Here is a 42,909-nt window from a genome sequence, read left to right as displayed (position 1 = left end):
CAATGGCACCCGAGCATCGCTGAGGCCATCGGCAACCTTTACAAGCAGGGCGAAGGCATCAACGTCGCCCGTGCGGGGTATTACCCACAGATTTCCGGTGGCCTGCGCACCGGTTATGACACCGGCTATGGCGGCGACCGCAATAGCCAGGCCCTGAACCTGTCGCTCAAGCAAATGCTCTATGACTTCGGCAAGGTCGACAGCGCCGTCAACGCGGCCCAGGCGGCCGCCGCCCGCGCCCAGGCCAATATCCTGCTGGTGGTCGACGACCTGGCCCGCGACACAGCCTATGCCTGGATCGAAACCCGCCGCTACGAGCAACTGATGACGATTGCCCGCGACCAGATTCGCGGCGTGGGCGACATTGCCGGCATGGCGCGCCAGCGCAGCGACATGGGCGCCAGTACCCGTTCCGACGTGGTGCAGGCCGAGTCCCGCGTGGAAAGCGCCCGTGCCACCCTGGAAGAGTACCAGTCGCAGTACGAGCGCTGGCGCTCGACCCTGGCGGCACTGATGGGCCGCGTTACCCCACCGGCACTGGCCGAAGGCTCACCCGCCGAGCTGAACCAGGCCTGCAAGCGCCCTGCACAGGGTGATGACCGCCTGCCCGCCGTGCTGATGGCCCTGGCCCAGCGCGCACAGGGCCAGGCAGAGCTGGCCCAGGCCAAGGCGGAGGCCTACCCTACCCTGTCGTTGCAACCGCAGGTCAATCATTACCTGGACGACGACTACAACCGCGATAACGCACGGCTGGACCGCACCCAGGCGGGCATCTACCTGAACGTCGAAGTCCCCATCTACCAAGGGGGCTCCATCAGCGCCCGTACCCGCGCCGCCGGCCACGCGCTGACCGCCGCCGACGCCGCCGAAGACGCCGCACGCCTGCAAGCGCGTCGAGGCCTGGCCGAGGCCATGGCGCAAACCTCCGGGCTGGGCCGCCGGCTAACCTCGCTGGAAGCACGCCAGGTCAGCATCCAGGAGGCACGCATGCTCTACGGGCGTCAGTACCTGGACCTGGGGACACGGCCACTGCTCGACCTGCTCAACGCCGAGCAGGAGATCTACCAGTCACGCTACGAACTTGCCGGCACCCGCTCCGATCTGCTGCGCCTGGATGTCGACTGCCTGTACAACACCGGCGCCCTGCGCACGGCCTTTGGCCTTGAGGGGCGCAACCTGCAAGGTGTGGAGATCCAGCCATGAGTGATTCGATCGATGTGACCCTGCCCAACCAGGCGCCCGCGCCGGAGCAGGCCGCCGTCCACCGGCCAGACCTTGGCCCCTGGCTTGAGGTGATGTTGCAGGTGGCACACCACTACCGCCTGGACGTATCACCCCAGCGTATTCGCCTGGCCGCTGCGGAGGATGCCCGCCCGTTGAATGAAATCCTCCGCCACATGGCACGTCAGGCGGGGCTGGCATTGCGCTTCGTGCACTTCGATGCCAAGGGCCTGCGGCAATGGCGCACGCCGCTGGTGCTGGAGCTGGACGACGGGCAGCTGGCGGTGGTCGAGTCGGTGACCGAAGAGGACGACCTGGCAGTGGTGTTCGCCGGTGACCAGGGCCTGACTTCGCGCCTGCCCCGCGACACCCTCAAAGGCCGTATCAACCGCGTGGCCCTGCTGCGCCCGGCCCGGCCACTGCGCGATGTGCGCACCGACGACTACACCGCGCCTTACGACCGCCACTGGTTCGCCCGCATCGTACTGCGTGACCTGCGCCCTTATGGGCAGGTGATGGTCGCTTCACTGGTGGCAAACGTGCTGGCGCTCGCCGGCGTGCTGTTCTCGATGCAGGTGTACGACCGAGTGATACCGGCTGAATCCCTGCCCACCCTCTACGTCCTGTTTGGCGGTGTGGTGTTGGCACTGGTGTTCGACTTCAGCATGCGCCTGCTGCGGCTAAAGGTGACCGATCTGCTTGGCAAGCGCGCCGACCTGCGGGTGAGCGACCTGGTCTACGGCCATGCCCTGCGCCTGCGCAACTCGGTGCGGCCGAAGTCCACCGGCTCGTTCATCTCGCAGTTGCGCGAGCTGGAGTCGATCCGCGACCTGATCACGTCCAGCACCGCCACGGTGCTGGCCGACCTGCCGTTCTTCCTGCTGTTCCTGTTCGTGTTCTGGCTGATCGGCGGCGTACTGGTGTTCATCCCGCTGGTCGCGCTGCTGGCCATGGTGTTGCCCGGGTTGCTTGCACAACGGCGCCTGGCACGGTTGGCCAATGCCTCGATGCGTGAGTCGGCGCTGCGCAACGCCATGCTGGTGGAAAGTATCCAAGGCCTGGACGAGATCAAGGCACTGCAGGCGGAGGCTCGCTTCGAACGGCAGTGGAACCAGTACAACGCGGCCTGCGCGCACACCAACCTGCGCCTGCGCACCCTCACCAACGGCCTGGTGACCTGGACGCAGAACGTGCAGGGTGCCGTGTTTGCCGTGGTCATCGTGATCGGCGCACCCATGGTCATCGCCGGCGACCTCACCACGGGTAGCCTGGTGGCGGCATCCATGCTTTCGTCGCGGATGATGGCACCGCTCGCCCAGCTGACCCATGTGCTAACCCGCTGGCAGCAGGCCAAGGTAGCGCTGCAAGGCCTGGACAAGCTGATGCTGTCGCCAGTCGACCACCCCGAAGGCGAAGCCCGCGTGCACCTGCCAGCCATTCACGGCGAGTACCGCCTGCGCCAGGCCAACTTCCGCTACAGCGAAGACTACCCGCCAGTGCTGAACATTGGCCGGCTGGACATCCAGCCGGGCGAGCGCATTGCCGTGCTGGGCCGCAACGGCGCCGGCAAATCAACCTTGCTGCAGGCGCTGGGTGGGGCCATGGACCTGGTACAGGGCGAGATCAGCCTGGACGGCATCGCCATGGCCCACCTCGACCCTGCTGACCTGCGCCGTGACGTCGGCCTGCTGCCGCAGTACGCGAGGCTGTTCCACGGCACCCTGCGGGAAAACCTCACCCTCGGCGCCGGCCAGGCCAGCGACCAGGAACTGGTGGCCGCGCTGGCCGCCACTGGCGCACTGGACTTCGTCCGCCGCCTGCCCAAGGGCATGGACCACTTGATCCTCGAAGGAGGCCTGGGCTTGTCTGGCGGCCAGCGCCAAGCCCTGGTGCTGTCGCGCCTGCTGGTACGCCAGCCGCAAGTACTGCTGCTGGACGAGCCGACCGCGTCGCTGGACGACATGACCGAGCGCAAGCTGCTGGATAACCTGGAGCGCTTCTGTCAGGGCCGTACACTGGTGATCGCAACACATCGACTGAGTGTTCTGCAGCGGGTCGACCGCATCCTGGTGCTGGACGCCGGGCGCATCGTCATCGATGACGCGCGCGATGCCGCGCTGGCCAAACTGCAGGGAGCCCAGGCATGAGCAACCATGAACTCCCGGCTTCCTACCTGGACGGGCAGGACGACCAGGCGGTGTTCCGCGCCGGCCGCATCATCACCCTCTGCGCGCTGATGCTGGCGGCGTTCCTGGCCTGGGCGGCCTGGTTCGAGGTGACCGAGGTGTCCACCGGCACAGGCAAGGTCATCCCAAGTTCGCGAGAGCAGGTCATTCAGTCGTTCGAGGGCGGTATCGTCGCGCAGATGAGCGTGGCCGAAGGCGACCTGGTCGAGCGCGGCCAAGTGCTGGCCCAGCTCGATCCGACCAAGACGGCTTCCAGCGTGGGTGAAAGCGAGGCCAAGTACCGGGCTGCCAAAGCCAGCCAGGCTCGCCTGCAGGCAGAGGTGACCGGCAAGCCCCTGACCTTCCCGGCGAGCCTGCGCGACTCTCCCGACCTGATCGATGCCGAAACCGCGTTGTACCAGACCCGCCGCCGCGGCCTGGAACAGACCCTGGCAGGTATTCAGGACTCGTTGCAGCTGGTGCGCAGCGAGCTGAAAATCACCGAGAACCTGGCAAAGATGGGTGCCTCCAGCCGGGTTGAAGTGATCCGCCTGAACCGCCAGCGTTCCGAGCTGGAACTCAAAGCCAACGAGGCGCGCTCAGACTATCTGGTGCGCGCCCGGGAAGAACTGGCCAAGGCCAGCGCCGAAGCGGACGCCCTGTCGGAAGTGATCCGTGGGCGCAGCGACTCGCTCACCCGCCTGACCCTGCGCTCGCCGGTGCGCGGCATCGTGAAGGACATCGAGGTCAACACCCTGGGTGGCGTGGTGCAGCCCGGTGGCCAGGTGATGAAGATCGTGCCGATGGACGAACGCCTGCTGATCGAAACCCGCATCGCGCCACGGGACATCGCCTTCATTCACCCCGACCAGGCGGCCAAGGTCAAGATCAGTGCCTATGACTACTCGGTGTACGGCGGGCTGGACGGCAAGGTGGTGGGCATCTCGCCGGATACCCTGCAGGACGAGGTCAAACCGGAAATCTACTACTACCGCGTGTTCATCCGCACCGAACAGGACAGCTTGCAAAACAAGGCCGACAAGCGTTTTGCGATCGTGCCAGGGATGATTGCCACGGTGGATATCCGAACCGGCGAGAAAACCATCCTCGATTACCTGATCAAGCCGCTGAACCGGGCCAAGGAGGCCCTGCGCGAACGCTGATCCAGTTATTTACACACATCCCTGCGCGCGCGGGCATGCCTGCGAACACCGGCGAAGCCGGTGCCATGCACCGCGACGCACGTTTCGCGGGCATACCCGCTTCCACAAGGGGCCCAAGCACTCCTGAGTTCTGTGCAAATTGCCTAAAGCCCGACCAAAACAGGCCGATAACCGGATATCCCCTGCTCCCCACCGAAGGTCACCATGGCCACGCAAAATGCCCGCGCGGATTCGCTATCCCTGCTGCTGTTCACCCTGCGCAGCGGCAAGCTGATGGCAATCAACCTGCTCAAGGTCAGCGAGATCATCCCCTGCCCGCCGCTGACCAAGCTGCCCGAGTCACACCCCCACGTAAAAGGTGTGGCAACCCTGCGGGGCCACTCGCTGTCGGTCATCGACTTGTCCCGCGCCATTGGCGAACAACCACTGGTCGACCCGCAGGGTGGCTGCCTGATCGTTACCGAGATCAGCCGCTCGCGCCAAGGCCTACATGTACAGGCAGTCAGCCGCATCGTGCATTGCCTGAGCACCGACATCAAACCGCCGCCCTACGCCTCGGGCACCCGCTCGTTCATCACCGGTGTGACGCGCGTGGACAACACTCTGGTGCAGGTGCTGGACATCGAAAAAGTCATACACGCCATCGCCCCGCCCGTCGCCGAACCAGCGCACGGCACCTTGAACGAAGAAGACGCCAGCCTGCTGGCCGCCGCCAACATCCTGGTGGTGGACGACAGCCAGGTGGCCCTGCAGCAGTCAGTGCACACCCTGCGCAACCTCGGTATCGAATGCCACACCGCGCGCAGCGCCAAAGACGCCATCAACGTGCTGCTGGAGCTGCAAGGCACCGCGCAGGAGATCAACATCATCGTCTCCGACATCGAAATGAGCGAAATGGACGGCTACGCCTTCACCCGCACGCTGCGTGAAACCCCCGACTTCCAGCACCTGTACGTGCTGCTGCACACCTCGCTGGACAGTGCCATGAGCAGTGAAAAGGCGACCCAGGCCGGGGCCAATGCCATCCTTACCAAGTTCTCCTCGCCAGAGCTGACCGATTGTCTGGTGGTGGCTGCGCGTACCGTGGTGTTCGCCGAGCACTGATATATTCAGCGACAAACTCCCCGGCTTGCCGCCGGGGGTGACTCGGGCATAATTCGCGCCCCTCGCAAGAAAATTGCCGGAATCGCGTATGAAGCTTCTCAGCTCTATCTTGATCAGCTGCGCCCTCTTCAGCGGTATTGCCCAGGCCTCCAGTAGCCAGGCCTGGAACGAGCAACGCCAGCAGATGCTCAAGGCTTGCCTGACCGCCAGCCAGTTCAAGGACGCCCATGCCCGCGGCAAGCCCGCCGAGTTTGATGACCAGGTCGGCATGAGTGCCCTGCTGATCGAAGGCGTCTACCCACAGAAGCACATGCAGCAGCGCACCGGCACCGAACTGTGCCTGTACGACCGCCAGCACCAGCGTGCTTTCGTCAGTGAATGGAGCCCGGAGGCCAAGTGACCGACCGCTTACGTTTCGGCTGTACCGGCTGCGGCAAATGCTGCACCGGCCACCATGTGCCACTGACGCTGGCCGAAGCGCGTCGCTGGGCGGACGATGCCGGCCAGGTGGTGGTACTGATCGAGGCCTTCGTCGTGGACGGCCCCGGCATGCCGCTGGAGCAGCGTGACCATGTGCTGCGACGCTCCCATCCAGTGCATTGTGGCGAGGGCGAGGCACGCGTCTCGGTGACCTTTGCTGCATTCAACCCCGGACGTTGCCGTAACCTCGACGCCAACGACCTCTGCACCATCTATGAGCAGCGCCCGCTGGTGTGTCGCATCTATCCGGTAGAAATCAACCCGCATATCCCGCTGCGGCCAGACAGCAAAGACTGCCCGCCTGAGGCTTGGCAACAGGGGCCGGAGCTGATTCATGGCGCGCAACTGGTCGATGTGGAACTGCAGGCACTGGTACAGGCTTCGCGCCAGGCCGACCGCGATGACATTGCCGCCAAGGTGGCGGTGTGCCAGGCATTGGGCATGACGACCAGTGCGCTCAAGGGGAATGGGTTTACCGCCTACTTGCCGGATATGGGGGCCTTTGCTGCGGCACTGGCGCAGGTACAGGGGAATGAAGCGGCACAGTGGACCTTGCATGTGCAGGATGAAGCGCTGACGGCAAGCTTGCAGGCACTGGGTTTGCACACAACCCATCAAACCCCGGTTTATTACGCCTTTATCGGTTTCTAGCCTGACCATTTTGCCCAAGGCGGCACCCTGTGCAGCTGCTCTAGCACGGGACTTTTGCCGAAAGTCCTATTGATTTTCGCAAGGATCGTTACCTTTTGCGCAACAGTGCTTATCGCACTTCGCTCTGTTTCGAGTGCACTGAAAGGACTAACTTTACCCCTGTCCCCATTAGCACTTGCACCGCAAGAAGGTAGTTTCAAATGTCCAACAGTATGGGTATTGCCAGCGTCTTCGTCCTGTCTTCCCTGTTGTTGTCGCCCCTGGCCATGGCCGAAGAATCCCCGGCTTTCGTTACCCGTAATGCAGCGTTCGCGGCGGTCCATCAAGAGGCCCGTGAGGCTGTTGCCGCAAACAAGGCAGATACCGCAAAAGACGCGAAACAGACAGCTTCCAAAGTGACCGTCGATGCCAATGCCGACAGCTGATCAAACGCTGTCGCTGTTCCTTCTTTCCCTTGGCTACGCCATGGGCACCTCCGGTGCCGATATGTTAGCCTTTTAAAGCCGCTGCCGATCAGCGGCTTTTTTTATGTGCTTTAACACTCAGCCCGGCTGTAACGTGTACCTATAAAAAGACGCACATTCAAATATAAAAACTGCCCCACCGTCAGACCAAAGGAGCTAGTACCGGTGCCTTCCGCGTTTCGTTTTACCCCGCTTTTCATTGCGTTGACTGCAACGATCCCTTTCGCCGCCCAGGCAGATGAAGACAAGGCTGATGGCTTCATCGAAGGTTCGTCCTTCAACCTGCATTTTCGTAATGCCTACTTCAACCGCGACAACCACAACGCCGGCGTGCGCGACACCCGCGAGTGGGGCCAGGGCGCGGTAGCGCGTTTCGAGTCGGGCTACACCCCTGGTGTGGTCGGCTTTGGCCTGGATGCTCATGCCATGCTGGGCCTGAAGCTCGACGGCGGTGGCGGCCATGCCGGCACCAGCATCCTGCCCGAACACATCAAGGACGACGGCGAACTGGGCGCTGCCCCGCATTCGTTCTCCACTGCCGGTGCTGCGGTCAAGCTCAAGGCCTTCGACACCGAACTGAAAGCCGGTGACCTGTTCCTCACCAACCCGGTGATCGCCGGCGGTGAAACGCGCATGCTGCCGCAAACTTTCCGCGGTGTAAGCCTGACCAACACCAGCATTGATGGCCTGTTGCTCGAAGGCGGCCAGGTCAGCTTCACCCACCCGTACAACCAGAGCGGCCACCGCCGCATCGACACCTACTACGGGTCACTGGACGAGCACGACAAGAGCAAGCACCTGAACTGGGCCGGCGCGTCGTGGAGCGGTACCGAGCACATCACCGCCAACCTGTACGCCGCCGAGCTGAAGGACATCTGGAACCAGTACTACGCGGACTTCGACTACACCTATGTGGTCAATGACCTGGTCAGCCTGAACCCGGGCGTGCACTTCTATCACACCCAGGACACCGGCCAGGCCCTGCTAGGCAAGATCGATAACAACACCTACAGCGTGCACTTCACCGTCAACGCAGGCTTCCACAGCGTCACCGCCGCCTACCAGCGAGTGAACGGCAACACGCCATTCGACTACATCAACCTGGGCGACAGCGTGTACCTGGACAACTCGCGCATGTACTCGGACTTCAACGCGCCGAACGAGCGTTCGTGGAAACTGCAGTACGGCTATGACTTCGCCGGTGTCGGCGTGCCTGGTTTGTCTACCTCGCTGTCCTACTCGCGCGGCGAGGCTGACCTGACCAAGGCCACTCAGGACACCACTCACTACGACTACTACCGTGAAGATGGCAAGAACGCCATGCACTGGGAACGCGACCTGGACGTGAAATACGTGTTCCAGGAAGGTGACCTCAAGGACCTGTCGGTGCTGGTACGCTATGCCACCCACCGCGGCAGCCAGGGTTATGCGTCGATCGACAGCAACAGCGACAACGATGAACTGCGGGTCATCGTCGATTACCCACTGAACGTGTTCTGATCTTTTGCTGCCAGTGTAGGAGCGGGTTCACCCGCGAAGAAGGCTTCGCCGGTTTTCGCGGGTAAACCCGCTCCTACAGGGGTACACGGCAACTCGAAAAGAACAGTACACCGTGCTTCCGTCGGACAAATCTTGTCCGACAATCCCTGCTTCCCTAGAATACCGCCGCCGCGAATGGCCCTGCCCACGCAGTAGCGAGCATGCCCACCCAATCCCCGCGTTTCGCAATCTACAGGTCGCACCCCGAGCTGATCCTCAATCTGGGCAGTTGCCTTGCCGTGCTCGCCATCGTGGCCATCGTCAGCTACCTGCTTGCCCGCGAGCGCGAGAGTGTCGAGCAGTCGGCGGTGCGCTCGTCGAACAACATCGTCCAGCTGATCGAAAGCGACATTCTGCGCAACGTCGAACTCTACGACCAATCACTGCAAGGCCTGATCTGGGCCGTCGGGCGCAAGGAACTGCCGGAAGTCCCCGGCCCGATACGCCAGCGCCTGCTGTTCAATGAAGCCTTCGTCGACCGCAAGCGCGGTGACGTGCTGTGGCTGGACAAGCAAGGCAATGTCGTCGGCGACTCCACCAGCAGCGTGCCACGCAAGGCCAACTTCGGCGACACCGGGGTGTTCAAGGCCCACCAGCACAATGCCAACCTCGGCTTGCTGGTGGGCCCCCCGTTCAAGGCCAAGCTTGGCGACCTGGACTGGTGTATCAGTTTCAGCCGACGCATCTCGGGCCCCAATGGCGAGTTCGCCGGGTTGGCAGCGGGTGCGCTGCGCCTGTCGTACTTCAATGAGTTGTTCCAGCGCCTGGACATTGGCCACGACAGCAGCATCAACCTGTTCAATACCGACGGGCAGTTGCTCGTCCGCCAGCCCTCCCCCGCGCAAGACCCGCTGATTGGCACTTACTACACCGAACGGCCCAATTTCAAGCGCATCCTCAGTGAACAAAGCGGTAACTTCACCGCCCGCTCCCACAGCAGCGGCAAGCCGCGCATATTCACCTTCGCCCGGGTCGCGCAATTGCCCCTGATCGTACTGGTGGTGGATTCGGCCGACGAGGTGTTTCAGTCCTGGCGCCGCACCGCCATTCTGGTCAGCGTCGCCACCGGCGGTCTGTGCGTGGGCATTCTGTGGCTGACGTTGCTGCTTGGCCGCGAACTGCGCCGCCGCCACGAAGCCGAAGAAAACCTGGCGATGCTCGCTTCCACCGATAGCCTGACTGGCCTGGCTAACCGCCGCAGGCTGGACCATGTGCTGCGCCAGGAATGGGCCCGCGCCCAACGCAGCCGTAAGCCGTTGGCGATACTGATGGTGGACGTGGACCACTTCAAGGCATTCAACCAGCGCCATGGCCATGCCGGTGGCGACCATGCCTTGCGCGAGGTGGCGAAGGCCATCGAAGCCTGCATTCGTCGCCCGGCAGACCTGGCTGCGCGCTATGGTGGGGAGGAGTTTCAGGTAGTGCTGCCGGAAACCGATCTGGCCGGGGCCCAGCTACTGGCTGAACGCATCCGCGCCAGCGTCGAGGCGCTGGCGCCGTTTGCGGATGATGCCCACGCAGTGACCGTGAGCATCGGTATCGGTCTGTCCGGCACCCAGCATGACCTTGGCAGGGTGCTGGGTGCTGCGGACGAAGCGCTCTACCGCGCCAAGGCCAATGGCCGAAATCGGGTAGAGGGCCCGCTCGATTAGGAGCGGGCGCGGGCAGCGTTGCGCAGGGCCTTGACCTGGTCATGGTTGCGCTGCACGCCTTGCAGCTGCTTTTCCACCAGGCTGTATGTCATGTCGCTGGCAGTGCGGCCCAGTTTCACCAGCTTTTCGCGGGCTTCCTTGTAGGCCTTGAGGGCGTGGTCCTCGCCACGCTCCACCTCGTTCAGCACGGCTTCTTCGTCCTTGCCGGTGACCATCGACTTGAGGTTGACCCAGCCGCGGTGCAGGTCGCCACTGATGCTGGTAGAGGTTTCCGGATCACCGCCCAGGCGGCGCACTTCGCCCTGCAATTCACTGGCAGCGTTGGCGCACTCGCCCGCACGCTGGACGAAGAACGCTTTCAGTTCGGGGTTCTTTACATCATCGGCCGAGGCCTTGAAACCTTTCTCGCCATCCTTGCTGTACTCGATCAGGTCGTTGAGTACGTCGATCACGTCTTTGTTGGGGTTGCTCATGGTCGAACTCCTTGGCAGGTGATAGTCCACTAGAGAAATGCAGTGTTCGTGCCACGCTTTTAAAAAACGCAAACCCTTTATTATTCAATAACTTATAGCTTTATGGGAGACTACTGTTTACGGCGTTCTGCATGATTGCCGCTTGGGGCTTCGTGCAGATTGCAGTATGGTCGGCGCCTTTCCACAGCCAGGTGCGCGAAGATGAAGCCGGAAACCCTCGAATTACTGGTGACCCGCAGCATGCCGTTCGGCAAGTACCAGGGCAGGATCATTGCCGACCTGCCCGGGGACTACCTGGCGTGGTTTGCGCGCAAGGGCTTCCCGGCAGGGGAACTGGGCGGGTTGCTGGCGTTGATGCATGAGATCGATCACAACGGGCTGGGTGATCTACTGGTACCGTTGCGGCAGAAGCATCGCCGTTGAAAGGCCAACACGGGCTCTGTGGGAGCAACTGTCTTGCTCAATTTCTGAAAGCTGGCGCGATCCGTGTGGGAGCGGCCTTGCGTCGCGAAAGGGCTGCACAGCAGCCCCGGGAGCGTCGATGCAAATAATGCCGGGGCCGCTTCGCGGCCCTTTCGCGACACAAGGCCGCTCCCACAGGCCGGTGTTCAGCCTCAGCCCAGCGCGGTATCGAGAAACCTCATCACCGCAAAACCGCCCATCAACCCTGGGTAATGGAGCTGGGTGCAGCGCTGGGCATCAAGGCCTAGCCGGCGCTGGAAGCCCTGAAGGTCGCCGTACACATCTAAAGCCTGGCGCAGTCCTTGTGGGAGCGGCCTTGTGTCGCGAAAGGGCTGCGAAGCAGCCCCAGATTTTCAGCTTCGCAACTTAGATTGCCGGGGCCGCTTTGCGGCCCTTTCGCGACACAAGGCCGCTCCCACAGAACGAGGTCTGCTCATACACTTTTAGCAGGCGCCACGGCCAACTCCACACCCTCGCTCTTCTTGATAACCGCATACACCACCGCTGTCACCAGGCTACCCGCCACAATCGCCAGCAAATACAGCAACGCATGGTTGATCGCGTTGGGGATCAACAACACGAACAAGCCGCCATGCGGCGCCATCAGCTTGCAGCCAAAATACATCGACAATGCCCCGGTCAACGCACCACCGGCGATACTGGCCGGGATCACCCGCAACGGGTCCTTGGCGGCAAACGGAATCGCCCCCTCGGAGATGAAACACAGCCCCAGCGCCAGCGCCGCCTTGCCCGCCTCGCGCTCGCTCTGAGCAAACTTGCGCCGGGCCAGGAAGGTGGCAATGCCCAAGCCAATCGGCGGCACCATGCCGGCGGCCATGGTCGCCGCCATTGGCGCGTAGCTCGACGAGGCAAGCAGCCCCACCGAGAACGCATAGGCGGCCTTGTTGATCGGCCCGCCAAGGTCGACGCACATCATGCCGCCCAGCAACAGCCCCAGCAGGATGGCATTGGTGGTGCCCATGCTGTCGAGGAAGTGCGTCAGGCCTTCGAGCATCGCCGCTACCGGCTGGCCGACCACGTAGATCATCACCAGCCCGGTGAACAGACTGGCCAGCAATGGAATGATAAGGATCGGCTTGAGCGCCTCCAGGCTGCTGGGCAAGCGCGCCCATCGGGCAATGGCCTTGGCACTGTAACCGGCGAGGAAACCGGCGACGATGCCACCGATAAAGCCGGCCCCCAAGGTGCTGGCCAACAGGCCGCCAATCATGCCCGGGGCCAGCCCGGGGCGGTCGGCGATGGACCAGGCGATATAGCCTGCCAGTAGCGGAACCATCAGTTTGAAGGCGGCTTCACCGCCAATCTGCATCAACGCCGCCGGCAAGGTGCCCGCCTCTTTGTAGGCCTCGATACCGAACACGAACGACAGGGCAATCAGCAGACCGCCGGCCACCACCATCGGCAGCATAAACGACACACCGGTCAGCAAGTGCTTGTACACGCCGGTTTTCTCGCCCTTGGCCGGCGTGGTCGCCGCTGCAGCGTCGGCAGCGTTTTCCACCGTGGCCTGCGCCAAGGCTTTGTCCAGGGTAGCGCGGGCCTGCTTGAGGGCAATGCCGGTACCACAACGGTAAATACGTTTACCGGCGAAACGTGCAGTGGGTACTTCAATGTCGGCGGCCAGCAGCACCACGTCGGCCGCTGCGATGGCGTCAGCGGACAAGGGGTTGCGCGCACCGACCGAGCCCTGGGTCTCGACGGTGAGCTGGTAGCCCAGTTGTTGTGCGGCTTGCTGCAAGGCTTCAGCGGCCATAAAGGTATGGGCTACGCCGGTCGGGCATGCCGTGACGGCAACGATGCGGGCGCCAGCACTGCCAACTGCGGCGGGGGTGCCTGTCACAGCGGCCAGCAGTTCGGCGTTGGCCGCCGCTTCGTCGAGAAAGCCTTCGCGATCAGCCAGCGCCTGGGACGGCGTGCTTTGGTACAGGCGCTTGCCGACGAAGCGGGCCAGGTCCACCGGCCCGGTGCTGACCACAAGCACCCAGTCAGCCTCGGCGATCTGTGCAGCGCTCAGTTGCCGCTCGGGGTGTTCAGTATTCTGCACTTCGACGCTGGTGCTCCAGCCGCGCCGCTGGGCAGCGGCGGACAGCAAGCGTGCGCTCAGTACACTCGATACCTGGCCGTTGGGGCAGGCGGTGACTATGGCAATGTTCATCGGCAACCCTCTTGTTGTTCTGTCAGTTGCACGGCCGCTTCCAACTGCGCCAGGTGCTCGCGGTCATGGATGCCGAAGCCAACCTGGGTAACGGCCTGGGCGGCGATGGCAGTGGCCCGGGTCAACGTCTGTGCAGGCGCCTCGGCCAGCAGCAGGCCGTGGACCATGCCGGCCACCAGCGAATCCCCCGCCCCCACCGTGCTGGCCACCCGCACCTTGGGTGGGCGGGCCTGCAGGGCCAGATCGCGACTGAACCAAGTGACGCCCTGCTCGCCCGCAGACACCACCACGTGTTCAACGCCACTGTCCAGCAGGCGCTTGGCGGCGGCGCGCTGTTGCGCCAGGTTATCCACAGCCAGGCCTAGCACTTCGCCCAGTTCTTCGGTATTGGGCTTGACCAACCAGGGCGCGCTTTGCAAGCCGACACGCAGGGCTTCACCACTGCTGTCCAGGACTACCTTGAGGCCTTGGGCCTTCAACCGTTCGAGCAACTGGCGGAACCAGTCGGCACTGATTCCACGCGGCAGGCTACCGGCCACCACCACGGCATCGTGACCGGGGGCAATCTGTTCCAGCCTGTGCAGCAAGGCACTGCGTGCCGCCTCGTCGACCTCCGGGCCCTGCCCGTTGATGTCGGTCACGCGGCCATCGGCCTCGACCAGCTTGATATTGCTGCGGGTTTCGCCCGGCACACGGACAAAGCAGTCGGTAAAACCGCGGCCGTCGATCAGCGCCTCGAAGGGCTGCAGATTGTCGCGCCCGAGGAAACCGCCCACGGTTACGCTGTGCCCCAGGTCGGCCAGTACCTGGGCAACGTTCAGCCCCTTGCCTGCGGCGTGACTGTGCTGCGCCTGGCTACGGTTGACCTGCCCTGGGCGCAGAGTGTCCAGGCCGATGGTGATATCCAGCGCAGGGTTCAGGGTAAGAGTGAGGATCTTGGCCATTCAGTAACGCTCCACCAGCGCGCGAACTGCTGCGGCGCTGTCCTGTTGCAGGGCCTCGCGCGCCAGGGCGCGGGCTGTCTGATGATCGGCCTGGCGAACCAGTGCCTTGACTTCGGCGATGCTGCGCGCGGAGACGCTGAGTTCGTCCACGTCCAGCCCCAGCAGCACGGCCACCGCCTGCGGGTCGGCCGCCAGCTCGCCACACACGCCCACCCACTTGCCGTGGGCATGGGCGGCGCGCACGGTCATGTCGATCAGGCTCAATACCGCCGGGTGCAGGCCATCGGCCTGTGCCGAGAGGCTGGGGTGGCCACGGTCGATGGCCAAGGTGTATTGAGTCAGGTCGTTGGTGCCGATGCTGAAGAAGTCCACCTCGCGCGCCAATTGCGCTGCCAGCAGGGCCGCTGAAGGCACCTCGACCATAATGCCCAGTTGCAGGTCGGCTACCGGGATTTCTGCACGCAGGCGCTCTACCATGGCCCGAGCCTCACGCCACTCGTGCACCTGGCCAACCATCGGGAACATGATACGCAACGGGCGCTGGTCGGCGGCCCGCAGCAACGCGCGCAACTGATCTTCCATCACTTGCGGGCGCTGCAGGGTCAAACGCACGCCGCGCACGCCGAGGAAGGGATTTTCCTCGGCAGCGATCGGCCAGTAAGGCAACGGTTTGTCGCCGCCAACATCCAGGGTGCGCACCACCAGCGGGCGCCCATCGAGGCCATCGAGCACGCGACGGTACTCGGCTTCCTGAGTAGCCACATCCGGCGCTTGAGGGTGGGCCATGAAAATCAGTTCGGTGCGCAGCAGGCCGACACCTTCGGCGCCCTGCTCCACCACCTTGGCGATGCCGTTGCTATCGCCGATGTTGGCAAACACCTCGACGGCATGCCCATCACGGGTGATAGCCGGCTCGAAGCGGTTGGCCCAGGCGGCCTGCAGGCGTTGCTCGCGCAGGTCACGCTCGGCCAGCGCCCGCTGCAGTTCATCCGCTGGCGGTGCGACGCTGACCACACCACGCTGGCCATCGAGCAGCAGCGGCGTACCACTCTCCAACAGCAGTATCGATGCACCCGCGCCGACCACTGCTGGTATGCCCAACGCCCGGGCGACGATGGCACTGTGGGCCGTGGCGCCGCCCTGGGCGGTGACAATGCCGGCAACCCGGTTGGGGTCCAGGCGGGCGACATCGGATGGACCGACTTCGGTCATCACCAGCACATAGGGTTGCTCGGGTTCAGCCTGCGCCTGCACCCCACACAACTGCGCCAGCACGCGGCGGCCAATATCGCGCAGGTCGGCGGCGCGCTCGGCGAGCAGCGCATCGTGCAACGCCTCTTGCTGACGGGCCGCAGCTTCGATCACGGCCATCCACGCGGCCGCAGCGCTTTCGCCCTGGGCCAGGCGCTGTTCGACATCATCGGTCAGGGCCGGGTCGGCAAGCATTTCCTGGTGGGTGACGAAAATTTCGCCAATGGCCTTGTCGCTGCGCAGGACCAAAGCCTGCAGTTCGCCGTTGACGGTAGCCAAGGCTTCGCGCAGTTTCTGCCTCTCCAGGGCGCACGATTCACCCCGCAAGGGATAGTCGAACTCACGCTCGACACAGACATGCGCCGGGCCGCTGGCAATGCCGGGGGCGGCGCCCACACCCTGGATACGGCTGCCGGCCGCTGGCGCTTGCAGTACTTCGGGTACGTCATCGGCAATGGGCGCGACGCTCTGCGGTAGCGGTTCTACCTCTTCACCCAAGCCTTGCTCGATAGCCGCCAGCAGCACCGGCAAGGCATCGGCAGCGATGCTCGGTTCGGCGACCAGTTCCAGTGCCTGACCACGGCGTGCGCCGAGGCTGAGCAGCTTGCTCAGGCTCTTCACCGATACGGCTGGCTGCGCGCTATCGACCAGGCGCACACGGATTTCCCCTTCAAAGCCTTTGGCCAGTTGTGCAAGCACCTTGGCCGGGCGCGCATGCAAGCCATGTGGATTGGCCAGCACGACACGTGCGCTAGGCCAGTCCGCCGGCGCTTCACCGCCCAACACTTCCAGTACCGCACGGCTGCTGGTGGCCTGGTAGAGCATCTGCCCGCGGCCTTCGATCAACACTTCGCACAGACGCTCGAGCAGGGCCTCGTGAGCGGCGCCAAGGCTGGCCAGGCAGAACAGACCGTTGAGCGGCTGGTCGCGGTAACGCAGCGGCTGCTGCGGGGTGATGAAGGCGAGGCCCGGTTGACGAACCTGGCGCTCGCTGTGCAGCCACCACAGGCCCTCACCCAGCGGTAGCGGCTCGGCCTGCTGCAGCACGGCGGCAAAGCCACTGTCGACACAGTCGGCACGTTGCAGCAGGCGGGCACCGCGCCAGGCCAGTTCGTCGAAGTCTTCTGCCGGCACGTTCAGGCCGACCAGCTGCGCATCCAGCGCCAGCGCCTGGGGCGCGCCCTGCAGCAGCTTGAGCAGCGCTTCGGCAGAGCTGGCACGGCGCAAGGCTTCGGCCAGGTCGGTCTCGCCCAGCGCCCGGGTCAACAGCTGCAGCAGGCGCAGGTGTTCGTCGGAGCGGGCGGCAATACCAATGGCCAGGTAGACCATTTGCCCGTCACCCCAGTCTACTCCCTCGGGGAACTGCAGCAGTCGTACGCCGGTGGCATACACCAGGTCACGTGTTTGCGGCGTACCATGGGGAATGGCGATGCCCTGGCCAAGAAACGTGGAGCCTTGTGCCTCCCGGGCCTGCAGCCCTTGCAGGTAACCGTCGGCAACCAGGCCGTCCGCAACCAGCCGATCCGCCAAAAGGCGCAATGCCTCGGCCTTGTCGGCGGCCTTCTGGCCCATGGCTATCTGCTCATTGGCGAGCTCGAGCATGACCTTCTCCTTTTGCAGTTCCCGTTCGGGTACTGGAGTATTGTTGTGAAATTCACATAAAGGGCCAGTTCAGCAGCCTTGCGCAGGTGGCAGCCGAGGCAGAAAATTCGGCAGCTGAAACGTTTAATCTGACCAGACGGCCACGTTACTCGATAATCTGCCCAGTAAAAAGCCCCATCCTGTCGGACAATTGCGACAATGGTCGTCTGCGCGTGATGCCTGTACCGGGTCAAACTACCCGGTCCGGCCTTACAGCCAGCCCCGGTAATAACAAGGAAAATTCGGTGAAACTCAGCGATATCGCCCGTCTGGCCGGTGTGTCCGTGACCACTGCCAGCTACGTCATCAATGGCAAGGCTGAACAGCAGCGCATCAGTAACAGTACTGTCGAGCGGGTACGCGCGGTGGTCGAAGCCCACGGCTTCACCCCCAACCCGCAGGCTGCTGGGCTGCGCAGCCGGCATACCCGCACCCTGGGCTTCATTCTCCCGGATCTGGAGAACCCCAGCTACGCCCGCATTGCCAAGCAACTGGAGCAAGGCGCCCGCGCCCGCGGCTACCAGCTGCTGATCGCCAGCAGCGACGACCAGCCAGACAGCGAGCGCCAACTGCAGCAACTGTTCCGTGCGCGCCGATGCGATGCGCTGTTCGTTGCCAGTTGCCTGCCGCCAGAAGATGACAGCTACCGCGAGCTGCAGGACAAAGGCCTGCCGGTGATTGCCATCGACCGCCGCCTGGACCCCGCACACTTCTGCTCGGTGATCAGCGACGACCGCGATGCCAGCCGCCAGCTGGCCGCCAGCCTGCTCAGCTCGGCCCCACGCAGCATCGCCCTGATAGGCGCGCGCCCCGAGCTGTCGGTTAGCCAGGCGCGTGCCGGCGGATTCGACGAAGCCCTGCAAGGCTATACCGGCGAAGTGCGCCGCTATCAGGGCGAAGCGTTCAGCCGTGAGTGCGGCCAACGCCTGATGCAGCAACTGATCGACGACCTGGGGGGCCTGCCGGATGCTCTGGTGACCACTTCGTACGTGCTGTTGCAGGGCGTGTTCGACACCCTCCAGGCGCGCCCGGTCGACTCGCGCCAACTGCAGCTGGGTACCTTTGGCGACAACCAGTTGCTCGACTTCCTGCCGCTGCCGGTCAATGCCATGGCCCAGCAGCATGGCCAGATTGCCGCCACTGCGCTTGAACTGGCACTGGCCGCCATCGAGGAAAAACGCTATGAACCCGGCGTGCACGCCGTTGGCCGTACCTTCAAGCAACGCATCTCAGCGGCCTGAACATGCGCCTGATCGACACCCACACCCACCTGGACTTCCCCGACTTCGACGCCGACCGTCCGCGCCTGCTGGCCAACGCGGCGGCCCGTGGGCTGGAGCGGATGGTGGTGCTGGGGGTGTACCAGGCGAATTTCCAGCGCGTGTGGGAGCTGGCCTGCGCCGAGCCGCGCCTGTTCGCCGCGCTTGGCCTGCACCCGGTCTACCTCGACCAGCATCGCCCTGAGCACCTGGTGCAGTTGCGCGAGTGGCTGGAGCGCCTGCGCGACAACCCGCGGCTATGTGCCGTAGGTGAGTTTGGCCTGGACTATTACCTCGCAGACCTTGACAAGACCCGCCAGCAGGCGCTGTTCGAAGCGCAACTGCAGATGGCTTGCGACTTCGAACTACCGGCCCTGCTGCACGTGCGCCGCAGCCATGCCCAGGTGATTGCCACACTCAAGCGCTACAAGCCAGCGCGGGCGGGGGTGATTCATGCGTTTGCCGGCAGCTACGAAGAGGCCCGCGAGTACATCAAGCTGGGCTTCCTGCTTGGGTTGGGCGGTGCGGGTACCTGGCCGCAGGCGCTGCGGCTGCGCAAGACGCTGGCGCGGCTGCCACTGGACAGTGTGGTGCTGGAGACTGATGCACCGGACATGGCACCGGCGATGTACCCGGGGGTACGCAACAGCCCGGAGCATCTGCCGGAAATTGCCACGGCGCTGGCGCACGTGATGGAGCTGGATGTCGAGGTGCTGGCACAGGCCAGCACCCGCAATGCTTGCACGTTGTTCGGCTGGTGAAACTCGGGTGACCGGGATTCGCGTGGGATGCGATTGGCCCCGAATCAGACCAGCACGGTCCACAGCGCGAACCCGGCATACCACAGCACTGCACAGCGCAACAGCAATTCCCACAGACTGTCCAGCCGCCCCAAACCGCGCTGGCTGTCCTCTTCTTCGGGAATGTCATCGGCAATCCGCCCCACCCGAGCCACCAGGTGCCCGGCGCTGATGTGCCAGTTGAGCACCTCGTGCAGCATCACCCGTGTCACCGCGAGGAAGTTGCCCACCAGGGCAAAGCTCAACGCCAGCGCCCGCACCGGCAACCAGTCCATGATGTGCCGCAACTGCTCGGCACGCGCCTTCAAAGCCGGCTGCTTGCTGTGCTCACTACACAGCGCCAACAATCGATAAGCCAGCGCAGCGCCAGGGCCCAGTACGAAATACCAGAAGATCACCGCAAAAAAGCCCTGGTACACCTGCCACAGCAAGTTACCCTGCACCCGTACCAGCAGGCTGTGGGGTTCATCGGCCACCAGGCCCAGGTCACGCTCGGCTACGTGCAGCGCCGCCTGATCGTCCCCCCGCCGCCAGGCATCACGAAACGCCCCCAACGATGCCTTGGCATCGCCGCGGCCCAGGCTGTAGATCAGCACCAGCAGGTGCACCGGCAACGCCAGCAAACCATACGCCACCGGCTCCAGCACATGCAGCAGCAACACCAGCAGCGCTACCGGCGCCAACACCAGGATGGCCAACGTCCACCACGGGTGCACCTTGCCGCTGCGTTCCAGGCGCACCAGTTCACCAAGAAAGAACCCGTCACGCTGCACCTTATGGCGCAGCGCCGAAAACTTCTCGACCCACAGCGCCAGCACCAACACCAGAAAACTCATGCCTTGTCCTCGTTGTGCTGCAGCGCCTGGCGGTAGCGCGGCCAGTCGAAGGCCGGGCCGGGGTCGGTCTTGCGCTGCGGGGCAATGTCGCTGTGGCCCTGAATGCGGTTCAGGTCGATGGCCGGCCAGGCACTGCGGATGTGCCGGGTGAGTTGCTCCAGCACCGCATACTGGGCATCGGTATAGGGCAGGTCGTCGGTGCCTTCCAGCTCGATGCCGATGGAAAAGTCGTTACAGCCTTCGCGCCCGTCAAAGCTCGACACACCCGCATGCCAGGCACGGTCATGCAACGACACGAACTGCGTCACCGCGCCGTCACGTTCGACGAACAGGTGCGCCGACACAGTCAAGTGGTTGATGCTGGCAAAATACGGGTGTTCATCAGGGGCCAGGCGGTTCTGGAAGAATTGCTGCACCTTGCCCGTGCCGAAACAGGCCGGGGGCAGGCTGATGTTGTGGATCACCAGCAGGGAAATCGATTCGCCTTCGGGGCGCGCATTGAAGTTCGGCGAGGGGCAGTGGGTGATTCCGATTCCGTGGAACCAGCCAGTGGCACGGTCCAATTGCATGGGCAGATCCTGAAAAACGCCGTGAACATGCCCACAGTATGCCCTGCGGCCAACACCGTGTGCATGTGAATGATTGTAATGCGTCGACCTATTGCGCCAGCCCTTGCCGCAAGCTCTCAAGTACCGCCTCCAGCGCCCGTTCGAACAACAGGCGGTCATCCAGCACGCGCACTTCGTGCCGCTGCAGTGCCTGGGCCAGGCTGGCACTGCTCCACTCGCGCACTTTCATGCCGGTGCGGTTGGCGAACACCAGCCTGTCACTGCTGTCAATGCGCGCGACCAGCTTGCAGCGCAGTGGTTCATCCTCGTCGAGCACCTCGACCCAGGTGCCGATGCGCAGGCGTTGCGCCTGGCGCAGCGCTGCAGCCTGCCCGTCGGCAGCGTGCAGGGGCACGCAGGCGGGCTCTTCGGCAATAGCCAGCACAATCTCTTCAGCCACCCGCACATCGCCCAAGGATTGGCCCTCCCTGCCCGGCAGCGCCTCATTACCTGCGCAGGCGCGCAGGTGCAACTGTTCCAGTTGCAGGAAGAACTCGCGGGTCGCCACCGCGTCCAGGGCTACGCTGGCCAGGCCATCGCGCAGCGCCTTGAGCAGGCCTGGCACTTGCTGCAGCAAGGCTTGTGGCTCATGTGGCGGCGTGATGCTGGCCAGCAGCATGTCCATCGTCTGCACTGCGTCGTGCCAGGCCTGTGAGGCCTCGCCCTGTTTCAGCCAAGCCAGCAGCAGTACCTGGCTCCAGGCCTGCACCAGCATTTGCACCACCACCTGCGGCAGTACCCGGCCACGCAGGCGCTGGTTGAGCACGTGCTGCACCTGCTGCCTGGCTTGCATTGCCCGGGCACGGCCTTCTTCGGCGTCGCGAGTGCGTTGCTCCAGCAACTCGTTACGTCGCCGTTCGTCCTGATTGAATGCCAGGAAGTCGTCGAGCAACTCGGCGAACAGGCTTGCATCGTCGGCAAAATCATTGAGCAGGCGCTGGACGATACGCTCTACCCGCACGTGCAAGCTGTCACGCTGGCACTCGCTGCCGCACTCCCAGCCAATCGCGGCGCCGGCGATTTCGTTGAGCAAACGGCGCGCCGGGTGGCTACTCCGGCTGAACAGCCCCTTGTCCAGTAATGCCACCTTGAGCAGGGGAATATGAAGGCGCGCAATCAGCGCCCGCAGGCTGGCCGGCAGATTGTCATCGTTGTGGATGAACGCGAACAGCAGGCCAACCAGGTTGATCATGTCTTCGTCAGCCACGTGAAGGCGCCGACGCGTGCCGCTGCGCACACTCACCCGCAACAGCAGCTGCTCAAGCTGCTGGCCGAGCTCGAAGTCATCGGCCTCGTACGTGGCGGGCACATAGCGCTGCAAATGCGACAGTAGCCGGAGCAGGTCGGCGGTACTGATCGGCTGGGCGGCAGCCACCGCGTGCAAGCGCGGAGCGAACTGCCCGCGCACCGGCGCCAGCAGTGCCTGCAACGAGGCAAACAACGCCTGCCCTGCGGCGTCCGCCCCCTCCTCCTGGCCAAAGTTCGCCGGCCCGGGGCGCGCACGCATGCGCCGGTCTTCGGCACGCCGGCGCGGCGCCGGTTGCAGCTCGGGCAGTACACCGGCAGCGGCCAGCAACTGGTTGGCTTCGCCATAGATCACATCGGCATCACGCAGCACATAACGCTCGAACAGCTTCAGCAGCACCAGCTTTACCCGCAGGCCAACGCCCAGATTGCGCCCGGCCTCGAGGAAGTAACGACACAGCGCGGCTGGCCCCAATGGGTTGTGCTGCTCGTACAGGGGGCGGTCGAGCAATGCCTGCAGGCGCAGACCCAGTTGCTGCAGGGCAATGCCATCGCGTGACAGCACCCGCGCCACCATGCCCTCGATGGCGGCGGCCCGCTCCATTTGAGCCTTGCTGCGCGGGTTGCCCGGCTCGACCAGGTTTGCCAGCAAGTCGACCTGGCCGGCTCGGAGGAAAGCATCATGGAACGTATCCAGAAAACCACGCTCGATGCTCTTGCGCTTCAGGCGCAGGTCACGCATGGCCTCGAAGTACAGGTTCTGGTCACCGCGGTCCGAGGCCTTGTCGGCCATTTCGAAGAGCATGTCATCGGCATTGTCGAACAAGTCCTGCAGGCCCTGACGCAACTGCAACGCGGCCTTGTCGCGCACCTGCAGCAACACGACCGGAAGGCAAGGATGAGGCGTGCGCCCCCCTCGGTCGATGGCTGCCGCCAAGGGCACCACCTTGCCTTCTTTTTGCATCCTGGACTCCTTGCAGGGTGTCTTGCCCGAAAGGGCTGAAAATCGTCAAAGCCATGGCGCCAAATACCAGTCGCCATTATCGGTAAAAAACCGTATAGCTACCAGCGCCGTTTCGCTGGCTGGCTAATGACCCTGATCGGCTCCGATTACTCACAACGCCCGACCAAAGGTCAGCGCCAAGGCGGCTGTACACACCGGCCCCCTGCCCTATAATCGCGGGCACCTAGCTTGTGGAGCCGACCATGCCGAACCTACGCCTTGCCGACCTGACCGCTGAAATTGAAGCCAACGCGCGCCGCGCGCTGTTGGAGGACATCGGCAGTGGCGATATCACCGCGCAACTGATTCCGGCCGAGCGCCTGGCCAAAGCGACCATCATCACCCGTGAAAACTGCGTGGTCGCCGGTACCGCTTGGGTCGATGCCGTATTCCGCCAGCTCGACCCGCGCGTTGCTGTGCACTGGCAGGTGGCCGACGGTGAGCAGGCCACTGCCAATCAGCCGTTGTTCCACCTGGAAGGCCCGGCCCGTTCGCTGCTCAGTGGGGAGCGCAGCGCACTGAACTTCCTGCAGATGCTGTCGGGGGTCGCCACCCGTGCGCGCTTCCTCGCCGACTTGGTTGCAGGCACTCAGGTGCGCCTGCTGGACACCCGCAAAACCCTGCCGGGCCTGCGCCTGGCGCAAAAATACGCAGTGACCTGCGGTGGGTGCGACAACCACCGCATAGGCCTGTACGACGCCTTCCTGATCAAGGAAAACCACATCGCCGCCAGCGGCGGCGTAGCCGAGGCGGTGGCCGCAGCGCACCGCATTGCGCCGGGCAAGCCAGTGGAAATCGAGGTCGAAAGCCTGGACGAACTGCGCCAGGCGCTGGCCGCTGGCGCGGACATCATCATGCTCGACGAGCTGAGCCTGGACGAAATGCGCGAAGCCGTGCGCATTACCGCTGGCAAAGCCAAACTTGAAGCCAGCGGCGGGGTCAACGAAACGACCCTGCGGGTGATCGCCGAGACAGGGGTGGACTACATCTCGATTGGTTCCATGACCAAGGATGTGAAAGCGGTGGACCTGTCGATGCGACTGAGCCTGTGAGCTGATTGCAGGCAATAAAAAACCGGCGCTTGGCCGGTTTTTTATTGGGGGCGCTTTGCACCCCTTTTTCTCAGATCAGAACGAGGCGTTGGCCAAACCGTCCAGGTAGCGCTCGACATCCAGCGCTGCCATGCAGCCCGCACCGGCCGACGTGATGGCCTGGCGGTAAACGTGGTCAGCCACGTCGCCAGCGGCAAACACACCCTCGACGTTGGTCGCGGTGGCGTTGCCTTCGCGGCCGCCGTTGACTACCAGGTAGCCGTCTTTCAGGGTCAGCTGGCCTTCGAACAGCGAAGTGTTCGGGGTGTGGCCAATGGCGATGAACACGCCGTCGACCTTGATTTCGTCGCTGCTACCGTCGTTGTTCTTCAGCCGCGCACCGGTTACGCCCATGTTGTCACCCAGCACTTCGTCCAGGGTGGCGTTGAGCTTGAGCTCGATCTTGCCTTCGGCCACACGGGCGTTCAGCTTGTCGACCAGGATCTTCTCGGCGCGGAAGGTTTCGCGACGGTGTACCAGGGTCACTTTGCTGGCGATGTTGGCCAGGTACAGGGCCTCTTCCACGGCAGTGTTACCACCACCGACCACGGCGACCGGCTTGTTGCGATAGAAGAAACCGTCACAGGTGGCACAGGCCGAAACACCCTTGCCCATGAAGGTTTCTTCCGACGGCAGGCCCAGGTAGCGAGCGCTGGCGCCAGTGGCGACGATCAGCGCATCACAGGTGTACTTGCCGCTGTCACCCTGCAGGGTGAACGGCTTGTTGGCCAGGTCGACAGCGTTGATGTGGTCGAAGACGATTTCGGTTTCAAAACGCTCGGCGTGCTCTTGCATACGCTGCATCAGAGCCGGGCCGGTCAGGCCGTGGGGGTCGCCCGGCCAGTTGTCGACTTCGGTGGTGGTGGTCAGCTGGCCACCCGCCTGCATGCCGGTGATCAGCAGCGGCTTGAGGTTGGCACGGGCGGCATACACCGCAGCGCTGTAACCGGCAGGGCCGGAACCGAGAATGATGACGCGCGAATGACGTACTTCAGACATGTCGAACTCCTGTCGAGCGGGCCGCAGGGCCGGCATCGGTGTACCGGCTGCGCCAGCCAAGAAATTAAAAAGGACCCACGCAGCACTTGGGGAAGGCTAAAACGCGCAGGCCCGCAAAGCGAAAAGTTGAGCGCACTGTAGCGAGGTCGCAAAGATTAAGGAAATATCCTTAGACAATCCACCTCATAGGCATCGCCTATGCTGCGATTTCATCGATAAACACGCGCCGGGCGCTTTTGTTACATCCCGTTTCCCGCCCACGGCGCGCCTTTCGTCGGCGCGGCAAACTCGGTAAGGTCAGCGCGTTTTCCTTCTCTGCGGAGTCTCTAGATGCAAGCCCCTGTCCTCTCTGGCCCCCAATACCTGCGCGAAGGCCTGAAACTGGTGCTGAGCCCCAACCTGCGGTTGTTCGTGCTGCTGCCTCTGGCGGTCAACCTGTTGCTGTTCGGTGGCCTGATCTACTTCGCCGGCCACCAGTTCGGCCTGTGGCTCGATGCCCTGATGCCCACGCTGCCTGACTGGCTGAGCTTCCTCAGCTACATCCTCTGGCCGCTGTTCGTTGCCTTGCTCGTGCTGATGGTGTTCTTCACCTTCACCTTGGTGGCCAACATCATTGCCGCGCCGTTCAACGGTTTTCTGGCGGAAAAGGTCGAGGTGGTAGTGCGTGGCGAAGACACCTTCCCAGCCTTCAGCTGGGGCGAGCTGGCAGCCATGGTACCGCGCACCTTCAGCCGCGAAATGCGCAAGCTGGGCTACTTCCTGCCACGCGCCATCGGCCTGTTCATCCTGTCGCTGATCCCGGTGGTCAACGTGGTGGCTGCGCCGCTGTGGCTGATCTTTGGCGTGTGGATGATGGCCATCCAGTACATCGACTACCCGGCGGACAACAACAAGATGAGCTGGCAGGACATGCTGGCCTGGCTGCGGCAGAAGCGCTGGCAGAGCCTGGGCTTTGGCGGCATCACCTACCTGGCGCTGATGATTCCAGGCGTGAACGTGCTGATGATGCCGGCGGCAGTGGCCGGGGCTACGTTGTTCTGGGTGCGGGAGCGGAGCTGAAGGAGCGAGGGGCTGCAGGGCAGCCCCTTTTTGCGGATTGCTTTTTAGAAGTCGGAGAAACTGTAGGGTTCGAGGGTGGCAATCTGAGAAAGCAGTATTAGATGTTCCACTGCCTTAACCTTCTCGAGGTTAGCAAGGTCGCTTGACCCGCCGAACGCCAAGGCTGGAACGAACCCATACATTTCATCATGCTTTAGCATGCCCAATTTCTTCTTTGCGGGCTCGAACATACCATCAAAGTCAACAGACGCCTTCTCTTTGCCAAGGAAGAAACCTTGCACTTCCCTGTCCATATCCACCGCCGTCAACTCATATTCACTGCCCCTGTATCGTGAAATATGAGCCAAAATCTTTACTGAGAAACCCGTTTGCTCTCCAAAGAGATACAGGTCACCAAACGCGCCGCGAGCGATCAGGTGGTATCTATCCCGCTTCTCCAATATTGTGCCTTCGATAAGCGAGGCAGTTACCCCTTCATATTCCTGGGGATTGACAGTCCAAAATATCCCGTCACCGTACCCGCACCAACCGTGCTCACTCCAATACGCTAACAATTTGTTCGGCAAGATCCCTCTGTATCGATCCAGACTTGAGGGAGGAACCTCCTGTCGAAAAAACGGCTCACCAACTTGCTCTACAAACAGGGAAAAAACCTCATCCACGGCGAAACCCTCAAGCGACTAGCATTCATGGATTATGCAAAGCTGCGAGAGATGACAGGGTTTCCTTTGCCTGCTTCACCGAGAGCTTTCCAGCTTCAATGGCATTCATAGTTCTCATAAGATCTCTCTGAATTCTCTCCTGCAACTTAGAAGTTCAGCTGTTCAGTTGTTACCGTGGGTAAGGCTGGAGATTTTTATCGTTCTTTAGATCGAGCGCCGCGCAGGCGAAACTCGATCCCATGGCCATTACAATTTATCAAAGACTCAACCGACTGGAAAACTGTCCCACCACGTCCATCACCCGGGCGATTTCCTCGGTGGCGGTGCTGGTTGACTGCGGCATTAATCTGGCTGCTCGGAAAAGGAGTAAGGTTGAAGATCTGTCAATTGCGCCAGAAAGATCAAGTGTTCAACAGCGCTGACTTTTTTAAGATGTTGTAGGGAGTCAGCCCCGCCCAGCATGAGCGCGGGGAAAAAGCCGTACATCTCGTCATGTTTAAGTCTACCCAGTTTTTCCTTGGCGGGATTGAAGAGACCATTGAAATCCATTGCCTCCACTTCTCTTGACAAAATAAAGCCTTGAAGCTCAGTATTTAGTTGTTCCTTTGTGAATTCAGTTCGATAAAATATATACTGAGACCCCACGCTTGTTATCTCCAATGAAAAGCCAGTTTTCTCTCCCCAAAGATACAAGTCTCCGAAGGCACTTCTCGCAACCAAATGATAGTTGTCGTGCGAAGCAAGTGCCGTGCCTGCAATCCAGCAGGAAACTACGGCGTCATATTCTTGCGGATTGACTAGCCAGAATATGCCCTCACCGTAGCCCCCCCACCCATGCTCGGACCAATATTCCAAAAGCTTGGGAGGAAGCTTGTCTCTGTATCTTTCGATTGTGGATCCAGGTACTTCCCGGCGGTCAATCGGCGGACCGAAATTCTCAATCAAATTGGCAAATACTTTATCCATTTCAACCTTCTCACCTTAGCACTTATGTAATTTGACATTCATGCGGATTGAGCCTCTGGACTCCAGGGGTACCCTTTCGGCCGCTTTCTTTAAGTTGGGTATCCTGGTTTTCCATTGGGCGCCTATCACTGAGTTTACCTGGCGATCCCCAAAGTCCGATATGACGTCTCTACCTCCGGCGACGAGATCCGGATTGTGCAGTGCTGCTGTAATTGACATCCGGTTTCTGGCTTTTTCTATTGCAACCCGTTGCGCTTCAAATGGGCCCATGGTTTTCCTGAGCTCTTTTTCAATTTTTTCCTTGATAAATTCTTGCTCCTTTTTTCTCGCTCTCTGGGCGAGCCCTTTATTGCGCTGATTTGGGTTTTCAACTTTTTCCAAAAATTTTTCAACGGTCATCCAGTTGAGCCCGTCTTCCTGGCCATTCAACTGTCGTTTGAATTCGCCTATTTTGTATTCCGGTACTTTATCAGCTTTGAAACATTCAACGTTATGCAATGCCATCGCGCCCGGATGGGGCTTTGTTGGTGCTTTCCTGGGCTGATTCGGGCTAACGGGCTGCGGATCATCCATCGCCCCCTTGCGCCGCTCCGGCACCTGCAGATCCGGCCGTTTCTTCAACCCCTCTTCATGCTGGAGCATCCATTGCCCCAGCCGCGCGCCTTTGCGGCTGGCTGCCATTTCCTGGGCCAGCACCCGGGCATCGCCGCGCCCGCGTGTGAGGTACGACACGATCGCCCCCAACAACAGCACCACGACTTCCACATGGCCTTGGGCAATCTGATGCGTGGCCCGGGATATCGCATACGGGTCGTCCCGGCAGAACGGGCCGGTGCCTTCATTGCCGCAGGTGCCTTCCCAGGCGAAGCGGATGCCATCGACGTAGTACTCGCCGATCCGCGGCAAGCCGTCGATGAAGAACTCGGCGATGGAGGCCAGCCCCAGCGCACCGAGGATCCAGCCGCTGACCTTGAGGCCTATGGCCGCGCCTGCGCCAGCGAACGGAATGGTTCCGGCGCCGCCGGCGAATGCGCCTACCCCTGCGCCAAGCAGGCCACCGGTAACGGTGCTGCCGACGACGATCATCGCCATCTGCTGCACGACCCTCAGCAGTTCGTCGACGATGCTGTTGATGTCGAGGTCGGCGAAGCGCTGGCGTAGCAGGTGCGCCGCCTGCCATTCGGCGTGGTAGAAGGCTGTGCGGACAGCTTCGATCCGGCGCAGGTTGAGGCCCAGTGAGGCGACCTCTTCATTGAGGCTGGTGCGGAACTGGCCACCGCTTGGGTAGCCCACCATGGCGATGACACGTGACTCGATCTCGTGCCAGGAGGGCACGAGGTAATCCAGGTACATGAGGTGTCTCCCTGACAACGTGTGCAGGGGGAAATCCCATCATGGATTCGGATCGGAGGTTTCTGAGTCAGTTGTAGGAAAATGCGACTTCGTTTCCGGCATGCTCGGCGAAGTTCAGCTGTTCAGTTGTTGCTGTGGGTAAGGCTGGAAATTTTTATCGTTCTTGGGATCGAGCGCCGCGCAGGCGAAGCTCGATCCCATGGCCATTACAAACCCCAAGCCATATCAAAGACTCAACCGGCTGGAAAACTGCCCCACTACGTCCACTACCCGCTTCGCCCCGTCCTGGATCTCGACAATCACGCTGCCCGTCTCATCCGCCAGCGCCAGCCCCTGTTCGGCCTGGCGCTTGCTGGTGTCGATGATCGACACTGCCGCCTGCGCCAGTTGTTCGTTCTGCTGTACCACCCGGGCGATTTCTTCGGTGGCAGTGCTGGTGCGAGAGGCCAGTTGGCGCACTTCGTCGGCAACGACGGCAAAGCCCCGCCCTTGCTCACCGGCACGGGCGGCTTCGATGGCCGCGTTAAGGGCCAACAGGTTGGTCTGCCCGGCAATGTCGCTGATGGTCTTGATGATCGAACCGATCACCCGCGACTGGGTATCCAGCGCCTGGATCCCGTCGGCCGCCTCTTGCATCGAAGCCTCCAGTCCACGCATCACGGTGACAGTCTGGGTGACCACTTCGGTGGCCTTGCGAGCACTGACATCGGTACCCAGCGAGGTGTTGTAGGCGACATCTGCCGCCTCGGCCACTGCCAGCTCCTGGTTGACCTGATCGGTGATCACGGTGGCGAACTTGACCACCTTGTACAGCACATCGTGGGCATCGAAGATCGGGTTGTACGAGGCCTCCAGCCAGATCACCCGGCCATGGGCATCGATGCGCTTGAAGCGCTCGGCAACATATTCGCCACGGCGCAGCCGGTCCCAGAACGCTTGGTAGCCGGCCGAGTTGGCCTCCTGCGGTTCGCAGAACATGCGGTGGTGCTTACCGCGAATCTGCTCCAGGCGATAGCCGACGGTGGCCAGGAAACGATCGTTGGCAGTGAGAATGATGCCGTCGAGGTCGAACTCGATCACCGCAGTAGAGCGCATCAACGCCTTGATCAGGCTTTCGTGCTCGCGTGAGGTCTCAATGGTTCGGGTCAGGTCGCTGGAATGCAGGGTGAAGTACTTGATGCGCCCCTCGCTGTTCTTCACCGGCTGCAGGATCGAGCGCAGCCAGGCTTCCTGGCCATCGCCACGCAGAAGACGGAACGCACCGTTCAGGTGTTCGCCACGGCTGATCGCGCTTTTCATGCGCTGGTAGAAGTCCAGCGACTTTACGTGGGCAGGGACGATGTCCTCGATATTGCGTCCAAGCAATTGTTCAGCACGGTAGAGCATCTCGCTCTCGAAGTTGCCGTTGACCATCTCGATCCGTCCCTGAGGATCGAGCTGCAGCACCAGCATCTCGCTGTCGAGACTACTCTTGACCTGTTCGATGGACATCAGGTCTTCGCGCAGTTGCCGGATTTCTTGCTTGAGCTTGTTGTTGAACATCACCGCTCTCCTGGAGCGCATCACGTAGTCGAATGCATCTTCATCGGCTGCCGGCTACACCTTCTTGAGTGCTGTGCGAGGAAATATTCATGAAGGCAAACGTGCCAGCGGTCAGGCGTCATCTTTACGTCACAAGGCGGTCACATTAGCGCAACCCGGCAGGCGGAAACTTTTTGTCATGAATACACCCGCCCTACGCATTACCCTGGTCAGCGAAACCTTCCCACCCGAGATCAATGGCGTGGCCAACACCCTTGGCCGCCTCAGTGAAGGGTTGCGCCAACGCGGCCATGAGGTCGAGGTGGTGCGCCCACGCCAGGCAGGCGAAGGGCACGCGTACAACGACCCGCACCTGATGCTGTGCCGTGGCTGGGCGCTGCCTGGCTACCCGGGTTTGCAGTGGGGCGAGGTGTCGATGCACAAGCTGTTGCGCCGCTGGCGCCGGCAGCGCCCGGATGTACTGTACATCGCCACCGAGGGGCCGCTGGGGCTCAGCGCCCTACGCGCGGCCCGACGCCTGGGGGTGGCAGTGGTCAGTGGCTTTCACACCAACTTCCCGCAGTATTCCGGCCAGTACGGCCTTGGCCTGCTGGCGCGCCTGCTCACTCACTACTTGCGCTGGTTCCATCGGCGCACGGCAATCACCTTGGTGCCAAGTGCCAGCCAGCGCCTGGAGCTGGAGCGTCGCGGCTTCGAACGCCTGGAGCTGCTGGCCCGAGGGGTCGATGCCTGCCTGTTCAATCCAGCCCGGCGCAGCCAGGCCCTGCGCGAAAGCTGGGGGCTAGGCCCGGAGGATATCGCCGTACTGCATGTCGGGCGACTGGCGGCGGAAAAGAACCTAGGCCTCCTAAGGCCTTGCTTTGAGGCATTACGCACGACCTATCCACAGAAGCGCCTGCGCCTGATCATGGTCGGCGACGGGCCTCAGCGCGCCAGGCTTGAACAAGAGATACCGGACGCCGTGTTTTGCGGCGCCCAGCGCGGTGAACGACTGGCCGAGCACTATGCCAGCGGCGACCTGTTCCTGTTCCCGAGCCTGACCGAAACCTTCGGCAATGTGGTGCTCGAAGCCATGGCCTCAGGGTTGGCGGTGGTTGCTTATGACGAGGCGGCCGCAGCGCAGCATATTCGCCATGGCCACAGTGGCGCGCTGGCCATGCCGGGGGACCAGGCGGCGTTTGTCGATGCAGCGTGCTGGTTGCTGGAAGAAGTGGAGACGTTGCGCAGGGTGCGCCTGAATGCGCGACAGCATGCCAGCCGCCAAGGTTGGCCGGCGATTGTCGAGCAGTTCGAGGGGTATCTGGATAGCGCTTGTCGCAATGTCAGTGCTGCGGCTGGGCGTTCGACGCAGTATGTGCAGCGCCTGTGAAAGCGAGCGCCGCGCAGGCGGCGCTTGGCTTCGCAGGTGCCACAATGATCGCGCCCGACACTATTCAGACCAGTGCTTTTTCAATGGCCTGCACCACTGCTGGGTCATCCGGCGCCGTGCGGGGTGAGAAACGCGCCAGCACCCGGCCATCCTTGCCTACCAGAAACTTCTCGAAATTCCAGGTAATGTCACCGGGGAACTCGGCCCCCTCGCCTGCCAGCAGGCGGTACAACGAATGGCGCTGCGGCCCGTTGACCTCCAGCTTGCCCCCCAGCGGGAAGCTGACCCCGTAGTTGAGGCTGCAGAAGTCCTGGATTTCCTTTTCGCTACCCGGCTCCTGCCCGGCAAACTGGTTGCACGGCAGGCCAAGCACATTGAAGCCCTTGTCCTTGTAGATCTGGTAGAGGTTTTCCAGGGCCTTGTATTGCGGCGTCAGGCCACATTTGGAGGCAACGTTGACCACCAGCACCACTTGGCCCTTGAAGGGTGCGAGGGGCAGCTCTCCGCCGTTCAGCGCTTCCAGTTTCAGGTCGTGAAATGCACTCATGATGAAATCCCCTCTCAGGTTCCCGGTTGCCGTGCAGGCGAATTTCGCCCACTAAAAAGGCGCTCGTCCAAACCGTTCACCTCCCGTAGGAAGGCAAATCGGCTTGCCCGAGCGCCTGGCGACTTTCTGAGCTTAGCGCAGAAAATCAGTGGTGATGGCCACCTTCACCGTGGATGTGACGGTGAGCGATTTCTTCGTCGCTGGCGTCACGCACGTTCACAACCTTGACCTGGAAGGTCAGGCGCTGACCGGCCAGTGGGTGGTTGCCATCAACGGTGACGTCGTCGCCGTCGATGTCGCGGATGGTGACGATCTGCATCTGGCCGTCCGGCGCCGAAGCGTGGAACTGCATGCCCACTTCCAGCTCGTCGACACCTTCGAACAGGCTACGGTTCAGGGTGCTGACCAGTTCGGCCAGGTACTCGCCGTAGGCCTCTTCAGGTTCAATGGAAACGTTCAGCTCGTCACCAGCCTGCTTGCCTTCCAGGGCTTTTTCCAGGCCCGGGATGATGTTGCCGGCACCGTGCAGGTAAACCAGCGGCGCGCCACCGGCGGAGCTGTCGATGGTCTCCCCGGCGTCGTTGGTCAGGGTATAGTCGATGGAGACAGCCTTGTTGGCGGCGATCAGCATGGGGCAAGACCTTTTGCAAAAGAATGTAGAGCGGACAAGTGTAACCTTGCCATCGTCCGATTGCGAACGTGGTGCAGACGAGCAACGGCCCATCAGTCGGATCAACGGCTTTCATCAGGACGAAGAAGGCCACTGGGTGGTGGAACTTTCGTGCGGCCATACCCAGCACCTGCGCCACCAGCCGCCGTGGCAGGCACGCCCTTGGGTGCTCGACCCGGCACAACGTGCGCAGCACATCGGCCAGCCTTTCGCTTGCGGCTGGTGCGCACAAGGGGCCGATAGCGCTACCCTTGACCGTTAATTTCTTGCACCGCTTATTTCGAGAAGCACGCATGCAGACATTTTTCATTGCGCCGACCGACTTTGGTGTCGGCCTGACTTCGATCAGCCTGGGCCTGGTGCGCACCTTGGAGCGTGCCGGCCTGAAGGTCGGCTTCTTCAAGCCTATCGCCCAGCCCCACCCGGGTGACACCGGCCCCGAGCGCTCCACCGAACTGGTCGCCCGCACCCACGGTATCAAGCCACCGGTCCCACTGAGCCTGGCCCACGTCGAGCGCATGCTCGGCGATGGCCAGCTGGACGAGCTGCTTGAAGAAATCATCCGCCTCTACCAGCAAGCCTGCATCGGCAATGACGTGGTTGTGGTCGAGGGAATGGTGCCCACACGCCACGCCAGCTACGCAGCACGGGTCAACCTGCACCTGGCCAAGAGCCTGGATGCCGAGGTAATCCTGGTATCGGCCCCGGAAAACGAAGTGCTCAGCGAGCTGTCTGGGCGGGTCGAACTGCAGGCCCAACTGTTTGGCGGCCCACGCGACCCGAAAGTGCTCGGGGTGATCCTCAACAAGGTGCGTACCGACGAGAGCATGGCGGACTTCGCCACCCGCCTGCGCGAGCACTCGCCATTGCTGCGTGGCAATGACTTCCGCCTGCTTGGCTGCATCCCCTACCAGCCCGAGCTGAACGCACCGCGGACACGCGATGTGGCCGAGCTGCTCGGCGCCCAGGTGCTCAATGCCGGCGATTACGAGCAGCGGCGCATGAGCAAGATCATCATCTGTGCACGCACGGTGGCCAACACGGTCCCGCTACTGACCTCGGGTACCCTGGTGGTAACCCCCGGCGACCGCGACGACATCATCCTCGCTGTCAGCCTGGCAGCGATCAATGGCGTGCCCCTGGCCGGCTTGCTGCTGACCAGCGACAGCAAGCCTGACGTGCGTATCCTTGGCCTGTGCCGCGGTGCACTGCAGGCCGGCCTGCCGATCCTTTCGGTCAGCACCGGCTCGTACGACACCGCCAACCAGCTCAACTCGCTGAACCGCGAAATCCCGGTGGACGACCGCGAGCGTGCCGAGTTCATCACCGACTTCGTCGCCAGCCACCTCGACGCGGCCTGGCTGCACCAGCGCTGCGGCACGCCGCGCGAACTGCGCCTGTCACCGGCAGTGTTCCGCTACCAGCTGATCCAACGTGCGCAGCAGGCCAACAAGCGCATCGTCCTGCCAGAAGGCGCCGAGCCACTGTTGGTGCAGGCCGCAGCCATCTGCCAGGCCCGCGGCATCGCCCGCTGTGTGCTGCTGGCCAAACCCGAAGATGTTGACGCCGTGGCCCGCGCCCAGGGCATCACGTTGCCGCCAGGGCTGGAGATTCTCGACCCCGAACTGATTCGCGGGCGCTACGTGGAACCCATGGTCGAGCTGCGCAAAAGCAAGAACCTAAACGCACCGATGGCCGAGCAGCAGCTGGAAGACCCGGTGGTGATCGGCACCATGATGCTGGCCCTGGACGAAGTAGATGGCCTGGTCTCGGGCCTGGTGCACTCCACGGCCAACACCATCCGCCCGGCCCTGCAGCTGATCAAGACCGCACCCGGCTCGAGCCTGGTCTCGTCGGTGTTCTTCATGCTGTTCCCCGAGCAGGTACTGGTGTACGGCGACTGCGTGATGAACCCGCACCCAAGCGCTGCCGAGCTGGCGGAGATTGCCCAGCAGAGTGCCGAATCGGCGCAGGCCTTCGGCATCGCGCCACGGGTGGCGATGATCAGTTACTCGAGCGATTCGGCCAGCGATGAAGAAGTCGAGAAAGTGCGCGAAGCGACACGCCTGGCACAGGACGCGGCGCAGGAGCTACTGATCGATGGGCCGTTGCAGTATGACGCAGCGGCCAACCCGGCGATCGCCCGAGAGCTGGCGCCGGCGAGCCCGGTGGCCGGGCGCGCCACGGTGTTCGTGTTCCCCGACCTGAATACCGGCAATACCACGCACAAGGCGGTGCAGCGCAGTGCCGATGGGGTCAGCCTGGGGCCGATGCTGCAGGGTTTGCGCAAACCGGTGAACGACTTGCCGCGTGGGGCGCAGGTTGACGATATCGTGCATACCATTGCCCTGACGGCGATTCAGGCCAGCGTGGCGCGCTAAAAGCAGAGGCTTCTTTGCAAGCTTTGTGGGAGCGGGATTGCCCGTTCCCACAGAGCCGCAAAGCAGCCCTGAAGGTCAATCAGGGATACTGCTGAACCTGACCTTGCTGCTCATACTGCTGACCCGGAATCGGCTTCAGGTTCACTTCCACACGGCGGTTCTGCGCACGACCATTGGCGTCAGCATTGCTGGCGATCGGCTGGTCCGGGCCCATGCCACGGACAGAGATACGCGAGGCATCCACACCCTGCGAAGTCAGGTAGGTACTGACCGCCTGCGCACGGCGCTGGGACAGGTCCATGTTGTGCTGGCGGCTGCCCGTGCTGTCGGTGAAGCCAACCACTTCGATGGTGTTCTGGTTGAATTGCTTGAACGAGCCAGCCAGGTTGTTCAGCGGCGAGTAGAAGCTTGGGGCGATGTTGGCCGAGTCGGTGGCGAAGGTGATGTTGCCCGGCATGATCAGCTTGATCTGGTCACCCTGACGCTGCACTTCCACACCTGTGTTGGCCATTTGCGCGCGCAGCTCGGCTTCCTGCTTGTCGGCGTAATAGCCATAACCGGCTGCAGCGGCACCCACAGCGGCAGCACCGATCAGTGCACCCTTGCCACGGTTGTTGTGGTCGATGGCAGCGCCGGCGATGGCACCGGCAAGCGCCCCCAGGCCGCCGTACTTGGCGGTCTTGCTCATCCCTGTGGAGCCCTGCGCCTGACCCTGGTTGTCGTAGGGGTTCTGGCCGGCACAGCCGGTCATCAGTGCAGCGGCGGTTGCGACGATAATCAGACGACGCATGGTGAACATGGACAAGCTCCTACTGAAATTCATAAATGCGGCAGATCCCAAAGGGTTCTATGCCAGCCTTGGAACGCATCGGCAACGAAAAATTCCATGAAAGTGCCTTCATGTGCCATCAGGCACGCACGAATGGGTTTTCCCGCATCTCGTCGCCCAAACGGGTGTCGGGCCCGTGGCCGGTCACCACGATGGCCTCTTCGTCCAGCCGGTACAGCCGCTCCTTGATGGAACGCACGATTGCCCGCTGGTCGCCACCCCACAAATCGGTGCGGCCAATCCCCCGGCGGAACAGGGTGTCACCGGCAATCAACAACTTGGCGTCGGCGAACCAAAAGCTCATCGAGCCCGGGGTATGGCCTGGCGTGTGCAACGCCACACCGCAGCCGCAGGCCAGTTCTTCGTCATCGCCCAGCCAGCGGTCCGGTGCCGGTACCGGGGTGTAAGGTACGCCGAACATCTGGCACTGCATCTCAAGGTTGTCCCACAGCATCTGGTCGTCCTTGTGCAGGTGCAGCGTGGCACCCGTCAGCTCCTTGAGCTTGCCTGACGCGAGGAAGTGGTCGAAGTGCGCATGGGTGTGGATGATGCTCACCAGCGTCAGGCCGTGGACCTGCAGGCGGGCAAGGATCTTGTCCACATCACCACCCGGGTCGACGACCATGGCTTTCTTGGTCAGGGGGTCGCCGATCAGCGTGCAGTTGCACTGCAAGGGGCCGACAGGGAAGGTTTCGCGGATGAGAGCAGGCGGGGCTTGGGTCATGGTGTTCTCGCAGGTGAAGCTGGGTTCTGCTGGGAGCCTGACAGGAAAATGGGGTGGGTGCACGAGGTTCATGTCTCGAGCGAAGTGGCGCCTGTGAGCTCGAGCGCCGCCCGCGCGGCGCATCGCGAGCAAGCTCGCTCCTACATTTGTTTCGGGCCAGTATTGCCTGCACCCTCGCGCGCGACCGCCTTGTTTGTTCCACGCAATATCGAGGTGGGCACCAAGGTGGCGCGCACCTCCGCCTCAGGAATAACTGGCCCGAAACAAATGTAGGAGCGAGCTTGCTCGCGATGCGCCGCGCGGGCGGCGCTCGATCGCCCAGGCACCCAATACCTCAAGGCAAAAACAACCTGAACAACCCGCCCCCAAGCGCCCCGCCGTTGGAGATCTCGATCCGCCCGCGCACCCCGCCGCTTTCATGCAACGCGGCGATCCGCGCCGCAAAATACAACCCAAGGCCGGTACTGCCGCTGGTCGAGTCGATGCCCTGGATGTAATCCTCCTGGCGCTCGAGCATGTGCTTTGGATAACCCGGGCCGTCATCGTTGACGCAAATGGCCAACTGGTTGTCGGCCTCTTCGATGGTGATCAGCAAGGCGTGCCCGGCAAAGCGGGTGGCGTTGGTGATGACGTTGGCGATTACCGAGGCCACCAGTTCGCGGTCGAAGAAACCCAGTGGGTTGTCGGTGTCGATGCGCCAAGTGGCGAGAATGTCGTTGTGCTTGAGTACTTCCTCGTGCGCCGCCAGCTGGGCTTCGATGAAATCATCCAGCTCATGGTAGTCCGGGCATACCGGCAACTGGTTCACACCCAGTTTGTACAAGCCCAGCAACTGCACCAGCATGCCGTTGAGGTGACGAAATTCATGCTCCATGATCCCCTGTTCGGCACCGCCGCGCAGTTCCTCCGGCAAGCGCTCCACCCACTGGCTGTGGGACTGGATCAGCGCCGACAACGAACTTTTGAGGTCGTGCACGGTGGAGGCGATCACCGTGGAAAAATCCAGCCCCTGATTGTCTTGATTCATGCGCCGAACACTCGGATGTGCAGTTTGCGGTAACGGTCATAGCGATTGTCGCTGGCAGGGATACCGGCCACGCTGGTCAAGGCGTCGCGGCACTCCTGCATGATCGCAGGCTGAGGGTTGTCACCGCCGATGCGCAGCAGCGCCTGGGCGGTATTGAGGGCGATGCTGATGTTCTTCGGCTGTAAACCCAATGCCTTTCGGAACAGTTGCAACGCCTCGCCAAGCTGCCCTCCCTGGTAACTGCGCACACCCTGCCGATTGAGGGTGACCGCTTCGGTAATGGCGTTGAGCACGCTGGGGTCATCCGTCAGCTTGCCCACTTTCTCCATGACCTTGGGGTCATCGCCATAACTTTCCACGCAGTTCTTCAGCACGCCGATGGCGGCGGCTTCCTGCCCCATCGCCTGCAATTGCGCAGCGACAGTCAGGGCCGAATCGACCGAGAAGAACTGGTTCATCTTGTCCAGGCGCTGAATCGCCTGTTCTGTCAGCTTGCCGGCCGTTTCCGGGTCGCCGGCCTGCTGCAGGCTGGCAGCCTTCATCATCCGCGCACGCACCTGCAGGCCTTGGTCCTCGGGGTTTTCCTTGGCCACTTCGCTGAGCGTGGTGTTGATCTCGACCCGGGTACGGGCGTCCAGGCCGAAGCCTGCATTCTTGCTCATCAACGCCTGCACCAGGCCAAGGTTGTTTTCGGCATCCTTGTAGCGCGAACTCTGCCCCTGGTTCACCGCATGACGGAACGCCTTCGATGCGCTCTCGAAGTCTTCGTTCTCCAGCGCCAGCTTGCCCAGCGTCGACTGCCGACGCACCGACAAAGGCGATAGGCGCACGGCTTCTTCAAGCAAGTTCTGCGCGCGCCGGGTATCCCCCTGAGCCACCAGCACCTCGGCCATGCCATCGTAAAGGCCTGGCATGATCGGGAACGCCTTGAGCGCCTGCTCGTATACCCCCTGGGCCTGGGCATTCTGACCCCGCTTGTGCATCAGTGCGCCCAATGCGGCATATACCCAAGGCTGCGGACGGCTGGCCAGGATGGCCTTGAGGAATTTTTCCAGTTCCTCGAAACGGTTGAGGTTGCGCAGGGCATCGGCCCGGTAGCGCAAGCACAAGGGTGCCAGGCGCGGATCCTTCTTGCACAGCTCGGCGCAGGCCGCCAGTACTTCGGCCGGACGGTTGCGGTCCAGCGCCTGCAGGATCGGCTTCAGCAACGTCTTGCGCTGGAACAGTTTCTCGACGCGCTGGGCCAGGCCAACCCGGTTGAACGGTTTGGTCAGGTAGGCATCGGGCTCGTGCTCGATGGCGCTGAGAACAATCGCCTGACTGCTCTCGGCAGTGACCATGATGAACACGCACTCATGGCTGATGTGCTTGTCGATGATCAGGTCTTCAAGCACCTGCTGCCCGTTCTTCTTGCCGTCACCCAGATGGAAGTCCTGCAGGATGAAGTCATAGCGCTTCTGCGCGCACATGCGCAGCGCCTGCTCGCCGCTGTCAGCGGTGTCCACGTCGCGCACGCCCAACTCGCGCAACATGGAACGGGTCGACGTACGAAAGTCGGTAAAGTCGTCGACGATCAGAAAGCTCTTTTGCCCGTACTGCAGCATCAACACGACCTGCCTTGGAATGATTGAAAAATCGCGCGAGGCGATGCCACCGATCGCTGTATCGGCAGCTGGTCGGGAAAGATGAGGGTAGAGCATTGTCGGCCAAAAACCATGGCGTCAGGCCATCACTTTAACGAGCAATGACCTGCAGGGCCAGTATCACGCCAGCAACCCCAGGGATTTGGCCTTGGCCACCGCCTGGGTGCGCCGCTCCACGCCCAACTTGCTGTTGATGTGGCTGGCGTGGGTCTTCACCGTGTGCAGGGAAATGAACAGCTGCTCGCTGATCTGCTGATTGGAACAGCCTTGGGCAATCAGTTCGAGCACAGCCATTTCGCGGCCACTCAGCGCTTCGCCGTTGCCCGTACTGGCAATTGGCACTGGCGGCAGGTGCTTGAGCAGTTCCGCCTGAACCGGGCAAGCGGCACCTGCCTGCAGTTGTTCATGAAGCCATTGCGGGTGTTTTTCCAGCAGTGGCTGCATCGGCTGCATCACACCGCCATGCGCCGCTTCCAGCAAACTTGGCAGCAACTGCGCGGCCTGCCCTTCCTTGCCTTCGTCCAACAGCAGGGAGAGCCATTGGCACAGGGCGCTGACGGCGAGCATCATGCCGCCACTGGCCTGGCCGCGCTTTACCAGGCATGCCAGGCGTTGCACGGCATCGTCGCTACGCAACTGGATGCGATCAAGCAATGCCTGCTGCAACGCAATGTGCAACGGCAGCAGCGGATGGAATTCCGGTGCCGCCGCCGGCTGCTCGCCGGCATAGGTCTGGCCAAGGCGCTGCAGCCAGGACTCCGCCAGGTCGGTACGCCCCTGGGCCAGCCACAGTTCGCATTTGACCAGGGTAATCATGGCCAGGTAGTAGACCGGGGGCACATCCCAGATGTGCATCAAGCGCTCGGCCTCGGCCAGTTCGGCAAAGGCCTCGGCAAAGTGACCTTCCCGGCCATCGAGCGTGGCAATCACGCAATGGCCGATGAGCACACTGATGTCCCGGCACGCTCGCGCCTCACCCAGCCCTGCGCGCAAACGTGCGCGGCCCTGAGCCGGCTGCAGACGCGAGACCAGCAGGTAACCTTCGTAAAGCGTCAACCGCGCACGCACGGCATACAGCCGCTGCGCCGAAAGCCCTTGCAGACGTTGCAGCCCCTGGCGCACTTCGTCCAGCGCGCGCAGCACCTCGCCACGGGCATGCAGCACCCGCGCCCGGTCGTAATGCGCCAGCGCCTCGAACAAGGGGTTACCGACCCGCTGGGCCAGCTCCAGGGCCTCGCGGTTCCAGCCTCGGGCCCGCCAGAAGTCGCCATCGGCAATGGCCAGGTTGGACAGCGTCGACAAACACACCAGGCGTTGGCCGTAGCGCTTGCTCGGCAGGCTCTGCAGCGCTTCGCCGCAATAGGCCAGGGTGCGCTCGCGGTCGCCACGGCCACGGGCAATGACCCCACTGAGCGCCAGCCATTGCGCCAGCATCGACTTTTGCGCGGTCGCCGAAGGCGCGGGCAGAAAGCGACTGAGGTAACCGGCCAGTTCCTCGGCAGCATCCAGCTGGCAAGCCAGGCCCAACGCCCAGCTGTACAGCACGATCAGCCGCGGCGTGCTGATCAACAGACTGTCGGGCAGGTCCATCTTCCAACGCAGCAACATGCCGACGTTCTGCTCGGCCAGCAGTTGCTCCTCGGACAGACTTTGCACCAGGTCGGCGGCAACATCGAGGTGGCCGGCACGCAAAGCCTGCTCCACCGCCTCGTCCAGCAGGTCCTGAGCTTCAAACCAGCGGCAGGCCCGCAAATGCAGAGCGACCTGCGATTCGCTCGCCTGTCGGCTACGCAGCAGGTCGGAGAACAAATGGTGATAGCGGAACCAGTGCCCATGCTCGTCCAGCGGCACAAGGAACACCTGATGCGCCTGCAGGAAGCTCAGGACGGCGGCACTGTCGTGGCGGCCACGCATCGCATCGCAAAGCGGAGCGCAGAAACGCTCCTGGCAGGCGGTTTCGTACAAGAAAGCCTGCACGTCTGCAGGTAGCCTATCGATGACTTCTTCAAGCAGGTAGTCGCGGATCAGTCCCTCGCCACCATGCAGCGCCTGGGGCAAGGCTTGCTCGTCGGCGCTGTCGCTGGCCGCCAGCTGCCAGAAACGCAGCCCGGCGACCCAGCCGTCGCTGCGCTGGATCAGGTTGTCCAGTGCCTGGCCGCGCAGGCCGGTAGGCTGGCGACCGATCACTGCCAACGACTCATCCGCAGTGAGGCGCAGGTCCTGTTCGTTAAGCTCGACCAACTGCCGGGACAGGCGCAGCCGCGCCAGGTGCCAGTCTGGCCGCTGGCGGCTGGTCACCAGCAACACCAGGCCGGGTGGCAGATGATTGAGGAAGAACTGCAGGCAACGGTCAAGCACCGGCCCTTGGGCCAGGTGATAGTCGTCCAGTACCAGCAGCAGCGGTGTATCAGCTTGCAGGTACAGCGCCAGCTCATCGAGCAGGCCGTCGAGCCACTCTTCAAAGGCAAACGGCTGATGGCGCTGGCGCATTTTCAGCAGGCCCATGGCCTGGCCGCCCAGTGCCGGGCAGTATTGCTGCAGGCCTTCAAGCAAGCGCTCAAGGAAGCGGCCAGGGTCGGCGTCCCGCTGGCTCAGGCCAAGCCACAGGCTACGCCAGTGCTCGGGCAGTGTTTCGCAAAACTCGATGGCCAGGGAGCTTTTGCCGAAACCCGCCGGGGCATTGACCAGCAGCAGCCGACCGCCCAAACCGGCTTCCAGCCGCTGGCACAAACGCAGGCGCTGCACATGGCCATCCGGCAGCGGCGGCCGGAAGAAACGCCCGTCCCGCAGGCCAAGGGCCTGACTCGCGAATCCATGCGTACGGGACAGATCTGTCATGGCCGGCTCGTTCTGGTTGGAAGACAACGGCGGTATGGATGTTTGCGAGACTAGCCGTTAACGCTGCGCATT

35 protein-coding genes and 2 pseudogenes are annotated in these 42,909 nt (G+C 62.6%); 17 read left to right on the top strand and 20 right to left on the bottom strand.

Annotated elements, in window-relative coordinates:
* The 9 genes from ACK59Z_RS20975 to ACK59Z_RS20935 form a co-directional block, all read left to right on the top strand.
* Positions 1–1,203: TolC family outer membrane protein (locus ACK59Z_RS20975; RefSeq protein ID WP_409293637.1), on the top strand; the 1,203-nt coding region annotated here is incomplete at its 5' end.
* Positions 1,200–3,368, top strand: coding sequence for a type I secretion system permease/ATPase (locus ACK59Z_RS20970; protein ID WP_409293636.1), 2,169 nt, complete (start codon positions 1,200–1,202; stop codon positions 3,366–3,368). The genes ACK59Z_RS20975 and ACK59Z_RS20970, both read left to right, overlap by 4 nt.
* Positions 3,365–4,549, top strand: coding sequence for an HlyD family type I secretion periplasmic adaptor subunit (locus ACK59Z_RS20965; protein WP_409293635.1), 1,185 nt, complete (start codon positions 3,365–3,367; stop codon positions 4,547–4,549). Before ACK59Z_RS20970 ends, ACK59Z_RS20965 begins: the two co-directional genes overlap by 4 nt.
* A 204-nt stretch (positions 4,550–4,753) precedes the next feature.
* Positions 4,754–5,653: a chemotaxis protein gene (locus ACK59Z_RS20960; RefSeq protein WP_003247301.1), complete on the top strand. Its 900-nt coding sequence runs from the start codon at positions 4,754–4,756 to the stop codon at positions 5,651–5,653.
* A gap of 88 nt (positions 5,654–5,741) precedes the next feature.
* Entirely contained in the window at positions 5,742–6,053 is a 312-nt protein-coding gene (locus ACK59Z_RS20955) for a hypothetical protein (RefSeq protein WP_003247302.1), read from the top strand.
* Positions 6,050–6,784 (top strand): YkgJ family cysteine cluster protein, encoded by a 735-nt coding sequence (locus tag ACK59Z_RS20950; RefSeq protein ID WP_108191817.1) that lies wholly within the window; start codon positions 6,050–6,052, stop codon positions 6,782–6,784. Before ACK59Z_RS20955 ends, ACK59Z_RS20950 begins: the two co-directional genes overlap by 4 nt.
* A 200-nt stretch (positions 6,785–6,984) precedes the next feature.
* Positions 6,985–7,209 (top strand): hypothetical protein, encoded by a 225-nt coding sequence (locus tag ACK59Z_RS20945; RefSeq protein WP_012051219.1) that lies wholly within the window; start codon positions 6,985–6,987, stop codon positions 7,207–7,209.
* 204 nt (positions 7,210–7,413) lie between these two features.
* The gene (locus ACK59Z_RS20940; RefSeq protein WP_010952035.1) at positions 7,414–8,748 is read left to right on the top strand and encodes an OprD family porin; all 1,335 of its coding nucleotides are present in this window, start codon (positions 7,414–7,416) and stop codon (positions 8,746–8,748) included.
* Between the two features lie 200 nt (positions 8,749–8,948).
* A complete protein-coding gene (locus ACK59Z_RS20935; RefSeq protein ID WP_003247306.1) occupies positions 8,949–10,439 on the top strand; it encodes a sensor domain-containing diguanylate cyclase in 1,491 nt (496 codons plus the stop codon).
* Here the strand turns inward: ACK59Z_RS20935 and ACK59Z_RS20930 are convergent.
* A complete protein-coding gene (locus ACK59Z_RS20930) occupies positions 10,436–10,912 on the bottom strand; it encodes a PA2169 family four-helix-bundle protein (RefSeq protein ID WP_003247307.1) in 477 nt (158 codons plus the stop codon). The genes ACK59Z_RS20935 and ACK59Z_RS20930 overlap by 4 nt on opposite strands.
* A gap of 201 nt (positions 10,913–11,113) precedes the next feature.
* Here ACK59Z_RS20930 and ACK59Z_RS20925 point away from each other — a divergent pair, with 201 nt between their 5' ends.
* Positions 11,114–11,335, top strand: a complete 222-nt coding sequence (locus tag ACK59Z_RS20925; protein WP_003247308.1) for a DUF3820 family protein — start codon at positions 11,114–11,116, stop codon at positions 11,333–11,335.
* Between the two features lie 472 nt (positions 11,336–11,807).
* Here ACK59Z_RS20925 and ACK59Z_RS20920 read toward each other — a convergent pair whose 3' ends face one another.
* Genes ACK59Z_RS20920 through ptsP form a run of 3 tightly spaced genes read right to left on the bottom strand, consistent with a single transcriptional unit; the run spans position 11,808 to position 17,347 of the window.
* Entirely contained in the window at positions 11,808–13,550 is a 1,743-nt protein-coding gene (locus tag ACK59Z_RS20920; RefSeq protein ID WP_003247309.1) for a PTS fructose-like transporter subunit IIB, read from the bottom strand.
* Complete coding sequence (gene pfkB / locus ACK59Z_RS20915) at positions 13,547–14,494, bottom strand: 1-phosphofructokinase (protein ID WP_100773942.1); 948 nt, start codon at positions 14,492–14,494, stop codon at positions 13,547–13,549. Before pfkB ends, ACK59Z_RS20920 begins: the two co-directional genes overlap by 4 nt.
* Complete coding sequence (gene ptsP, locus ACK59Z_RS20910; RefSeq protein ID WP_108191820.1) at positions 14,495–17,347, bottom strand: phosphoenolpyruvate--protein phosphotransferase; 2,853 nt, start codon at positions 17,345–17,347, stop codon at positions 14,495–14,497. It lies immediately after the preceding gene.
* A gap of 284 nt (positions 17,348–17,631) precedes the next feature.
* Here ptsP and cra point away from each other — a divergent pair, with 284 nt between their 5' ends.
* Entirely contained in the window at positions 17,632–18,627 is a 996-nt protein-coding gene (gene cra, locus ACK59Z_RS20905) for a catabolite repressor/activator (RefSeq protein ID WP_003247312.1), read from the top strand.
* A gap of 2 nt (positions 18,628–18,629) precedes the next feature.
* Entirely contained in the window at positions 18,630–19,406 is a 777-nt protein-coding gene (locus ACK59Z_RS20900) for a TatD family hydrolase (RefSeq protein WP_003247313.1), read from the top strand.
* Between the two features lie 44 nt (positions 19,407–19,450).
* On the opposite strand, the gene ampE is transcribed toward ACK59Z_RS20900, so the two are convergent.
* The 3 genes from ampE to ACK59Z_RS20885 form a co-directional block, all read right to left on the bottom strand.
* On the bottom strand, positions 19,451–20,281 hold the full coding sequence (gene ampE, locus ACK59Z_RS20895) for a regulatory signaling modulator protein AmpE (RefSeq protein ID WP_003247314.1): 831 nt from the start codon (positions 20,279–20,281) through the stop codon (positions 19,451–19,453).
* Complete coding sequence (gene ampD, locus ACK59Z_RS20890; RefSeq protein ID WP_004575862.1) at positions 20,278–20,850, bottom strand: 1,6-anhydro-N-acetylmuramyl-L-alanine amidase AmpD; 573 nt, start codon at positions 20,848–20,850, stop codon at positions 20,278–20,280. Before ampD ends, ampE begins: the two co-directional genes overlap by 4 nt.
* A gap of 88 nt (positions 20,851–20,938) precedes the next feature.
* Complete coding sequence (locus ACK59Z_RS20885) at positions 20,939–23,098, bottom strand: DUF1631 domain-containing protein (protein ID WP_409293634.1); 2,160 nt, start codon at positions 23,096–23,098, stop codon at positions 20,939–20,941.
* A gap of 242 nt (positions 23,099–23,340) precedes the next feature.
* On the opposite strand from ACK59Z_RS20885, the gene nadC reads away from it, so the two are divergent.
* On the top strand, positions 23,341–24,189 hold the full coding sequence (gene nadC / locus ACK59Z_RS20880) for a carboxylating nicotinate-nucleotide diphosphorylase (RefSeq protein WP_409293633.1): 849 nt from the start codon (positions 23,341–23,343) through the stop codon (positions 24,187–24,189).
* Between the two features lie 75 nt (positions 24,190–24,264).
* On the opposite strand, the gene trxB is transcribed toward nadC, so the two are convergent.
* Positions 24,265–25,227 carry a thioredoxin-disulfide reductase gene (gene trxB, locus ACK59Z_RS20875; protein WP_059396049.1) on the bottom strand — a complete coding sequence of 321 codons (963 nt, stop codon included), beginning with the start codon at positions 25,225–25,227 and terminating at the stop codon, positions 24,265–24,267.
* A gap of 330 nt (positions 25,228–25,557) precedes the next feature.
* Here trxB and cysZ point away from each other — a divergent pair, with 330 nt between their 5' ends.
* Positions 25,558–26,286, top strand: a complete 729-nt coding sequence (gene cysZ / locus ACK59Z_RS20870; protein ID WP_004575866.1) for a sulfate transporter CysZ — start codon at positions 25,558–25,560, stop codon at positions 26,284–26,286.
* Positions 26,287–26,330: 44 nt separating this feature from the next.
* Here the strand turns inward: cysZ and ACK59Z_RS20865 are convergent, their stop codons facing one another.
* The 5 genes and pseudogenes from ACK59Z_RS20865 to ACK59Z_RS20845 form a co-directional block, all read right to left on the bottom strand.
* On the bottom strand, positions 26,331–26,948 hold the full coding sequence (locus ACK59Z_RS20865; RefSeq protein WP_108191823.1) for a GAD-like domain-containing protein: 618 nt from the start codon (positions 26,946–26,948) through the stop codon (positions 26,331–26,333).
* A gap of 342 nt (positions 26,949–27,290) precedes the next feature.
* Complete coding sequence (locus ACK59Z_RS20860) at positions 27,291–27,914, bottom strand: GAD-like domain-containing protein (RefSeq protein WP_108191824.1); 624 nt, start codon at positions 27,912–27,914, stop codon at positions 27,291–27,293.
* 15 nt (positions 27,915–27,929) lie between these two features.
* Positions 27,930–29,267 (bottom strand): DUF6861 domain-containing protein, encoded by a 1,338-nt coding sequence (locus ACK59Z_RS20855; RefSeq protein WP_108191825.1) that lies wholly within the window; start codon positions 29,265–29,267, stop codon positions 27,930–27,932.
* Positions 29,268–29,492: 225 nt separating this feature from the next.
* A pseudogene (locus tag ACK59Z_RS20850) lies at positions 29,493–29,906 on the bottom strand (methyl-accepting chemotaxis protein); the annotation flags it as partial.
* A 180-nt stretch (positions 29,907–30,086) separates the two neighbouring features.
* A pseudogene (locus ACK59Z_RS20845) lies at positions 30,087–30,680 on the bottom strand (PAS domain-containing protein); the annotation flags it as partial.
* A gap of 307 nt (positions 30,681–30,987) precedes the next feature.
* Between ACK59Z_RS20845 and ACK59Z_RS20840 the strand changes: the two are divergent.
* Complete coding sequence (locus tag ACK59Z_RS20840; protein WP_070096896.1) at positions 30,988–32,178, top strand: glycosyltransferase family 1 protein; 1,191 nt, start codon at positions 30,988–30,990, stop codon at positions 32,176–32,178.
* Positions 32,179–32,242: 64 nt separating this feature from the next.
* On the opposite strand, the gene ACK59Z_RS20835 is transcribed toward ACK59Z_RS20840, so the two are convergent.
* Positions 32,243–32,725: a glutathione peroxidase gene (locus ACK59Z_RS20835; RefSeq protein ID WP_003247324.1), complete on the bottom strand. Its 483-nt coding sequence runs from the start codon at positions 32,723–32,725 to the stop codon at positions 32,243–32,245.
* A gap of 145 nt (positions 32,726–32,870) precedes the next feature.
* Positions 32,871–33,356, bottom strand: a complete 486-nt coding sequence (locus ACK59Z_RS20830; RefSeq protein WP_003247325.1) for a peptidylprolyl isomerase — start codon at positions 33,354–33,356, stop codon at positions 32,871–32,873.
* Between ACK59Z_RS20830 and ACK59Z_RS20825 the strand changes: the two genes are divergently transcribed.
* A complete protein-coding gene (locus tag ACK59Z_RS20825; RefSeq protein ID WP_014755346.1) occupies positions 33,355–33,657 on the top strand; it encodes a DUF3565 domain-containing protein in 303 nt (100 codons plus the stop codon). The genes ACK59Z_RS20830 and ACK59Z_RS20825 overlap by 2 nt on opposite strands.
* 31 nt (positions 33,658–33,688) lie before the next feature.
* Positions 33,689–35,776 carry a phosphate acetyltransferase gene (gene pta / locus ACK59Z_RS20820; RefSeq protein WP_070096897.1) on the top strand — a complete coding sequence of 696 codons (2,088 nt, stop codon included), beginning with the start codon at positions 33,689–33,691 and terminating at the stop codon, positions 35,774–35,776.
* 79 nt (positions 35,777–35,855) lie between these two features.
* Here the strand turns inward: pta and ACK59Z_RS20815 are convergent, their stop codons facing one another.
* The 5 genes from ACK59Z_RS20815 to ACK59Z_RS20795 all read right to left on the bottom strand — a co-directional run bounded on the left by ACK59Z_RS20815 (position 35,856) and on the right by ACK59Z_RS20795 (position 42,837).
* Positions 35,856–36,575 carry an OmpA family protein gene (locus ACK59Z_RS20815; protein ID WP_003247328.1) on the bottom strand — a complete coding sequence of 240 codons (720 nt, stop codon included), beginning with the start codon at positions 36,573–36,575 and terminating at the stop codon, positions 35,856–35,858.
* Between the two features lie 109 nt (positions 36,576–36,684).
* Positions 36,685–37,329: an MBL fold metallo-hydrolase gene (locus ACK59Z_RS20810; protein WP_004575872.1), complete on the bottom strand. Its 645-nt coding sequence runs from the start codon at positions 37,327–37,329 to the stop codon at positions 36,685–36,687.
* Between the two features lie 334 nt (positions 37,330–37,663).
* Complete coding sequence (locus tag ACK59Z_RS20805) at positions 37,664–38,356, bottom strand: sensor histidine kinase KdpD (RefSeq protein WP_010952009.1); 693 nt, start codon at positions 38,354–38,356, stop codon at positions 37,664–37,666.
* A complete protein-coding gene (locus ACK59Z_RS20800; RefSeq protein WP_003247330.1) occupies positions 38,353–39,960 on the bottom strand; it encodes a tetratricopeptide repeat-containing response regulator in 1,608 nt (535 codons plus the stop codon). Before ACK59Z_RS20800 ends, ACK59Z_RS20805 begins: the two co-directional genes overlap by 4 nt.
* A gap of 159 nt (positions 39,961–40,119) precedes the next feature.
* On the bottom strand, positions 40,120–42,837 hold the full coding sequence (locus ACK59Z_RS20795) for a LuxR C-terminal-related transcriptional regulator (protein ID WP_108191827.1): 2,718 nt from the start codon (positions 42,835–42,837) through the stop codon (positions 40,120–40,122).
* Positions 42,838–42,909 lie beyond the last annotated feature (72 nt).

It is taken from the genome of Pseudomonas sp. KCJK9058, from assembly GCF_046230975.1.
Classification (GTDB): Bacteria; Pseudomonadota; Gammaproteobacteria; order Pseudomonadales; family Pseudomonadaceae; genus Aquipseudomonas; species Aquipseudomonas alloputida.
The sequence above is the reverse complement of the archived record's forward strand: the minus strand, read 5'-3'. Positions and strand labels throughout refer to the sequence as shown.

Bases quoted from the DNA above. Each gene is read 5' to 3' on its own strand.
- ACK59Z_RS20970 (WP_409293636.1), top strand. From the start codon at position 1,200: ATGAGTGATTCGATCGATGTGACCCTGCCCAACCAGGCGCCCGCGCCG.
- ACK59Z_RS20965 (WP_409293635.1), top strand. From the start codon at position 3,365: ATGAGCAACCATGAACTCCCGGCTTCCTACCTGGACGGGCAGGACGAC.
- ACK59Z_RS20960 (WP_003247301.1), top strand. From the start codon at position 4,754: ATGGCCACGCAAAATGCCCGCGCGGATTCGCTATCCCTGCTGCTGTTC.
- ACK59Z_RS20955 (WP_003247302.1), top strand. From the start codon at position 5,742: ATGAAGCTTCTCAGCTCTATCTTGATCAGCTGCGCCCTCTTCAGCGGT.
- ACK59Z_RS20945 (WP_012051219.1), top strand. From the start codon at position 6,985: ATGTCCAACAGTATGGGTATTGCCAGCGTCTTCGTCCTGTCTTCCCTG.
- ACK59Z_RS20935 (WP_003247306.1), top strand. From the start codon at position 8,949: ATGCCCACCCAATCCCCGCGTTTCGCAATCTACAGGTCGCACCCCGAG.
- ACK59Z_RS20930 (WP_003247307.1), bottom strand. From the start codon at position 10,912: ATGAGCAACCCCAACAAAGACGTGATCGACGTACTCAACGACCTGATC.
- ACK59Z_RS20925 (WP_003247308.1), top strand. From the start codon at position 11,114: ATGAAGCCGGAAACCCTCGAATTACTGGTGACCCGCAGCATGCCGTTC.
- ACK59Z_RS20920 (WP_003247309.1), bottom strand. From the start codon at position 13,550: ATGAACATTGCCATAGTCACCGCCTGCCCCAACGGCCAGGTATCGAGT.
- pfkB (WP_100773942.1), bottom strand. From the start codon at position 14,494: ATGGCCAAGATCCTCACTCTTACCCTGAACCCTGCGCTGGATATCACC.
- ptsP (WP_108191820.1), bottom strand. From the start codon at position 17,347: ATGCTCGAGCTCGCCAATGAGCAGATAGCCATGGGCCAGAAGGCCGCC.
- ACK59Z_RS20900 (WP_003247313.1), top strand. From the start codon at position 18,630: ATGCGCCTGATCGACACCCACACCCACCTGGACTTCCCCGACTTCGAC.
- ampE (WP_003247314.1), bottom strand. From the start codon at position 20,281: ATGAGTTTTCTGGTGTTGGTGCTGGCGCTGTGGGTCGAGAAGTTTTCG.
- ampD (WP_004575862.1), bottom strand. From the start codon at position 20,850: ATGCAATTGGACCGTGCCACTGGCTGGTTCCACGGAATCGGAATCACC.
- ACK59Z_RS20885 (WP_409293634.1), bottom strand. From the start codon at position 23,098: ATGCAAAAAGAAGGCAAGGTGGTGCCCTTGGCGGCAGCCATCGACCGA.
- nadC (WP_409293633.1), top strand. From the start codon at position 23,341: ATGCCGAACCTACGCCTTGCCGACCTGACCGCTGAAATTGAAGCCAAC.
- trxB (WP_059396049.1), bottom strand. From the start codon at position 25,227: ATGTCTGAAGTACGTCATTCGCGCGTCATCATTCTCGGTTCCGGCCCT.
- cysZ (WP_004575866.1), top strand. From the start codon at position 25,558: ATGCAAGCCCCTGTCCTCTCTGGCCCCCAATACCTGCGCGAAGGCCTG.
- ACK59Z_RS20860 (WP_108191824.1), bottom strand. From the start codon at position 27,914: ATGGATAAAGTATTTGCCAATTTGATTGAGAATTTCGGTCCGCCGATT.
- ACK59Z_RS20855 (WP_108191825.1), bottom strand. From the start codon at position 29,267: ATGTACCTGGATTACCTCGTGCCCTCCTGGCACGAGATCGAGTCACGT.
- ACK59Z_RS20840 (WP_070096896.1), top strand. From the start codon at position 30,988: ATGAATACACCCGCCCTACGCATTACCCTGGTCAGCGAAACCTTCCCA.
- ACK59Z_RS20835 (WP_003247324.1), bottom strand. From the start codon at position 32,725: ATGAGTGCATTTCACGACCTGAAACTGGAAGCGCTGAACGGCGGAGAG.
- ACK59Z_RS20825 (WP_014755346.1), top strand. From the start codon at position 33,355: ATGGGGCAAGACCTTTTGCAAAAGAATGTAGAGCGGACAAGTGTAACC.
- ACK59Z_RS20830 (WP_003247325.1), bottom strand. From the start codon at position 33,356: ATGCTGATCGCCGCCAACAAGGCTGTCTCCATCGACTATACCCTGACC.
- pta (WP_070096897.1), top strand. From the start codon at position 33,689: ATGCAGACATTTTTCATTGCGCCGACCGACTTTGGTGTCGGCCTGACT.
- ACK59Z_RS20815 (WP_003247328.1), bottom strand. From the start codon at position 36,575: ATGTTCACCATGCGTCGTCTGATTATCGTCGCAACCGCCGCTGCACTG.
- ACK59Z_RS20810 (WP_004575872.1), bottom strand. From the start codon at position 37,329: ATGACCCAAGCCCCGCCTGCTCTCATCCGCGAAACCTTCCCTGTCGGC.
- ACK59Z_RS20805 (WP_010952009.1), bottom strand. From the start codon at position 38,356: ATGAATCAAGACAATCAGGGGCTGGATTTTTCCACGGTGATCGCCTCC.
- ACK59Z_RS20800 (WP_003247330.1), bottom strand. From the start codon at position 39,960: ATGCTGCAGTACGGGCAAAAGAGCTTTCTGATCGTCGACGACTTTACC.
- ACK59Z_RS20795 (WP_108191827.1), bottom strand. From the start codon at position 42,837: ATGACAGATCTGTCCCGTACGCATGGATTCGCGAGTCAGGCCCTTGGC.